Genomic DNA, 57671 nt, shown 5'->3' on the forward strand with positions numbered 1-57671 from the left:
TTTTTTCAAAACTCCCAAGAAAAAGTTGAGGGACTAATGAAAAGCCGAAGAACCGAAAAACCTAATACCTCCTTTCCATATAAAAACTTCTTATCTACGCCCTCTCCCGAAAAAACCAGAAAAAGTTGAGGGACTAATAACGCTATCTCCATACGGCCTCCTGCTCTGCTGCCTAGGGCCAAGCCCCTAGGCGATGAACAGCAGGCGGCGAAGCCGCCATGGCCGAAGGCCAAACGGTTGTTTTTTTGAACCTGTAGGTTAAAACCCACAGCAACAAAAGCGGCCATACTAAATGCAACAAATATGAGCCGATGGTTGAAACCATCGGCCCATATCATTTATAGCAAACAAGGGCTTTAGCCCGCTCTTTGCATAGACTACAACCATGGGCTTCAGCCCATGGCAGAAAAGGCGAGCTCCTAGAATCTTTAATTAAGCTTAGTCAACAGCGGCTATGCTTAGCACCCTGGGCTTCAGCCCAGGGTTGTTACCTGAGCGAAGAGCGGACTAAAGTCCTTGTTCCCTTTTTCTACTTATAGCTTCCCATTAAGCTTCAGCCCATGGGCCCAAAACTACCCAGCCACTAAAAGACACTTTCTTTATCTCTCCTTTTTTTTTAGAACTCCCCCAAGAAAAAGTTGAGGGACTAATGAAAAGCCGCAGGACCAAAAAACCTAATACCTCCTTTTCATATAAAAGGCTTCTTCTCTACTCCCGCTCCCGAAAAACCCAAGAAAAAGTTGAGGGACTAACGAAAAGCCACAGGACCAAAAAACCTAATACCTCCTTTTCATATAAAGAACTTCTTATCTATTCTCTCTCCCACAAAACCCAAGAAAAGTTGAGGGACTAATAAAGGATAGCATTCAAAATCTTGTGTGCGCCCTTTTTGCTGCCTAGGGACAAGCCCCTAGGCTAGCTTTTTCAGACAGCCCTCTGCGAGGGCCTTTCGATATGGCCCTTCTCTGCAAAAACAGATGAGCAAGGCCAGATATATGAGCAGTTGAGGCCCTTTAGGGCTGACTCCATAGGGTTAGCCTAGGGGCTTGTCCCTAGGCGATGAATTGCAGGCGGGCACACTAAATTTGGGCAGTTCGCTGTTTCAATGCTGCTTCGCCTGCAATGGGTTTAGTATAAAGATGCTTTTGCAGGGTTCTGACAGATTTAGAGCGTTTCAATGCTGCTTCGCCTGCAATGGGTTTAGTATTTCTAATTTTTCACACAGTTCTTCAGCTTCTTTAGTTTCAATGCTGCTTCGCCTGCAATGGGTTTAGTATAAAATTCAAGTAGAAATGAAAAAGATAAGCGAAACGTTTCAATGCTGCTTCGCCTGCAATGGGTTTAGTATTATTTTATGTACATTGCAAATACGGCCAATATAGTTTCAATGCTGCTTCGCCTGCAATGGGTTTAGTATTTTTATTGCAATTTCTGGTGCAGGATTAGGTGCAGTTTCAATGCTGCTTCGCCTGCAATGGGTTTAGTATAGAAGTTGTTCTGTAATAGAAACTTTAACGCTTAAGTTTCAATGCTGCTTCGCCTGCAATGGGTTTAGTATAAAGGGGCCTCGACTTGTTAACTTGACTCTGACAAGTTTCAATGCTGCTTCGCCTGCAATGGGTTTAGTATAGACTGGAATTATTCCCGTGCTCACATTGGGTACGGTTTCAATGCTGCTTCGCCTGCAATGGGTTTAGTATGATTTTAAAAGTTTAAGAGGATTATTCCTCCAAGAATAGTTTCAATGCTGCTTCGCCTGCAATGGGTTTAGTATTCACCAGTTTCCAAACCACAATAAAAAGACATGGTGTTTCAATGCTGCTTCGCCTGCAATGGGTTTAGTATGTAAGAAATTTAAAGAGTTCGGCGTGCCTTCGCGGTTTCAATGCTGCTTCGCCTGTAATGGGTTTAGTATGCCGAAACGACTGCTCTTTACCTTGAGCTCTCTAAGTTTCAATGCTGCTTCGCCTGCAATGGGTTTAGTATCCCGTTCTCGGGAGACTTTGCGGAGAGAAAAAAGTTTCAATGCTGCTTCGCCTGCAATGGGTTTAGTATTCATTTAAAAACCTTGAGGAGTTCGACAAACTGGTTTCAATGCTGCTTCGCCTGCAATGGGTTTAGTATAGCCCACCCGCAACGCTAACGCTCGCAGGGTACCGTTTCAATGCTGCTTCGCCTGCAATGGGTTTAGTATTCATTTGACCCCGTCTTCTTTGCGTTGGCGAAGTAGTTTCAATGCTGCTTCGCCTGCAATGGGTTTAGTATAATTGCAGCAGCGGATTGATGTATTCACTAAAGAATGTTTCAATGCTGCTTCGCCTGCAATGGGTTTAGTATTCGGCTGGCCTCCATCAGCCTGTTGGCGGCGCAGGTTTCAATGCTGCTTCGCCTGCAATGGGTTTAGTATATAAATTTCGTTTTGAATGTCTTTAAGTTGTTGTGGTTTCAATGCTGCTTCGCCTGCAATGGGTTTAGTATTGTAAAATCAGCCGATCCAAAAGTTGCGTTAATAGTTTCAATGCTGCTTCGCCTGCAATGGGTTTAGTATTGTTAAAAAATCCGTCGATGACCGACCCTTTAAGGGGTTTCAATGCTGCTTCGCCTGCAATGGGTTTAGTATGTAGGGGATTTAGTTCTCAAAGACCCTTGTACAAACGTTTCAATGCTGCTTCGCCTGCAATGGGTTTAGTATTACTTGGTACAACCCAAGGACAGCAGTCAGATGAATGTTTCAATGCTGCTTCGCCTGCAATGGGTTTAGTATAGTATTGAAGCAGGCGAAGCAAGCACGTGGCGATTGTTTCAATGCTGCTTCGCCTGCAATGGGTTTAGTATAAAAGGCCTTAGAACTACCGTCTTAAAGGCAGCCGGTTTCAATGCTGCTTCGCCTGCAATGGGTTTAGTATACACATCACCCCAATAAAGGGAGATGATTAGTGTTAGTTTCAATGCTGCTTCGCCTGCAATGGGTTTAGTATAAAGGCGTATCCGCCTCTTCTTCTTCTTTCACTGCGGTTTCAATGCTGCTTCGCCTGCAATGGGTTTAGTATAAAATAGAAATACTGGCACCTTACCTCTCTAATATAGGTTTCAATGCTGCTTCGCCTGCAATGGGTTTAGTATCACAATTTGTGGGAAAACTCCAATTAATTAAAATATGTTTCAATGCTGCTTCGCCTGCAATGGGTTTAGTATACTACTACAGTAGCCGAAGAAATTCCGTCACAGTGTTTCAATGCTGCTTCGCCTGCAATGGGTTTAGTATAGAGTAGTAAAACAAAAGAGGACAATGAAAGAGGAGTTTCAATGCTGCTTCGCCTGCAATGGGTTTAGTATTAGCAGATGGTCAAACTGTTTAACCGGTTCATCGAGCGGTTTCAATGCTGCTTCGCCTGCAATGGGTTTAGTATCTAGATGATTTATTAGAATATTCCGTTAAAGACGGAGTTTCAATGCTGCTTCGCCTGCAATGGGTTTAGTATAAGTAAGACGGTCAAGTTCAACTTTATCCAATTTGTTTCAATGCTGCTTCGCCTGCAATGGGTTTAGTATTTTAAAATCTTAAAATCATTAATGATGAATGGCTGTTTCAATGCTGCTTCGCCTGCAATGGGTTTAGTATACTGAATTAGTTCGTACTGAGAAACTTCCTAAAGTTTCAATGCTGCTTCGCCTGCAATGGGTTTAGTATTACAGATTCCACAAAAATATTACGCTAATTTCAATGTTTCAATGCTGCTTCGCCTGCAATGGGTTTAGTATAGCTAAAAACCTACCTTGAAAAAACGGCCCTAAGCGTTTCAATGCTGCTTCGCCTGCAATGGGTTTAGTATTTTTTCCTCTCTTAGCCTCAAAATACGCTGATAAGTTTCAATGCTGCTTCGCCTGCAATGGGTTTAGTATTTTTGAGAATGAACTACTTTGCACCATTTCAACGGGTTTCAATGCTGCTTCGCCTGCAATGGGTTTAGTATAATACATAATTCTCCATCTTCACCACTTAGAGCTAGTTTCAATGCTGCTTCGCCTGCAATGGGTTTAGTATCAGATTGGCCTTGAACTTTCACCCTACTACATCCTGTTTCAATGCTGCTTCGCCTGCAATGGGTTTAGTATTGAGAGTATCAGAAGAGGTTTCCACTGCTTCAGCAGTTTCAATGCTGCTTCGCCTGCAATGGGTTTAGTATTTGAAAAAGTCGTTGAGAAGATGAAACCTTATGTTTCAATGCTGCTTCGCCTGCAATGGGTTTAGTATAGTAAGCCGGGAGAAAGTTGGTTGCCAAGAGAACAGGTTTCAATGCTGCTTCGCCTGCAATGGGTTTAGTATTGACGTTGGTAATTCCAACTACAGGAGTTCCCAGTTTCAATGCTGCTTCGCCTGCAATGGGTTTAGTATATTACACGGGCTGATCAATTTTTAATTCTATGTAGTTTCAATGCTGCTTCGCCTGCAATGGGTTTAGTATTAAGGCAGTCTTTGGCGGCAAGCCTTCAAGCGCAGGTTTCAATGCTGCTTCGCCTGCAATGGGTTTAGTATCCAGCGGCACCTATTAAAAGGGTACCGACTTTTAGGTGTTTCAATGCTGCTTCGCCTGCAATGGGTTTAGTATAATAATAACAGGATGAACAAATTCAAGATCAGAATGTTTCAATGCTGCTTCGCCTGCAATGGGTTTAGTATTTTTAAGGCCAAATTTAAATTTGGCATCGAATGCTGTTTCAATGCTGCTTCGCCTGCAATGGGTTTAGTATAGATTCTTAACTTTCAAGAGTTCCCTTTAGGGGAAGTTTCAATGCTGCTTCGCCTGCAATGGGTTTAGTATAAGACACCTCAACTATTTAGCCCTGCAGAAAATGTTTCAATGCTGCTTCGCCTGCAATGGGTTTAGTATACTACGGAAGATGAAAACGGCTACACCATAGGGTTTCAATGCTGCTTCGCCTGCAATGGGTTTAGTATCTGACATCCTATGTAGATTAGGTGGCTCAGTTGAGGGTTTCAATGCTGCTTCGCCTGCAATGGGTTTAGTATGTGAGGCTAGGAAGCAAGAGAACGACCCGTCTAAGTTTCAATGCTGCTTCGCCTGCAATGGGTTTAGTATAACCACAATGAGCAAATTTAACAAGCTGGCCGAGGTTTCAATGCTGCTTCGCCTGCAATGGGTTTAGTATTGGCCTGCGGCCACCCTTGCACAGCGCTGGCGCTGTTTCAATGCTGCTTCGCCTGCAATGGGTTTAGTATTATCTGGTTTCCTTGCCAACAAAAACGACGAAAAGTTTCAATGCTGCTTCGCCTGCAATGGGTTTAGTATTTGATTTAGTCCTGTGTGACCTTCCTTATGGGACTGTTTCAATGCTGCTTCGCCTGCAATGGGTTTAGTATCTAAAATGGCATTTGCCTTATATACTGCTTCTGGTTTCAATGCTGCTTCGCCTGCAATGGGTTTAGTATGGTTGGAAGTATTGTCGTGGTAATGCCATTGAAGTAGTTTCAATGCTGCTTCGCCTGCAATGGGTTTAGTATATTGTAGGGAGAAGGACGGCCAACCGTCCCGTCCTGTTTCAATGCTGCTTCGCCTGCAATGGGTTTAGTATAATACTACAGATTGAGGGGCAGGATGAGCTGGTGGCGTTTCAATGCTGCTTCGCCTGCAATGGGTTTAGTATAATGAAGATGTTCCCAATTGCGCAATGGTGGCGGGTTTCAATGCTGCTTCGCCTGCAATGGGTTTAGTATAAGGAAAAACCGAAGCGATTATTTTGGACCACGGTTTCAATGCTGCTTCGCCTGCAATGGGTTTAGTATGTTGTAGACTGCAACGGTTTGCCTATTTCAGGCAGTTTCAATGCTGCTTCGCCTGCAATGGGTTTAGTATAAAAGCAGCGGGTTTTGCTATTAATTACGGCGGTGTTTCAATGCTGCTTCGCCTGCAATGGGTTTAGTATTTATAGTTATGATAATTATGTAGATGCTATTATGGTTTCAATGCTGCTTCGCCTGCAATGGGTTTAGTATGGGAGCGGATATGGAAGGCTACCAGTTTAGAAAAGTTTCAATGCTGCTTCGCCTGCAATGGGTTTAGTATATCATAGTTTAAAAGTTATAGAGGATTATTCCTCCAGTTTCAATGCTGCTTCGCCTGCAATGGGTTTAGTATTTGGAAAGATGCAAACATATCCGAAAGAAAGCCAGTTTCAATGCTGCTTCGCCTGCAATGGGTTTAGTATAACTTTGAAGTTTACAAAAATGTATTATAGCTATGGTTTCAATGCTGCTTCGCCTGCAATGGGTTTAGTATGCTAAACCTGCCTTTCCTTTATCGGCCTTTATTTGTTTCAATGCTGCTTCGCCTGCAATGGGTTTAGTATTACATAGAAGTCATCTGCCTCTAAGTCATCGTCGTGTTTCAATGCTGCTTCGCCTGCAATGGGTTTAGTATCTTGATCCTATCCCCATACTGCTACAAAGTGAAGAGGTTTCAATGCTGCTTCGCCTGCAATGGGTTTAGTATTTTATGCCTAAAAAATAGCTTAGGCGCATTAAGCAGTTTCAATGCTGCTTCGCCTGCAATGGGTTTAGTATTGGCAAGCCTTCGATATTTTGAACCGATCCATTGTTTCAATGCTGCTTCGCCTGCAATGGGTTTAGTATCGTACATATAGGTCCAGTAAAAGGCAGTCGTAATAGTTTCAATGCTGCTTCGCCTGCAATGGGTTTAGTATAATTACTAGATTTGTCTATACGCATCCTTTAGCGGTTTCAATGCTGCTTCGCCTGCAATGGGTTTAGTATTTTTTGGTTTTTAAATACTAATTCTTCTATTTCGTTTCAATGCTGCTTCGCCTGCAATGGGTTTAGTATCAGAAAAATCCCTGAATCAATGATACAAAAGGGAAGTTTCAATGCTGCTTCGCCTGCAATGGGTTTAGTATATTTTAAGATGAAAAGCCCTGTATCTTTTCAGGATTGTTTCAATGCTGCTTCGCCTGCAATGGGTTTAGTATTAAAAGGCGATTAAGAACTCGTTCTTTTTGTAAGTTTCAATGCTGCTTCGCCTGCAATGGGTTTAGTATGCGCCAAGAGCAGGGCAATGGCGTGCAGGCAGGGAAGTTTCAATGCTGCTTCGCCTGCAATGGGTTTAGTATACCCCCTCGTGGTATTAACAAGGGGAGGGTAAAAAGTTTCAATGCTGCTTCGCCTGCAATGGGTTTAGTATATGCAATCCAGTTCCAGAGAACCTTCTTTAGATATGGTTTCAATGCTGCTTCGCCTGCAATGGGTTTAGTATATATTGGTTTTTATTGTGATTGTAAGCCCGACAAGTGTTTCAATGCTGCTTCGCCTGCAATGGGTTTAGTATTTTCTATGTCTTTTTTAATCCATAAATCTCTTGAAGTTTCAATGCTGCTTCGCCTGCAATGGGTTTAGTATTTTATCTAAATTAGTAGAGACATACACAGGAGTGGTGTTTCAATGCTGCTTCGCCTGCAATGGGTTTAGTATTCAAGCCTGTGCATAATAGAAGTTACGCCACGAGAGAGTTTCAATGCTGCTTCGCCTGCAATGGGTTTAGTATTTGCTCTGTAAGCGCCATTAGTTGCAGCATCGTGTTTCAATGCTGCTTCGCCTGCAATGGGTTTAGTATCGGATTGGGTAAAGCAGTACGAGGCCTTGAGATGTTTCAATGCTGCTTCGCCTGCAATGGGTTTAGTATAAAATGACTACACTTCAAGCCCTACAGATGTATTGGAGTTTCAATGCTGCTTCGCCTGCAATGGGTTTAGTATGCAAGAAATACAACAAAGAAAGGGACGCCTCAAGACGTTTCAATGCTGCTTCGCCTGCAATGGGTTTAGTATAGCCGCCCAATACTTTTCGTCAAATCCCTTTGTTAGTTTCAATGCTGCTTCGCCTGCAATGGGTTTAGTATTTATAAGCACCATTGTAGAAGTGTCAATTAGCTGTTTCAATGCTGCTTCGCCTGCAATGGGTTTAGTATTATTAGACTCAATAGAGTCAGCCAACTTTTCTCCTAGTTTCAATGCTGCTTCGCCTGCAATGGGTTTAGTATAAGGCAATATTATAACAACAACAATTTAAAAATTTGTTTCAATGCTGCTTCGCCTGCAATGGGTTTAGTATGCTTATCAATGATTTCTCCGAAAGCTTTACCAGCAGTTTCAATGCTGCTTCGCCTGCAATGGGTTTAGTATTTACAAAGCCAAACATAAGTTTGGCTTTGGTAAAGGGTTTCAATGCTGCTTCGCCTGCAATGGGTTTAGTATTTTACTATCGGAAGCTCGCCAAAGTTTGGAAAGCAGTTTCAATGCTGCTTCGCCTGCAATGGGTTTAGTATTAGCCAAAATTAAAATCTCCAACTATAATAAGTTGGAGTTTCAATGCTGCTTCGCCTGCAATGGGTTTAGTATTTAACAAGCAAATGCTACATGAAAGGGCCAAACAGCAGTTTCAATGCTGCTTCGCCTGCAATGGGTTTAGTATAACTGCACCCAGATATAGGTTTCTATCATTACGGGTTTCAATGCTGCTTCGCCTGCAATGGGTTTAGTATCTAACGCAAATAAAACACTCCAACAAACTTTTGTTTCAATGCTGCTTCGCCTGCAATGGGTTTAGTATTAGCCAAAATTAAAATCTCCAACTATAATAAGTTGGAGTTTCAATGCTGCTTCGCCTGCAATGGGTTTAGTATAATTGAAAAACCCAAAGTATAAAGAAGATGCTTTGGGTGTTTCAATGCTGCTTCGCCTGCAATGGGTTTAGTATTCAAATATTCAACAAGTTTATTTCTCAATTGTAGATTGTTTCAATGCTGCTTCGCCTGCAATGGGTTTAGTATTTGCAATAAATTTGTTTAAACCAAAAAGCCCCCCTGTTTCAATGCTGCTTCGCCTGCAATGGGTTTAGTATCAAACGGGTCTAAAAAATTCAAAGGCTGTAGACATGTTTCAATGCTGCTTCGCCTGCAATGGGTTTAGTATCAATCTGTTTTACAAAGCGATCATAAGACGTTGAGGTTTCAATGCTGCTTCGCCTGCAATGGGTTTAGTATTATCCCAATACAGAAGCAGGCGAACGCATTGCAAAAGTTTCAATGCTGCTTCGCCTGCAATGGGTTTAGTATGTTGGCGGGACGCTTATCTTTAAATGGAATGAAGGTTTCAATGCTGCTTCGCCTGCAATGGGTTTAGTATAAGCACTTTGAAATGGTCGCTTTGGGTGCCAATTGTTTCAATGCTGCTTCGCCTGCAATGGGTTTAGTATAAATTAATTCCTAATGAACATTTTAGAAGTATTTGTTTCAATGCTGCTTCGCCTGCAATGGGTTTAGTATCCTGCTGGGCCGATTGCCGAGCCGCTACCCGCAAGTTTCAATGCTGCTTCGCCTGCAATGGGTTTAGTATTTCAAAGCGCCAAAGAGGTAACATCTGGCCAATGGCAGTTTCAATGCTGCTTCGCCTGCAATGGGTTTAGTATAGACAAAGTAAGTAGATGGGCCAATATCAAAGTAGTTTCAATGCTGCTTCGCCTGCAATGGGTTTAGTATCATGAGCCAATTGGTCTCTCCGTTTCGGAGAGTAGTTTCAATGCTGCTTCGCCTGCAATGGGTTTAGTATTCCAGAGGGTTAATCCTCGGGCTTTGGATAGTGCGGTTTCAATGCTGCTTCGCCTGCAATGGGTTTAGTATCGAGGAGGAGGCCGCAAAAGTCAAGGAAGAGCCAAAGTTTCAATGCTGCTTCGCCTGCAATGGGTTTAGTATCGACATTGAAAAGGTAAGCTCAATAGCTTTAAAACGTTTCAATGCTGCTTCGCCTGCAATGGGTTTAGTATTGGCCTTACTCCTTTCTTAAAGATACTGTTAGCAGTTTCAATGCTGCTTCGCCTGCAATGGGTTTAGTATGCTCCCAAATACAGCCTCTTGGAACCGTCCAAGGGGGTTTCAATGCTGCTTCGCCTGCAATGGGTTTAGTATCTAGCAGCCACCCCAATGCCGCCCGCCGATTGAGGTTTCAATGCTGCTTCGCCTGCAATGGGTTTAGTATACAACTATGATTAAGCCTATCTTTAGCAATGATGGTTTCAATGCTGCTTCGCCTGCAATGGGTTTAGTATTTATATAAAAGAAACTCTTTAATCAATTAGACTGGAGGTTTCAATGCTGCTTCGCCTGCAATGGGTTTAGTATTAAGTCCGAAGTTCATTTCGAGTATTCAGTTGAATGTTTCAATGCTGCTTCGCCTGCAATGGGTTTAGTATCCACCAAATGGACGTACGACATTAGCTGCAATGAAGTTTCAATGCTGCTTCGCCTGCAATGGGTTTAGTATTCAAAAGGGCTAATCCAGCGAGCACGCCAAGCACCGTTTCAATGCTGCTTCGCCTGCAATGGGTTTAGTATAAAAAGCCTTAGGCGATTAACTTATAACCAGCGGGGTTTCAATGCTGCTTCGCCTGCAATGGGTTTAGTATCCCTAATTTTGACGCTCAAGAAAGGCGATGTTATTGTTTCAATGCTGCTTCGCCTGCAATGGGTTTAGTATTAGGGCGGGGCCGTCCTTTGTATAAGACAAAAAAAGTTTCAATGCTGCTTCGCCTGCAATGGGTTTAGTATATTCCTTTCCGCCAACTCCTTTTTGTTGGAGTAGGTTTCAATGCTGCTTCGCCTGCAATGGGTTTAGTATATTTCGCCCAGAAAATCATTGAACTCCACAATGGAAGTTTCAATGCTGCTTCGCCTGCAATGGGTTTAGTATTAGAAGTCTGTTGCTCTATCCAATTGAGCTATGGGGGCGTTTCAATGCTGCTTCGCCTGCAATGGGTTTAGTATAAGTTGGAAAAAGTAATTTCTGATTTTGAGAATAAAGTTTCAATGCTGCTTCGCCTGCAATGGGTTTAGTATCAGGTCATACTACATACGGTGGTCATGACTATCGTGTTTCAATGCTGCTTCGCCTGCAATGGGTTTAGTATAGCTGGGGTTGAAGTGGATCAACAGAGCATTGAGTTTCAATGCTGCTTCGCCTGCAATGGGTTTAGTATAAAAGGGGCTAGGGTTGAGATATGGCTTAATGAAGTTTCAATGCTGCTTCGCCTGCAATGGGTTTAGTATTTTTCAACTTTGGCCAATGACTGTTTTTGAGAAGAGTTTCAATGCTGCTTCGCCTGCAATGGGTTTAGTATCCCCAATGAAATTGATGACAATCAAAACAACGTAGTTTCAATGCTGCTTCGCCTGCAATGGGTTTAGTATAGCCCCGGCCATCGCAGCCAAGGAAGCTGAACAGCGTTTCAATGCTGCTTCGCCTGCAATGGGTTTAGTATACTATCGAGGAGCTGAAACGGCTAGGGCTTAATAGTTTCAATGCTGCTTCGCCTGCAATGGGTTTAGTATACAGAGCTACTTAGCCGGGCCAGTCAACTTGAAAGCGTTTCAATGCTGCTTCGCCTGCAATGGGTTTAGTATAGACGACTTGAGTCCCCAGATAAAACGCTTTCCTGTTTCAATGCTGCTTCGCCTGCAATGGGTTTAGTATAAAGATCAATTTTCAGAATACGTGGTAAACATGTAGTTTCAATGCTGCTTCGCCTGCAATGGGTTTAGTATTTGTCTACCCGTCCCCGTTCGGTCTGCTTCTGCGGTTTCAATGCTGCTTCGCCTGCAATGGGTTTAGTATTAGTTCTGCTCAAGTTTACTGAAGGCATATCAGCCATGTTTCAATGCTGCTTCGCCTGCAATGGGTTTAGTATCAATTGGAAGTTGGCAGCAATGAGGTGCAGTGAGGAAGTTTCAATGCTGCTTCGCCTGCAATGGGTTTAGTATGTGCACCCATGGCTTCTTCTTCCTTTGTGCGGGTGTTTCAATGCTGCTTCGCCTGCAATGGGTTTAGTATTTGATTACCTTGTAGAAAACTACAATACGTTAGGGTTTCAATGCTGCTTCGCCTGCAATGGGTTTAGTATCGAGCAGGCACTGGCGGAGGCTGGGGTTTTCAACCTGTTTCAATGCTGCTTCGCCTGCAATGGGTTTAGTATTGTCGTGGTGATGCTCTTTAATTATTCCCTGGAACGTTTCAATGCTGCTTCGCCTGCAATGGGTTTAGTATATAGTATCCCTCCGAAGTGACAACAACCAGTTTTGTTTCAATGCTGCTTCGCCTGCAATGGGTTTAGTATAGATGCGTGAGATTGAGTTCTTGAAAATGAAAGCAGTTTCAATGCTGCTTCGCCTGCAATGGGTTTAGTATAGAAGTACTATGTAGATTACTGGGCATTAAAGATGTTTCAATGCTGCTTCGCCTGCAATGGGTTTAGTATTTATCGGGGTACCCGGTTTCATCTGCTAAATTTTGTTTCAATGCTGCTTCGCCTGCAATGGGTTTAGTATAATAAAGGAGGATACACCTCCATTTTCAAGGCCAAAGTTTCAATGCTGCTTCGCCTGCAATGGGTTTAGTATAATATAGGGTTGATTACAAATGAAAAATCAGTAAAGTTTCAATGCTGCTTCGCCTGCAATGGGTTTAGTATGCTGGTGACGTTTATGGCTCAGGTGAATTTGAGGATGTTTCAATGCTGCTTCGCCTGCAATGGGTTTAGTATGAGGTAGTTAAAGAAGATGACAGTGTATCATCGAAGGGTTTCAATGCTGCTTCGCCTGCAATGGGTTTAGTATAATTTCGCATCTACTGCGATGTTTTCGCCTTTTCGTTTCAATGCTGCTTCGCCTGCAATGGGTTTAGTATCCTAATAAGACTAGCAAAGGCCAAGAGCAAAAGGTTTCAATGCTGCTTCGCCTGCAATGGGTTTAGTATTAGACTATGATCATTTTCAGAAAGTTGTACAACTGTTTCAATGCTGCTTCGCCTGCAATGGGTTTAGTATTTTAATCATAATTCGATCTTCACCTGTTTCTGGACAGTTTCAATGCTGCTTCGCCTGCAATGGGTTTAGTATCCTCACGATGAATTGCGTGAGGAATTTCATCATAAGTTTCAATGCTGCTTCGCCTGCAATGGGTTTAGTATGAAGACGTTTATGCGTCTGGGGACCATGCTGGTCGTTTCAATGCTGCTTCGCCTGCAATGGGTTTAGTATTAAGGCCTTTCTTTACTTAGATGCCAAAGCAGCGGTTTCAATGCTGCTTCGCCTGCAATGGGTTTAGTATAATACGGAACGGTTAAGGGCTTAGTATTTCCCAAGTTTCAATGCTGCTTCGCCTGCAATGGGTTTAGTATAACTTCAAATTCAGCAGCCATTTATATTTATTTTAAAGTTTCAATGCTGCTTCGCCTGCAATGGGTTTAGTATTGCAGCCCACCATAGTCTTTCTCTTAGATCTTTTACAGTTTCAATGCTGCTTCGCCTGCAATGGGTTTAGTATGGGAAGAGCAAGCTACCCAGTTGAAAAAGCTGAGAGTTTCAATGCTGCTTCGCCTGCAATGGGTTTAGTATTAGTAACGGATCCCTAAAACCTCAGGATCAACGGTGTTTCAATGCTGCTTCGCCTGCAATGGGTTTAGTATAGAACCCCCGCCAGATAACGGAGGAGCAGTTTGCCGTTTCAATGCTGCTTCGCCTGCAATGGGTTTAGTATTTTCAGTTAAAAGATTAGGTAAGTAAGCACCATAGTTTCAATGCTGCTTCGCCTGCAATGGGTTTAGTATTTAATACGCAGGCTCTATCCACCACCTTTGGCGAGGTTTCAATGCTGCTTCGCCTGCAATGGGTTTAGTATAAACTAAGGATTCAGAGATCGCTTCCCTCCAAAGTTTCAATGCTGCTTCGCCTGCAATGGGTTTAGTATTTATCATTGTGGGCGGCCTAATAACCGCAGGAACAGTTTCAATGCTGCTTCGCCTGCAATGGGTTTAGTATCGGCAAAGCCCCAATAGTTCAGCGCAGCCGCCGCAGTTTCAATGCTGCTTCGCCTGCAATGGGTTTAGTATTGTTGCTGGGTAACATTTTATAAACAAACAAAAACTGTTTCAATGCTGCTTCGCCTGCAATGGGTTTAGTATAACTTATAACATGACATTAGAAGAAAAATTGGCAGTTTCAATGCTGCTTCGCCTGCAATGGGTTTAGTATGATCGTTATCAGGCGATCCAATTTTACTTTGAGGGTTTCAATGCTGCTTCGCCTGCAATGGGTTTAGTATTTAGGCTGGTTACTAGGTATTTTCAGATTGCTAGAGTTTCAATGCTGCTTCGCCTGCAATGGGTTTAGTATGAGGATGAGCTCATCGAAGAGGATGAGTACAAGGGTTTCAATGCTGCTTCGCCTGCAATGGGTTTAGTATTTTTACAAGGTATCTATTTTGGGGTAATTACTAGCCTGTTTCAATGCTGCTTCGCCTGCAATGGGTTTAGTATGCGAAAAAGCAACCTTTTCCCTCCAATTTTTAAAAAGTTTCAATGCTGCTTCGCCTGCAATGGGTTTAGTATGAAAAGGCTGACTTTATCAACAAGTACCAAGCCGCAGTTTCAATGCTGCTTCGCCTGCAATGGGTTTAGTATAGCTCAGCGATGATTTTAGCACTCTCTTGGAGTGGTTTCAATGCTGCTTCGCCTGCAATGGGTTTAGTATGCTGTGATAGTAGCCATAGTTTCATAGTTTTAATGGTTTCAATGCTGCTTCGCCTGCAATGGGTTTAGTATTATTTACCTTCTAGCTGCCCTTCTAAGGGGCTTAAAGTTTCAATGCTGCTTCGCCTGCAATGGGTTTAGTATCAATTATGGTTTGATTCAGACCTTTTTCGTCTGACGTTTCAATGCTGCTTCGCCTGCAATGGGTTTAGTATACACAAAAATGGAATATGCCAATGTGGAATTGGAGTTTCAATGCTGCTTCGCCTGCAATGGGTTTAGTATTCGCCCAAAAAATTATCGAACTTTACAACGGTAATAGTTTCAATGCTGCTTCGCCTGCAATGGGTTTAGTATAAAACTTACAAAATGTATCGTAAGTTGAAAAATGTTTCAATGCTGCTTCGCCTGCAATGGGTTTAGTATATATATAGAAGTAAGAGATAAAAAGCTTTTACGATAACGTTTCAATGCTGCTTCGCCTGCAATGGGTTTAGTATGCAGCCCCTTTAGTTCTTCTTTATTCATCTTGTTGTTTCAATGCTGCTTCGCCTGCAATGGGTTTAGTATCATCACTAAGCAGGCTCTAGATGGAGCCATTGAAAGTTTCAATGCTGCTTCGCCTGCAATGGGTTTAGTATACTATCCCTCCGAAGTGACAACAACCAGTTTTGGGTTTCAATGCTGCTTCGCCTGCAATGGGTTTAGTATAAGCCTCAGTGTTATTCAACACTGCTTTGCCAAAATGTTTCAATGCTGCTTCGCCTGCAATGGGTTTAGTATCTGATTACCATTGATTTGGCGAAGCCCCGAAAGCGTTTCAATGCTGCTTCGCCTGCAATGGGTTTAGTATTAAACTAGGGAGGCCCTAGGCTCGCCTGCTAAGCGTTTCAATGCTGCTTCGCCTGCAATGGGTTTAGTATATATATAGAAGTCATTAGGCGAAAAGGCACAAAACAGTTTCAATGCTGCTTCGCCTGCAATGGGTTTAGTATTAATGCAGACATTTCCGAGGACATCTTAAACAAAAGGTTTCAATGCTGCTTCGCCTGCAATGGGTTTAGTATTTAAGGCTTGTAAAATAGCATCTCTACGGCCACTTGTTTCAATGCTGCTTCGCCTGCAATGGGTTTAGTATAAAGTTGCCATTCCTTTGTATTGCTCTAATGCTTGTTTCAATGCTGCTTCGCCTGCAATGGGTTTAGTATCGATAGTTCGGCTGATTGAGCAGGGAAATAGAAAAGTTTCAATGCTGCTTCGCCTGCAATGGGTTTAGTATTTGACTCTCGTTGACCCCACTACTCCTGTGGGGGTTTCAATGCTGCTTCGCCTGCAATGGGTTTAGTATTGGCCCGAACTGCCATTGTATTGAAGATTAACTTGTTTCAATGCTGCTTCGCCTGCAATGGGTTTAGTATGTTCTTCGACCATCAGTGCACAATGCTATGTTTGCAAGTTTCAATGCTGCTTCGCCTGCAATGGGTTTAGTATTTGTTGAGACACAAATAGTGTGTCCCGAATAAAAAGTTTCAATGCTGCTTCGCCTGCAATGGGTTTAGTATAGAATACCAAGGGTACTCTAAGGAAGCTATAGAAGGTTTCAATGCTGCTTCGCCTGCAATGGGTTTAGTATTTCCCATCTAACGGACCTTTCTATATTTCGGGCATAGTTTCAATGCTGCTTCGCCTGCAATGGGTTTAGTATTTACAAGGTCTTTCTTCAGCCCCTTGTTACAGATCTGTTTCAATGCTGCTTCGCCTGCAATGGGTTTAGTATTTTATAAAAATAATTTCAAACCCTATTCTTACTATGTTTCAATGCTGCTTCGCCTGCAATGGGTTTAGTATTAATCTCTTCAGAGTCTTTACCAAATAATTCATTACGAAGTTTCAATGCTGCTTCGCCTGCAATGGGTTTAGTATTTAACCTCATTCATAGTGTGTTCTTTTACGTGTGTGGTTTCAATGCTGCTTCGCCTGCAATGGGTTTAGTATTAACATATCTTTTAAGATCGGAACCCTTAAGTTGTTTCAATGCTGCTTCGCCTGCAATGGGTTTAGTATGCATCTGGCATTTTGTTGTTTAGGGCTTCTAAAAGTTTCAATGCTGCTTCGCCTGCAATGGGTTTAGTATAGACGTCCCAGAAATGGACCAGACCGAAAAAGAAGTTTCAATGCTGCTTCGCCTGCAATGGGTTTAGTATTTAAAAATGCTTTTGTCGAAGCGTTTTATTTTTATTGGTTTCAATGCTGCTTCGCCTGCAATGGGTTTAGTATTAATAGGCGGCGGCTGAGAGCCCGCCAATGATAAAAAGGTTTCAATGCTGCTTCGCCTGCAATGGGTTTAGTATAACTGCCCCTACCCCACAGGGCAAAACCTATGGGCGTTTCAATGCTGCTTCGCCTGCAATGGGTTTAGTATTCCATACATTGAAAAAGAAGCCCCTACCCTATGGGGTTTCAATGCTGCTTCGCCTGCAATGGGTTTAGTATCTAGCATCATCAAATACTAGAAAAGTGTTATAGAGTTTCAATGCTGCTTCGCCTGCAATGGGTTTAGTATAAACAACAGCTACACAGACATTTTCAGAGGCCGAAAGTTTCAATGCTGCTTCGCCTGCAATGGGTTTAGTATACCCTATTGGCCGAACAGTTTCCCCAACTAAGTGTGTTTCAATGCTGCTTCGCCTGCAATGGGTTTAGTATTGTTTTTAGTAGCATCTAATTCTCGCCATAGAAGGGTTTCAATGCTGCTTCGCCTGCAATGGGTTTAGTATAGTAGCGATCAAAAACTGCGAACTTAAGAAGTTGTTTCAATGCTGCTTCGCCTGCAATGGGTTTAGTATGCTATATTTTTAAAGAATAGGAGAAATACTCCAAAGTTTCAATGCTGCTTCGCCTGCAATGGGTTTAGTATCTTCTTATGAGTTCCAAACAAAGACTTGTTTTGAAGTTTCAATGCTGCTTCGCCTGCAATGGGTTTAGTATTTCTTCACTTATTACTTACATTGACGGTAAGTTCGGTTTCAATGCTGCTTCGCCTGCAATGGGTTTAGTATACATCATCGCTCAAGTCAAGTTAGACTTGGATAAGTTTCAATGCTGCTTCGCCTGCAATGGGTTTAGTATGAATGAACGGCTGTACGAGAAATCTACTGAATTGAATCGTTTCAATGCTGCTTCGCCTGCAATGGGTTTAGTATCCAAAACCTTATTAAAGATATTTATGCGCAGGCCAAGTTTCAATGCTGCTTCGCCTGCAATGGGTTTAGTATTAGCACGCAAAGGAATTTTACCAAGCTTGACAAACGTTTCAATGCTGCTTCGCCTGCAATGGGTTTAGTATGTTTCTAGAGTCCATGGGGCCGAGCTTGAAACAGTTTCAATGCTGCTTCGCCTGCAATGGGTTTAGTATACGTTCGGCTGAAGAGTTACTATTATCGTTATCAGGTTTCAATGCTGCTTCGCCTGCAATGGGTTTAGTATCGTACTTCTAACATCATCTTCATCAATGAGTACGGGTTTCAATGCTGCTTCGCCTGCAATGGGTTTAGTATGGGTTGCAGGGTTATAAGACTCAGTATAAGCACTGTTTCAATGCTGCTTCGCCTGCAATGGGTTTAGTATAAGATTGTAAAGACGAGCTTAATGCAAATTAGAGAGTTTCAATGCTGCTTCGCCTGCAATGGGTTTAGTATCATACTGGTACAAATGTACCATTTCGTGCACTAGGTTTCAATGCTGCTTCGCCTGCAATGGGTTTAGTATTATCTCCAAATTAGCCTCCCTACGAGGTTAATAGTTTCAATGCTGCTTCGCCTGCAATGGGTTTAGTATAAGGAGAAGATACTCCTTTGTTATAAACTCTTTAGTTTCAATGCTGCTTCGCCTGCAATGGGTTTAGTATAATCCAATATACACACTTTCCATTAAGCCAATACAGTTTCAATGCTGCTTCGCCTGCAATGGGTTTAGTATTAGAAGCCATCGCTAAATGTAGAGAACTTCTACAGTTTCAATGCTGCTTCGCCTGCAATGGGTTTAGTATAAATACATTATAGTCGATTAAGTCCTCATAGATATAGTTTCAATGCTGCTTCGCCTGCAATGGGTTTAGTATTACTCTAAACTCATTACCCACAACTTCAAAGGAAAGTTTCAATGCTGCTTCGCCTGCAATGGGTTTAGTATGACGAGGACTACCAACTGGCCAGATTCCAAGCGCCGTTTCAATGCTGCTTCGCCTGCAATGGGTTTAGTATAAGTTAAGGAAGCTTGTAAAGGCCTCCGCAGTCGGTTTCAATGCTGCTTCGCCTGCAATGGGTTTAGTATAGCTATTATTTTTAGAAGCTAACGATCCTGAAAAGGTTTCAATGCTGCTTCGCCTGCAATGGGTTTAGTATGTTTTCGAATTGGAAGTAATGACTACAGTCAACAGTTTCAATGCTGCTTCGCCTGCAATGGGTTTAGTATTTAAATTACTTTCTTGAGTTCTTCGATGAACTCAAGGTTTCAATGCTGCTTCGCCTGCAATGGGTTTAGTATATGATTTTGGCCTTGTTCACTTCATCGGTAGCCGGTTTCAATGCTGCTTCGCCTGCAATGGGTTTAGTATAAAACAACGTGTCAAAATGCGTAACTACGGTCAAAGTTTCAATGCTGCTTCGCCTGCAATGGGTTTAGTATGCACTACAATGATGCTGTAGCAAGACGTGACGAAGGTTTCAATGCTGCTTCGCCTGCAATGGGTTTAGTATAGGCTCTGAGAGCTGCTCTAATCCATTTGTGGTAGTTTCAATGCTGCTTCGCCTGCAATGGGTTTAGTATAGCTCAACACCGTTTTGGTATACAGAATAGGCATGTTTCAATGCTGCTTCGCCTGCAATGGGTTTAGTATTCTTATGTACTGGAGTATAAATCCGTACAACTAAGTTTCAATGCTGCTTCGCCTGCAATGGGTTTAGTATTCGGCAGAGTATTCTACATCTTTGTCCCTAGATCGTTTCAATGCTGCTTCGCCTGCAATGGGTTTAGTATAGGGTCAAACCGCAGGAAACATTATTGAAACACTGTTTCAATGCTGCTTCGCCTGCAATGGGTTTAGTATAAGTCTAGAAAAACTTACAATATTAGCTACGTTGTTTCAATGCTGCTTCGCCTGCAATGGGTTTAGTATTTAGAAGGTCTACTGAGTACTTAAAGTCATAAGAGTTTCAATGCTGCTTCGCCTGCAATGGGTTTAGTATATTGCTGATGAAGGTATCTCAGTATTCGGTAGATAGTTTCAATGCTGCTTCGCCTGCAATGGGTTTAGTATCTGGGCGCTTGACCCCCATATGGTAGGGATTTAATAGGTTTCAATGCTGCTTCGCCTGCAATGGGTTTAGTATTCCAAGTAGTTGGCCGATACCCAATCATTAACGTGTTTCAATGCTGCTTCGCCTGCAATGGGTTTAGTATAAGGCAAGGCCTCAGCTTGCCGTCCATAATGGAGTTTCAATGCTGCTTCGCCTGCAATGGGTTTAGTATTCTTGCAATTGCTTTCAGCCCTAATATTATTGGCGTTTCAATGCTGCTTCGCCTGCAATGGGTTTAGTATAAGAGTTTACTATTATTGAATGGCGGCACGGTGTAGTTTCAATGCTGCTTCGCCTGCAATGGGTTTAGTATGCAAAACCAGAGAAATGATTAAGCAGATCGAAGTTTCAATGCTGCTTCGCCTGCAATGGGTTTAGTATCAAAGAGCTACGAGGTAAGGATTTGACCGATGAGCGTTTCAATGCTGCTTCGCCTGCAATGGGTTTAGTATCTTCTAACTCCAGTATTAAGAGAAAGTATTTTGAAGTTTCAATGCTGCTTCGCCTGCAATGGGTTTAGTATAGTTTTTATTTATTATTTTAAAATCAACATTACAGTTTCAATGCTGCTTCGCCTGCAATGGGTTTAGTATAAAGCGGACGGTAAGACTGAGCGCTTGGCGTTCGGGTTTCAATGCTGCTTCGCCTGCAATGGGTTTAGTATATCAATTTTAGTAAACGCACCTGTAACAGTTAAAGTTTCAATGCTGCTTCGCCTGCAATGGGTTTAGTATTTTGCAAGATACAAATGGTCACCAAAACAAGGTGATAGTTTCAATGCTGCTTCGCCTGCAATGGGTTTAGTATTCTCTCAGTGAAGAGGAGCAATCTTTATTTGTTGAGGTTTCAATGCTGCTTCGCCTGCAATGGGTTTAGTATATGTCCTGTATCAAAAGAGTTTGGTATTAATGGTGTTTCAATGCTGCTTCGCCTGCAATGGGTTTAGTATCTGTCAATGAACAAGAATCACCATACACTCCGCAATGTTTCAATGCTGCTTCGCCTGCAATGGGTTTAGTATAACCAAATTGATCATGTTTAATTTTAGATGGGTGTTTCAATGCTGCTTCGCCTGCAATGGGTTTAGTATATACCTGAGTGGAAAGTAGCCTCTACAAGAGTAGAGGGTTTCAATGCTGCTTCGCCACCTATCCGAGGTGGTCGCCTTTTTGGATGGAGGCGAAAAGCCAGAAGCCGTTTTTATCGATACCCGCAAAGAATTTGAACAACACCCCCCTCTCCTCCTCGTCGATTTTATGGATGTAAGGGCCAAGAACAGGTCAAAAGAGCCTTAGAAGTGGCTGCAGCAGGGGCCATAATGCCATCCTGATCGGCCCACCCAGCGCAGGCAAAAGTATGTTGGCCAAACGCCTGCTGACCATCCTTCCCCCGCTTTCGCTCAAAGAAGCCCTAGAAACGACCAAAATTCATTCGGTGGCAGGCCTCATGTCCGAAAATGTCTCCCTAATTTCTAAACACACCTTTCGCAGTCCTCACCACACTTATTAGTGGTGTTACTCTATTAGTGATAAGGTAAAGCTTAGAATTGTATATGACTAATTTTGGAACCGAATGCTTAATTAGAAAAATCCATCTTTAAGAACATTACCTTCTTCCTTATCTTCATTCTCAATTAATTCCTCAATGTTCTTACAAAACCTTGAGAAAACATCTGCACTAAATGGATTCTTCTTTAGAAACCTTGAGAACCTAGCAGAAGCACCCTTTCTTCCTTCTTTGGTAGCGAAGTCTTTTCTGACATTTGAAGAAAGTCTTTTTGCTTTACGCAAAATTAGAACTTCTTCGATATCAGTTGGGATTGTGCTTACTGGTGTCATATCCAACCATTCACAAAGCAAGAAGTATTTAGCACCAGGTATTGCCCTTCTTACGTCACTGGCAGTAGCGTTCGCTTCTTGAAACATTGTTTTGTCAAGATTGGTTTTACACTCTGCGGTTAAATACCCTAGATGAGCTTCGTTCGATTCATATTTTTCGAAGTCACTTGAATGAGATGCTCGAAGATGTATTTTTCGTGCAATTGCGAAATCTTGGTCTTTGGTACGAATCTTAATTCCTCCACCATTTTGTGAAGAGGTCAATGAAGATTTAAAGTAAACAGCTGAGAAGCATTTTCTTGGTCCTAACTCAATTTGGTCATTTAGCTCTGGAAAAGCCTTTTGAACGAGTATTGGAAGGAACTCTTCAATCACTGTATTGTCTAGTTTTAGCTGTCCTTTCTGCCTGTATAGAAAGTCATCATTACTTGAAAAGATTAGTTCAAAGTCGATAAAGTATTTATACTCATTAAGCAAATCAACAAGTCCTTTAATAATTTTAGGTCTATCTCCTTCAACCTCAGACATCTTCTTAATCCAATCATTGTAAGTTTCTATTGCCTTTTCTACACGAGGCATTTCTGACACTGGTAGTTTTGCATTTCTCTTGAGTGCAACCAGCTTGTCATAATGCGGTTTTGGTAATTCCATTATATCTCTTTTAAAATTACAGATGGACTGACATCTACTCCTTTAATAATTGCCATTTCTAAATCGTTTTTTGATTCCTCTGGAGCTATTGTATCTGCACCTTTCAATTGCGATATACCAATTTCTCTTGCACCAGAGATTAGTTGTTCTTCTGTTATTGTAGGTTCCCCAATCTCAAATCGAAGAATATCCTCATATATCTTCTGTCCAAACTTATTCGTGAAATATCGTTCTTGATTGCCTACCACTTTAAAGCCAGCAAGTTCAGCTACTTTAGTAAGAAGAGCAGAATTGAAGAATCTGGTTTTCTTGACCGTTGATTCTCGACCTACGATGAAGATTACTTTTGCTGAATCTTTACATACTCTTCTTAGCTCGTTAAACACCATTGCAATGTCTATACAATACTGTATTACCGTTAGGTACCTGTTTCCTCTAAACTTTCTATTCGCTCCTATTTCAGATTTGGCAACATTTAAGACGTTATACCCAATAGCTTCCGCAGACTTTCTATAATTCTGATGATAATTGAACACGTTGATATATGGTGGAGAAGTAATGACTAAATCGACAAAATCATCACTCAAAGGCACCTCTCTTGCGTCAGAATTAAAGCATCTGACCTCTGATGTGCTAAAAGGCAAGGATTTTATTGTGGATTTCAATTGTTCCCATGCTTTGTTTAACCTATCAATAGAATACTCTTTGTGATACAAATCAAGCCCTATAATTAAGGCTTCCGTTACAATAGCCTCGTACGCTTTAGATTCTTTTGTTATGCTTACAAGTCTTTCCAAGTTGGGCTTAGAGTCTACTATATTCTCGACTGACTTTACTATAGTTTCTCTCTGATGAGGTTCTACATTTATCAACTCATATATTTTTGCCAAGCCGACTGCGGCTGGATTCAATTCTGTCCCATATGCAGAAAGACCGAAATGTGCTGACTCAACTAAGATGGTTCCGCTTCCAAGGAACGGGTCGAAAATCACATGGTCCTTATCTGCGTATGCACTAAGTAACTCTTCGATGAATTGGGGTGAAAATTGACCTCTCCAAGTAAACAGATTGCTTCTTACCTTATCATCTATATTCAGTAGTGATATATCTAAGTCTTCTTCTATTGGTTTATTTAAAAAATCTTTCATTATTCAATTTTATCAATTGCGGACTTCTCTAAAGACCGAGCTATTCAGTTTGTGACTGAATGGCAGGAGTTTCAATGCTGCTTCGCCTGCAATGGGTTTAGTTACAACCCCCAATATAAAACTTCTCCCCTATACTTCCTAATTTACCCCCAAGCCTTTTTCCGCGCCCTACAGGCGGCAAAGCCGCCGCAGGCTGAGCTGCCGTAGCAGGGCCGCGCAAGCGGCAGACCAAGGAGCAAAGCGACGCAGGGCCGAGCAGACCTGCGAGCTGCGAAGTGGAGCGACCCAAGCAAAGCGAGGGGCAGCCCCAAATCCCCCTCCCAACAGACAAAAAATGAGTCCGTTTAAAATTTTGTCTGCTAACAACTGAGCAAAGCCGTACACAACAATTTGAGGCCCTTTAGGGCTGACTCCAGTTGATTAGCCTAGGGGCTTGTCCCTAGGCGATGATTGGCAAAATCCTAGCAAACGGCCCAAATTCTATTCAGATATACAAAATCCCCAACAGACAAAAAAATAGGAAAGCTCCTCTCCTAGCTCCCCTATTTTCGCATTTTTTTTTAAGCCCTTACTGACGGACAAATTTTAAACTCTGCTGGCTTCCCCCAGCCCGAATCCGCAACAAATATACGCCCTTGGCCAAATCCGTAGGCAAATCAAATTGCCACTGATAATCGCCAGCCGATAAATTAGTAGTCTCCAAAATGCCCAAAGAACAACCCAATATATCCAATAATTCTATCTCGACCGACTGCGCCTCCAATAAGTCCATAGACAAGTTTAACTGATTGCCCAACAAGGGATTAGGCCAGATTTTCACCTCTCCAAAACTGCTGCCCAAAACCGCCAAAGCAGAAGGCGCACAGCCCGCCGCCTGATTCGGACAATATAAACGCTTGGCCAAACTGCAGTCCAAAACAAAGGGATTCGCCTTGCCATCCTGATAAGTCGAAATCAACTGGCTGCGGTCCCATTCCGCCTGATCCACAGGGTCCAATTCATGCCAATCACAAAGCACCGCCTGCTGCAAACCAAAAAAATTAGGATCGCTGCCCTGCGCCTCATTGCGGTAAATCGTGTAAAAATAAAACATGGCCCGCGCCAGATTCCCCTTGAAATCCTCCCGCGGCTCAAAGGCCTCATTCATCACCAATTCACTGTACTTGTCCCGATCAAAAACAGGTACGCCCTGCGCATTATAAGTCAAATAAAACCAGTTAGTTACAGCCGTATCCGCCAGCTCCGCAAATGGCAAATTGCCCCGCATATTGTTGGTCTCATTTCGACATGCAAACAAATGATGCAAATCACTGCGCGCATTCCCATTGGCCGCCCCCCGACTCTGCGGATAACTATGCTCCACATTCATCCCATTAGGCGCATTATTGTCCGACATATAAGTATCAGGATCCTGCGCCGGATCCAACCATTTTTGCAAACCCGTATATACACAAGTCACCGTATCACTCTGATTATCAATGACTTTAAATAAGGTGTCCTTGGCATTATTCCAAGCCAAAACCGTATCGGGCCGATAATGCAATTGCACAGAATCTAACAAATCTGCCGTGCTCAATCCCGGAAATACATCCTGATGCTGCCCCCATAAAATAGGTCCAAACCCCAGAAAAATCATGCAGTAAATCAATCTTTTCATCGCTTTTTTTTATTGGTCAATAATATCCCAATTTACCGCTTTTTTAGCCCCCTCGCAGCCCCAATTTATAATTTAAAGTTGATTTAATTTTTCTGCTGTTTTTTTTGGGGCCTCCTGCCTGCGGCAGGCGCTACGCTTTGGGGCTCGCAGGTCTGCTCGGCCCTGCGGCGGCTCCGCCGCCTTGGTCTGGCCTGACGGCCACCCCGCCGCATCGCTAGGCCAGTCGCTTCGCTCCTTCTAAACGCTAAAAAAGGAAAATCCAACAATAATTTGCAGTTTATAAACAAAGGTTATATCTTTATGTAAGTACAAAAAATAAAAGATATGCTCATAAAAGCCTTTGCAAGCGCTGTTCATGGCGTAGACGCACAAACTATTACTATAGAAGTAGATACAGGCGGCCCCTTGGCCCAAGGAAAACCGGGTTATTCTCTAGTCGGTTTGCCCGACAATGCCGTTCGAGAAAGTTATTGGCGGGTAGAAAGCGCCATTAAAGCGATTGGTTATCGCATTCCTCGCATTCGCATTGTGGTCAATATGGCCCCAGCAGACCTCAGAAAGGAGGGTTCGCATTATGATTTGCCCCTAGCCTTGGGCATTTTGGCCGCCACGGGCCAAATCAAAAACGACCTACTCGAAAAATACATCCTCATGGGAGAACTCTCCCTAGATGGTAGCATCCGCCCAATCAAAGGCGCTTTGCCTATTGCCATCCAAGCCCGCAAAGAGGGTTTTGAGGGCCTGATTCTCCCCAAAGTCAATGCAAGAGAAGGGGCCATCGTCAACCAGCTAGAAGTCTTTGGGCTCAGCCACCTAGCCGAGGTAGTCGCCTTTTTGGATGGAGGCGAAAAGCCAGAGGCCGTCTTTGTCGATACCCGCAAAGAATTTGAACAACAAGCCCCTCACCTCCTCGTCGATTTTATGGATGTAAAGGGCCAAGAACAGGTCAAAAGAGCCTTGGAAGTGGCTGCAGCGGGGGGGCATAATGCCATCCTGATCGGCCCACCCGGCGCAGGCAAAAGTATGTTGGCCAAGCGCCTGCCCACTATCCTCCCCCCGCTTTCGCTCAAAGAAGCCCTAGAAACGACCAAAATTCATTCGGTAGTGGGCCTCATGCCCGAAAATGCCTCCCTAATTTCTAAACGCTCTTTTCGCAGCCCTCACCACACCATTAGTGATGTGGCCCTAGTGGGCGGCGGGGTCCACCCCAAACCCGGAGAAATCTCTCTGGCCCATAATGGCGTCCTCTTTATGGACGAGCTGCCCGAGTTCAAACGGACCGTTTTGGAGGTCTTGCGCCAACCCATGGAAAGCCGCCAAATTACCATCTCCCGCTCTAGGTTCACCGTAGATTATCCAGCCAATTTCATGCTCCTAGCCGCCATGAATCCCTGTCCCTGCGGCTACTATACCCACCCCACCAAAGATTGCGTTTGTGCGCCCCAGGCCGTGCACCGCTACCTCAACAAAATCTCTGGACCGCTATTGGACCGCATCGACATTCATGTAGAAGTAGAGCCCGTAGATTTTGAGACCATCAGTTCTTCTAAGCTCAAAGGCGAAAGTAGCGCCTCTATCCGAGAGCGAGTGAATCGGGCCAGAAAAATACAAGAAGAGCGTTTTTCTAATTATCCTGGCATTCATTGCAATGCCCAAATGAACAGCCGCCTCATCCGAGAGTATTGCCAATTGGACCAAGCGGGCAGTACACTGCTCAAGCAAGCCATGCAGGTCCGGCAGCTCTCTGCCCGCGCCTATGACCGCATTCTCAAAGTGGCCCGCAGCGTAGCCGATTTGGCCGGCTCGGCCCGCATTAAGCTAGAGCACATAGCCGAAGCCGTAGACTACCGCAACTTAGACAAAGAAAACTGGGTCCAATAAGGACCAAAGCCAAAGGCCCGCAAGGAAAATTCCTTGCGGGCCTTTGGTGTTTTTTGGGGGGCTATTTTTAGAGCTCCCAAGAAGAGTTGTAACGATCAAAAAAATCCTGCCAATGGCTTTGAATTTCATCAATTATAGGAATCATTTCTGGATGCTGACTACGAAATTTAAAATCTTCTACAGCAGAACGGGCCGTTAGTGCTAAAGCTTGATCTACAGCTCCCATTTTCTTCAGTTCATCAATCAAGTAATTGGTCCCTGAATAAGCACTGTCGATTTGTCGTTCTAGTTCTTCCAATTTAGCCATAGTTTCCTCATACTTTTTCTTTCGGAGCTGTACCAAGCCAGAATCATTCAATTGATAAATATGAATACTAATCTTCGCCCTTAAATAATTAAATCCATCTTGCCGCCAATTAGCCGCCAAATCATTATAGGCAGAGCGAGGCAAATCATCTACAGCTGCTGTAATAGGTTCAATTTGACCATTAGGAACCACCATAAGTAGTGCAGCATCTTGAGGCTCTGCGGGATCTAGCAAAAGAGGATAAACCTCTTTCTCCCAGGGCAGCTCTCCTGTAGTAAGTCTTGGGCTATTAAGGGCCAAAGGAAAGTAGTCACGTTTTCCAGTAAAGCGATTAGCCAAGGCGGTAGCAAGTCGATAATTTCGATGGTCTTTTTCTAGCCAAGGGTAAGGCTGCTCCTCTTCCTCCTGAAAAAACTCGAAGGAGAGCTCGTCTTCAATCATTTGTTTCTTTGCTGTAGACAAAGGTTTACCACTTCCTTTTGGCCAAAAATGTTCTATGTCTTGAGCATTTCTATCTGTTTGCTGTATTTCTGTATACCAGCACTTGTATGGACTGGGCTCATCTCCGTAATGGACAAGTTGTCGGAGTAAAAAGGCAGGGAGTTCTTTCCAATCGCTTCTACTTTCCGCTTTAGCCAACCAAGCTGCAAGCTCAGGATCATCTTTTAGATCTTCTCTGGGGAACTTAATCGCTATCATGGCCTAATCATTTAAAATTTGAGCCAGATAATCGAGGAGTTTTTCTTCTCTTAGTTCTTCAGCGAGCTGTTCTTCTGTCCCGAGCAAGGACAAAATTTGCTTGGCCAGCTGCTGCTCTAAACCTTCATAAGCTCTTTGTTTGGCCAATAAACCACTAAGCTCTCTAAAGCGTTGTTTTTCCTCCTCAGAAGACAGCTTCTTTTTCATCTTGGCCAAAAGCTGAATATATTCTTTTTGCCAATCTAAAGTTTTCTGGTCTAAGCTAACCGGAACAGCAAACATCTCTCTTAATACCCCTTCAGCACCTAAGCCAATAGCATCTGTATCGGGCTGAATGCTAATTCGTTTTTTATCTGCATCCTCTACAATTAAGTGAATCTGTTCTTTGTAGAGCCCATTAACCAATAGTGGCGAATGCGTACTCACAATGAACTGCAGCTTGGGAAAAAGCTTAGATAATCGGCTCAAGCTCTGCCTTTGTAGACGAGGGTGTAGGTGGATCCCAAACTCATCTATGAGGACCACCCCCTCTTGTCTATCTAGGATATCTTCCTCCAAATAGTGTTTATTGAGCAAAGTAGAGCGTACAACTAATTCCCCTAATAGCAAAACCATATAGCGGTAGCCATCGCTAAGCATTTCATACCTTCGGTAGCCCTCTTCTTTAAAAGAAAAAACGGCTTCAAATAGGCGACCTTTTTTAGGCTGCGTCATTTTCACAAAATCTACATCCTTAATATCGGGCAAAACTGTTTGAACTGCTCGCTTAAAGATTTTATGTACATGAGCGGGTAGCCTACCATAAAGCTGTGCCCCTCCAGCAGTTGCTTCTGCTTCTCTTCTACTCAGTTCTAATTTAGACAACCAATTAAAGACATAGCTCTCCATATTGCTGTCATCTAAGCAATACCAGTATCCCTCCATAGCGGAGCGGCCAGCAAAATTATAATCTTTTCGACTCGATTGCTGAATATGCACATACTCGGCCCCGAGATATAAGCAAAGGGGATTTAAGCGCTCTTTTTTGCTTACGATTTGATTATAACTCTCTCTAAACAAGCCAGCAACATGATTTTTTCTTGTTGTAGGTGGCTTTGTTTTCGTTTTGCCATTAGGACTACTCTTATAGCGTTCCCAGTTCAACTCTTTTTCTTCCCAGCTGCCTTGTTGGCCCTTCTTCAGATAAAGCTGTTGTTTACTTTTAATAGCAATACTCACTGAAGGTGAATATTCTGCAAAAATATCCTCTCCCAATAAGCGATGTTCTTCCTGAGTAATCCCTTTGTGTCTATTATTAGCTACTTTAGCCCCTTTCATATTGGAAAAAACAGTAGCTACGCCAATGCGTAAGGCCTTTAAAATGGCGCTTTTCCCCATCATGTTATCTGCTAACAAAAGATGAACATTGATATTTTCTTGCTCGCCTACTGCATTTATACAGTGCTCTGCGAACGAAATATCTAAATCTTCAAAACAGCGATAATTCTTCAATCTTAACTGCTTAATTCTCATCAGCAAATAGGTTTAATCTTAAATTAAATAACGGTCATTCTATTAAAATGCCTAAGCCTCATCCTCTGCAAGGCAAGCAAACAAAAAGGCATACTCTAAAGCGAGCTCCTTATAGGCTTGGAAGCGGCCAGAAGCGCCTCCATGACCAGCTTCTAAGTTGGTGTGTAGCAAAAGCGTATTTTGGTCCAGCTTTTTATCTCTTAATTCGGCTACCCATTTGGCGGGCTCCCAATATTGCACCTGAGAATCATGATAGCCCGTAGTAACCAAGATGGCGCAATAATATTGCGCTTGTACATTTTCGTAGGGCGAGTAGGACAAAATATAGCGGTAGGCCTCCTCTTCTTCGGGATTGCCCCATTGGTCATATTCATTGGTGGTTAGGGGAATACTGGCATCTGACATCGTATTGAGGACATCCACAAAAGGGACAGCCGCCACTAGGCCCCGAAAAGCCGTAGGGGCCATATTGGCCACAGCGCCCATCAGCAGGCCGCCAGCGCTACCGCCCATACCAAAGAGCTTTTCGGCAGAGCTATATTGTTGTAGGCAAAGGCTTTGGGCCACATCAATAAAGTCGTAGAAACTATTCTTTTTATTAAAAACACGGCCCTGCTCAAACCAATTGCGGCCCAAAGCCTGCCCACCTCGAACATGCGCAATGGCAAAGGCAAATCCTCGGTCCAAAAGGCTGAGGCGCGAAGCACTAAAGTAAGGGTCGATGGTATGGCCATAAGCGCCATAAGCATAGAGCAAAAGGGGGCTTTTGCCATCCTTTTTAAAGCCTTTTTTATAGACCAGTGAAACGGGTACCTTGGCCCCATCTCGGGCTTCTACCCAGAGGCGCTCCGTTTGGTAATTGGCGGGAGTATGGCCACCAACCACCTCTTGCTGCTTGAGCAGTTCTTTGCGCCCATCCTCCAAATGATAGGCATAGACGCTATTGGGCGTAGTCATCGATCCATAGATATAGCGGAAATTTCGCTCTTCAAAATGATGGTTTTGGCCCATAGAGACCATATACACCTCTTCCTCAAAAGAGAGATATTCGTCTTTATCGGCAGTAATTAGGCGAAGATGCGTTTGGCCCGCCTTGCGTTCTTCTAGTACATAAAAATCTTTAAAGACGGTTAGGTCCTCCAAAAAGACAGCTGGGCGATGGGGTAAAATGAGGCTCCAATTAGCTTGTTGGGCCGTATTGTCCTTGCTGCTGTGCAAGAGCTTAAAATTGGGGGCCTCTTGATTGGAGAGGATATAAAAGCCGCCTTGGCCATCTGGGCCAATACTATACTCATGATTGGCTTGGCGGGGCATAAAGTTCCAGAACTGCCCCAGCGGCTGATCGGCCTCTAACAGCTGGTAATCGCTACTGAGGGTGCTGCTATTCCAGATAATAATATATTCTTGGCAGCGGCTTCGGTAGACCCCAGTATAAAAGCTTTTATCATCTTCTTCATAGACCAAAGCGGCTTCCTCTTGCTTTTGGCCTAGGCGGTAGCGATACACCTTTTCGGAGAGTAGGGTTTCGGAATTTCTGCTGGTAAAAAAGAGATGTTGATTATCGCTGGCCCAGGCAATATCGCCGCTACAGCCTTTCAGGACAATAGGGCTAGTGGTTTTGGTTTGCAGATCGACAAAGGCCATTTTATAGATACGGCGGCCACTATCATCAAAAGTGTAGGCCAGTTGTTGGCCATTGGGGCTCACTTTAAAGCTAGCGAGTTGGAAAAAGGCTTTATCGGCAGCTAGGGCATTGAGGTCCAAAAGGATTTCCTCTTCTGTTTGGCCCGCCTTAATGCGGTAATAGATAGGATATTCTTGGCCCTCTTCATAGCGTTGGCCATAAGTATAGCCGCCCATTTGGTAGGGGACCGACTCTTCTCTTTTGGGCAGGCGGCCAATCATTTCTTGATAAATCTCTTCTTGGAGGTCTTTAAAAGGGGCCATTTTTTGGGCCGTATATTCATTTTCGGCCTGTAGATAAGCTAAGACCTCTTGGGTTTGGGCATCTGGGGTTTCGGCCATTTTTTGGGCATCGCTAAGGCGCATCCAATGATAATTATCGATGCGTTCCTCGCCATGTTGGGTTATTTTATGTGGCCGTTTATTGGCCTTGGGTGCATTTAGCATATCGTCTATATTTTAGAAAAATCCTTTAAATTAGGGAGGCTCAAAATAGCTTTTCTTTTGGCATCTTGCAAATTGCGTTTGGGCATTTTGGAGGGTATAGGCGGCGAAGCCGCCACCAGCTATGCCCTCAAAAAATAGCTGGCCTAGCCAAAAATTCATAGCAAACGATGCCCAAAGCAGCGCGATTAGATCTGGCCTAGGGATGGAAAGTGGGGCGGCGCAGCCGCAGACCCAGCGGGCGAAGCCCGCGCAGGGCCGAGCAGACCTGCGAGCCACGACACAGCCCGGCCGCCGCAGGCGGCAGGCCCCAAAAAAATAGTCCGATAATTCAGATAAAAGGCTAAAATAAAGTGATCTAAAGCCTAAAAGCTAATTTTAAATTTATAAATTTAGGGAGATATAAAAGCAGCAGCAGGCCATGAAAGAACAGCAAGAAATAATAACTCCGATAGCCAGAGCTTGGCCCATTGCGCCGGGCATTGTCAAAGTAGTGTATGACGAGGTAGTTTTGGAGCCTGCCGATGTGCATGCGCATATTGAGCAGATGCGGCAAGAGTTTGGCGAAGGGCTTTGGTTGCTTTCTGATTTGCGGCAGATGAAAAAAACGAATCAGGAAGTTCGGCAGGCCCTGAGTTCGGGAAAAATTGTGGCCGTAGGTGCCGCAGTTATGATGGGCAATGGCCTATCTAAAATTATTGGGAACCTTTTTCTAAAATTTAGTAAACCTAACATTACAACTCGTATCTTTACTGATGAAGAGAAAGCGGTTGAGTGGTTGAAGGAGCAAGTTAAATACTTTAAGGTTTGAAAAGAGATTATGCTGCCCAAGAGATTGAGTTTCCGCAGGCGAAACTGCAATGGTCTGCAGAAGAAGAAGGCGTACTAGAGCTGTATTTTGAGAAAAAATTAAAGATGAGTTTGGAGCAAGCCCAAGAATACTATGAGAGTCTGTGCAAAATGGCGGAAGCTCAAGAAAAAAACATCTTTATTTATATTGATGTATCGAACATTGGCGGTATTTCGGCAGAGGCCCGGAAATATTTTGCCAAGGCCGTTAATCCAAGGTCTAGAGCCTGTGCACTTTTGGTAGGCAGTGGAATTAGCCGTATATTGGGCAACTTTTTGGTGGGCTTTAATAAACCGCCTATTCCCACTCGTTTGTTTACTGATAAAGAAAAAGCCTTGCAGTGGTTGGTCGAATGGCAGCAAAAGACGTCTTAAAAATTTTATTCTAAAAGCCCCCTAAACAAAAATGACTTGAAAAGAGATTATGCTGTCCAGGAGCTACAATTCCCGCAGGCAAAATTGCAATGGTCGGAAGAACAACTAGGCGTATTAGAGTTGTATTTTGAGGATAAACTGAGCATGAACTTAGAACAAGCGATTAGCTACAATGAAGCCATTAAGAAAATGGCGGAAGCTCAAAATCAAAATATTTTTATTTATATTGATGGGAGTGGCTTAAAAGGGGTATCGAAGGAAGCTAGGCAATACTTTGCCCAAGCTTCAACCTCAAGGTCTAGAGCCTGTGCGCTTTTGGTAGGCAGCGGAATTAGCCGTATATTGGGCAACTTTTTGGTGGGCTTTAATAAACCGCCCATTCCTACTCGTTTGTTTACCGATAAAGAAAAAGCCCTAAAGTGGTTGGCCGAATGGCAGCAAAAGACCCCCTAGAATGGAAAAAGAACTGATGACTACCCCCATTGCCAAACTTTGGCAGTTGGGTCCTAAACTACTAAGGGTAGAATACCTACCTGTAGTAACCGAAATAGAAAAAATTGATGCGCATTTTGCGCTTTTGACCGAGCATTTTGGCAAAGCGCTCTATATGCTCGTAGATATTCGGCAGGTACGCTCGGCCAATGCCAGGGCGCGTCGACATATTGCCAAAAACAATAATGTGACTGCCGCAGCCGCTATTATTGTAAACAGTGGCCCATCTGCAATTATTGGCAACTTCTTTTTGCGCTTTGATGGCCCTCCTTTCCCCGCAAAATTGTTTACCCAAGAAGAAAAAGCCCTAAAGTGGTTGAACAAACAAAACTAAATCCCCAAAATTAAGATGAATCCCCAAACAGACAACCAAGTAGCCCGCACCTTTTTGCTAGAAGAGCAAATTGTAGAAGAAGTATATAAGGCCGTAACTATTGACTTAGCCATGATGAAGGGTCATATTGAAGACTCTTTGCAGGCCTATGGCCGAGACTGCTGGTACCTTTCAGATATCAGCCTGCTCAAATCGACAAAACGAGAGGCCAGAGACTATCTGGCCAAGAATTCTATTGCCGCAGGGGCGGCTATTCTGACCAATAGCCCCATTTCTAAAATGGTGGGCAACCTCTTTCTCAAGTTCAATAAGCCCGAATTCCCCAGCAAGCTATTTACCGATAGAGAAAAAGCCCTGCTCTGGATCAGAGAACAAATAGAGCTGAGCAAAAAAGTATAATTTGCTTTTTTATTGAACAAGTATTTAATTATCTTTGCGGCGAAACAAATTAGCTCTACAGCTCATGCGCGAACTAAAAATTAGCAGCCCGCTAGCCAGTGCTAGGCAGCGAGAAGACGGTATCATTCATGAAGTTTATCATGCCGTCAAGGTCAATATACAAGATTTAGAAGCCCATATAGAGGCCTCTCGCCAAGCTTTTGGCTCTACAGGTTATTATATTTCCGATATTCGGCAACTAAAATCCGTTTGTCAGCAATCTAGAAAGCATCTGGCCCATCATTCGGTGGCCAAAGCCAGCGCCCTCATTGTGAGCAGTGGTTTTTCTACTATTGTCGGCAATATTTTCCTCAAATTCAACCAGCCCGACTTTGCCAGCAAGCTATTTACTAGCGAAGAAAAAGCCCTAGCTTGGATTAAGGAACAACAGGCTTTGGATAACTAACAAAAAGCGCCCTAATGGGCGATTTTTTAGTTTAACTTGAGCTGGCCATTGGCCTGCTCAAGCAGCTCTTCATTGTCTAGAAGTTGCTGCAAAACCGCCAGCGCCTTATTCTCTAAATTGGAGGGGAAGCGACCAATAAGGGCCCTTACCGTCAGCGATTCTTTGCCAAGCTGCGCCAGCATATAGCTGCGCATTTTTTTATACTCCTCTGGGCTGGGGCGGCTATCATATCGGCCCAGACAGACGTCGCATTGCCCGCAAGCGGGCACATCCAACTCATTAAAATAGGCCAAGAGCATTTGCGAGCGACAGCGCTTTTCCTCGGCATAGGCCAAGGCCGCCTGCATCCGTTTTTCTTGCCGCTCTTTCAAGAAGCGGTAACTGGCCCCATCAAAGAGTAAATCTCGCTTAGACAAACGCGGCTGGAGGTAATAGATATAAGGATGCTCTTTTTGAGGATGATAATAAAGCAAGCCCGCCTGCTGCAATTGGCCCAACTGCTTTTTTACTTCAGAAATGGTCGACTTGGTCCCCTTGGCAATTTTCTCTTCTCGAATATTAACCGATTGCTGAAAAGCCCCCTGATAAGTCCGCAATATAAACTGAACCAAACGCTCGTAGGGCTTGTAACGCAAAGCAAAGTCATAAACCTGCCGATTGTTGAGCCGAAACTGAATGCTGGCCGGAAAAAATAGAGATTCCGATAAGATCAAATACTCATTTTGCATCAAAATCCGCAAGGCCGAAAGGACCAAAATAGGGTTCATTTTATATTGCTGGCAAAAGCCCCCCAAAGGAAAATCAAAACTCTGCCCCTCTCCCCCACCAATGGCCAACTGGAAAAAACTCCCCAAGGCCTGATAGACCTGCCGAACAATGTCTAAACTCGGATAACTCTGCTCATATTGCTGCAATAAACGAGCTTTGTCGGTGCTGTTGTACAACAATACCGCATAGGCCTTTTTTCCATCCCGACCCGCTCGACCCGCCTCCTGAAAATAAGCCTCCAAATTATCGGGCAAGGTCAAATGTACCACCAAACGCACATCCGGCTTGTCAATCCCCATCCCAAAGGCATTGGTGGCCACAATGACCCGAATCTCATTGGTAATCCACAACTGCTGGATCTGCGAACGCTGCTCTACCGAACGACCCGCATGATAATAATCCGCCGAAATATTATTCTTTTGTAAGTAGCTCGCTATCTCTCGACAAGCACGGCGGTTAAGTACATAAACGACAGCCGTTCCCGGCACTTTTTGTAGCATATCAAGCAGCTTGGCCAGTTTGTTCTCCTCTTCCAATACCACATAGGCCAGATTGTCTCGCCCAAAGCTCTTTCTAAATACCGCCTTGGCCTCTTCTCTAAAGGCCAATTTCTCCTGTATATCAACCACCACCTGCTCCGTAGCCGTGGCCGTCAGGGCAATGACGGGTACCTTGGGCAATGCAGGCCGAATCTCCGCAATTTTAAGATAGGCAGGCCGAAAATCATAACCCCACTGAGAAATACAATGCGCCTCATCTACCGCCAATAAACGAATCGGCAAACGGTCCAAACGCATTTGCAACATCTCTGTCCCCAAACGCTCCGGAGATACATACAAAAAAGAAATATACCCATGTACAGCCAATTCTAATATCCGATCAATCTCCGAACGACGCATGCCCGTATAAATGGCCTCCGCAGAAATACCCCGCCGCTTGAGCTGCTCTACCTGATCCTTCATCAAGGCAATCAAAGGAGAAACTACCAGACAAAGGCCCCCCAAACAAAGAGCCGGCACCTGAAAACAAACCGATTTGCCCCCACCCGTCGGCAAAAGAGCCAAACAATCTTGCCCCGCCAAAACCGCATCTACAATATCTTCCTGTAAGGGCCGAAAACTCGAATACCCCCAATACTTTTTCAATATTTCTCTCGCCGCTACTGACATCCTTTTTTCTTCCTTATTTTTGAGTTTCTTAAAGGCCTGCTTGGCCCCTTTCAACAAATCTAATCATTTTTTCTATGAAGTCAATCAGACAGACATCACTCTTGTATATATTTTTTTTTGGACTTTTATCGACAGCCTGCAAAAAGGAAGAACCCAGCCAAACAAACAGCGGTTTTGACCAAGGTATTCTGATCACCAATGAAGGCTTATACAACCAAACCTCCGGCACAATCAGCCATTATGATCCCGAACAGCAGCTGGTCCAAAATCGCATTTTTAAAACAACCAACCAAAGAGACCTAGGCAATGTGGTCCAATCAATCAACCATTTTGGCGAGCATACTTATATTGTAGTCAATAACTCCAATAAAATCGAATGGGTCAATCCCCAAACCTTTGCCGAAGAAGGCCAACTCCTCCAGCTCCAACAACCCCGATATATTAGCCCCATCAATGATAGCCTCGCCTATATTAGCCAATGGGGCAACGATCTGCTCTCAGGCAGTATCGCCATTTTTAATTACCAAATAGGCGAGCAAGTTGGCCAAATTGAGGGCCTCGGAAAAGGACCCGAACGCCTGCTGCCCTACAATAATATGGTCTTTGTCTGCCTAGTCGGCGGACTCGATACCGACCAACGCCTAGCCATTATCAATAGCCAAACTCATCAAATCGATCAGTATATTACAGTAGATGATGCCCCCAATAGCCTCCAACTAGACCAAAATGGCCTGCTCTGGGTCGCCTGCTCGGGCAAAGCCGTCTATAGCAATTACCCCCAAATCGATACCGCCAACAGCACAATGGGCAGCCTGATCGCTATCAATCCCAATAGCAAGCAAATTGTCCACCAGCTAAATTTAGCCAAAGGCCAAGGCGCCAAACAGCTTATCCGCAATGCCAACGGCAGCCAGCTCTTTTTTATCCACAAAAATGCCATCTACCTACTAGACCCCAATCAGCCAAGTATCCGTGAAATTAAATCTGGCCATTATTACGGCCTTGGCTTTGATAATGAAAACAATATACTTTACGCCGCCCGCTATATGGGCACCGAATCCGCTTGGGTCGATCGCCTAAGTTCCCCCAATTTTATCCTGCAAGATTCCTTTAGAGCTGGAATTTTTGCCAATGATTTTCATTTTCAGTAGGTTTTTTATAAAAAAATCGTGTTATTTAAACTGCATTAAAAAGTAGAACTTTTTGCCTCCGTTCTGCCTTTTTATAGTAGAAAGAATCAAACCCTACCTTATCAAAAGTAAAGTATTATGAGTAACCTATCTGACTTTATGAACCGCCCGGTCAGCGATATCATGACCACCAAAATTAAAGCGCTTATCCCTAGCGATAGCCTCGAAAAAGTAAAGGAGCTTTTCGATAACAATGAGATCCACCACATTCCCGTGGTCCGCTACAAGGAGTTGGTCGGTATCATCAGCCATAGCGATTTTGAAAAAGCTATCCATGGCGCCCGCCTGCATGGAGAGGTCCAAGCCGAAGCCGATAACAAAGAACTTTTGGCCAAGTATACCGTTGCCGACCTCATGACGACTAAGGTGGTGCATATCGCCCCCGATGCCAAAATTGGCGTAGCCGCCGAACTCCTCCTCATTAACTATTTTCATGCCCTACCCATCGTCTCTGAAGAAGGCGAACTAGTAGGAATCGTTAGCTCTCATGATGTCCTCAAGGCCGTCTACAAAAAAGCTTACCCCTCTGAAGATATTTAGGCCGAACCCTTTTTCCGCCTATACATAAGAACCTTTCCCTTAGCTTTGGGGAAGGTTCTTTTTTTGTTTTTTTGGGGGCCTCCGCCTCCCTTCGGTCGTCGGCGCTACGCTGCAGGGCTCGCAGGTCTGCTCGGCCCTGCGGCCTGACGGCCTTGGTCTGCGGCTGCGCCGCCCCCTTTCGCATCGCTAGGCCTGCGGCCCTGCGGGCCTGCTATATGGGCCTGTAGGTTGAAACCTACAGCCAGACAACCCTTGGTATTGCTCCGCAATGATATATGTATGAGGGTTGAAACCCTCATACAATTAACTCATTCCCATTCTGGTCTATACGCCCTGATCATCTTCACAGCTTTTAACAGCCCAAAAAATGTTTATTTATGGAGGGTTTTAACCCTCCATACTATATTAAAATGCATTCGTTAATTGGCTGTAGGTTTCAACCTACAGCTCTAGAATCTGCGGCCTTTAGGCTGCAGAAACAGAGATTTTTGCCCCAATTGTTAGGGAATTGTTAAAAATAGAAATAATGTAACAAAATCAAAAAGGGCAAAAGTTAGGTCTGGAACATAACTAGCTATGTCTGAAACATAACTGGCTATGTAAAAGGGCGGGACTGTTCAGAATTTTGTGTATTAGAATAAAATTTTGGCCTTTAGCTTGTTAGGATTTGGCCAATAGTCGCCCAGGGACAAGCCCCTAGGCTAATCCAATGGAGTCAGCCCTCTGCGAGGGCCTCAACTATTGATATACAAGGCCTTGTTCAGTTGTTATCACAGAGAAAAACCTCATCCAAAGGCCCTCTTTAGAGGGCTGTCTGAAAAAGCTAGCCTAGGGGCTTGTCCCTAGGCAGCAAAAAGGAGAAACACAAAATTTTAAAAAGCCCCCTCCTTGGAGGGGGTGACTCTACGATTAGCCTAGGGCCTTGGCCCTAGGATCCTGTATAATATCGGGTCCTCTAGGTTGAAACCCACAGGTACTATAAAATGCCTATCATCGCCTAGGGACAAGAAAGCAAGGCCGCAGGAAAAAGGCCGTAGGAAACAAAAAAGGCCCAAACCCCTCGGTTTGGACCTCCTCCATGTCTATCCTATTTTCCCCTCATAAAAGTAGGCCTGCAATAAGGCCCCAAATAAATCCTCCGCCGATTGCTGGGCCGACTGAATCAGCGCCTTTTGCCGCTCTATCCGCTCTACCAATTGCGCAAATTGCTGCTGTAAAGAAAGTGGAGGGAGGGGGATGGGAAAGTTTTTTATATCTCTAAAAGAAAGATTATCAGCAGTAACTGACCTAACTTTTCCTAATAACTTTTGCTGCCCCAAATGAAAACAATAGAAAATATATTGAAGCTCTACCATATCCTTTTTAAGGATGAAGGCCTTCATATCTTGGTTAATAGTTACTTCTACCTGATTAATTGCTAAAGGTAATTTCTTCTTGAGAATCCCACTTCTCATGACCATTAGTAAGGATTTGGGCGGAATTAACTTAACAGAGCTATTACTAATCGCCTCCTCTGTAATTGTATCTATACTTATTTTAATATTTTTAACCTTCATGTCTTTGGGAGTAACCCAAGGTATATCTCCTTCATAAAAGTCCTGATTGCTTTTACTTGGTGTTCCGCCTCCTAAAACTTTTTTACAAGTAGCACTCATTTTCACAACCTCCCAGCCCTTAGGATTGAGCACGGGATCCCCAAACATATCCAGAAAGCTGGCCGCCAGCAAACGATCATAATCTGCTAGGCTTTGGGCCAAGGCCTGCCGTACCTTATCCGCCCGATCAAGCTGGGCCGCTATGGCCTTTTGCTCTGCTAAGGGGGGAAGGGGGATTTGGAAATCAGAAATTACTCGCTTTGAAACTTCCTTAAAAGTTGAACCTGTACCTAAGGCCTGTACCTGCTCTTTAAAAAAATACATCGTATAATATAGGTAGTGAACATCAAGCATTGTCTTTGGGACAAAAGACTTAAACCCTTGGTTGGTACAAACAGGCTCTTTATTTATTGCAATATGGCCAATTGGAGCTCTAGAACTAAACAGTAAAGAGTTTGTAGGTAAAAGAGTTGTAGAACAAGATCGGTAACCAAGCTCTGTAATGTATTCAGGTATATCTTCTAAAAAACGTGTATTTAGTTTGCTTAAATCTTTAGGAGTTACCCATGGAATTATTCCCTCCTCCCAATATTCAACATTATTTCGTTTAGGGGTAGAACCTGAGACAATCTCACAAACCTCCCCTAGCTTTACTTTTTTCCAATCTTTATTCTTCATTTCTTTGATTTATTTGGCTAAACAATTGGGCCTGAGTGGCAAGGGGGCGCAGCCCCCTTGGGCCCGATAGGGCCGTTGGCCCAGCGCTGCGGAGCGGGTGGCCGTTAGGCCAGACCCAGGCGGCAAAGCCGCCGCAGGGCCGAACAGACCTGTGAGCCCCGCAGCATAGCGGCGGCCGCCCCAAATTGAAGGGCGGCCGCGGGCCCCAAGTTCTAAAAAAAATCTTGATAATAAGCAATATCAAATTCTTTATCCAGAGGTTCTTGCTCTAGTAAATGCGCAGCCAACTGCGCCGAGCAATAAGGCGTGAGATAGCTCCCCTTGGCCCCCAAGCCATTGAGAATATACAATTGTGAATACTTTGGATGTGCCCCCAAAATGGGTCGGCGCTTGCGTTGAGTTGGGCGGGCCGCCGCCCGATGGTCCAAAACCTTAAAGGAATGCCCCTCTAGCAACTGCTCCAACTGCCCCAAAAGGCGGTAGCGCTCGGCCTGCGTAGGGGCCAAAGAATCATATTCATGCTCATAGCTACTGCCCACCCAATACGTTTTATTGCCCAAGGGAATAATAAACACCCCATCCTTGACCATCTTGTCATCAAAGGGATAATCGGGAATTTCTACAAAGAGTACCTCCCCCTTGGCCGGACAAAAAGGCAGGGCATTAAAATAGGGATTTTGCTGGACTTTGGCCCCCTCGCAAAAAATGATGGCCTTGGCCCTTAGGGACTTATAAGCGAGCCCATTTTCTAGCAACTCTAGGGCCTCAAAATCAAAGGCTTCTTCTAGCAAAAGCTGGCCCTGCCCCTGCCAATACGCTCTGTATCGGGCAATGAGCAAAGGCAGATTGAGGCGGCCCGCAGGCGAAAACTCCACGCCCCCAGCCAAGGCCCCAAAGCTGCGCTCATAGGCGCTTTGATCAAAATTGGGCGAGACAAAAGGCTGCAAATTGGGGTCGGTAGAGCGGGCCATCCAATTATTGGCCACCTCCGGAAATCGGAACAACATAGCCACCTCCTTTTCTTCTAGCAAGGGGCAGCCTAACCGCTGCTCTAGCTGCCGATAATAGGCAAAAGCGATGGGCAAAAGCCTCTCCATCTGCCAGCTTTTGGTAAACCAACGGCCCGCAATGGGGTTAATAATCCCCGCCGCCAACTGAGAAGAAGCCTGTTTATGGCCCTGATCGATTAGGGCCACTTTTTGGCCAGCCTGCCAGAGGCGGTCCGCCAAAAGGCTACCCGCCAAGCCTTGGCCCAGAATCAAATAATCTAGCTGAGACATAGCTTAAAAGTTGTAAATTTTGCGGTACTTCTCTTCCAGATAAGCCAAGAAAAACTCGACCGAAAGGCCTTGGCCCGTGAGCTGCTGGCAAAGGGTTTCGGAGCTATAGTGGCGGCCCTTTTCATGAATTTCTTTGCGCAACCAATTGCGTAGGGGCAGCAATTCGCCTTGGGCAATCTGGCTTTGCAGCTCGGGCAGGGCCTTTTGGGCGGCGGCAAAAAACTGGCTGGCATAAAGGCTGCCGAGGCTGTAGGTCGGAAAATAGCCCCAGAGTCCAGCCGACCAATGAATATCTTGCAAAACGCCCAATTGGGGATGATCTGGGCAGATACCCAGCTCTCGTTCATAGGCCTCATTCCAGGCGGCCTCTAGTTGGTCCACCTCTAGTTCTCCGCCAATCAGTTGTTTTTCTAGTTGGTAGCGGATGCCCACATGCAAATGATAGTGGACCTCATCGGCCTCGGTGCGGATAAAATTGGGGGCCAGATAATTGATCGCTCGATAAAAATCTTGGGCCTTCACGCCAGACAATTGGCTGGGGAAGAGGCTTTGCAGGCGGCTAAAATTATGTTGCCAATAGGCCTCTGAGCCCGCCACATTTTGTTCCCAAAGACGCGATTGCGACTCATGAATAGAGAGCGAAACGGCTTCGCCTAAGGGCAGGCCATATTCTGAACTAAGGAGGCCTTGTTCATAGAGCGCGTGGCCACCTTCATGAATTGAGCTGCCAAGACAAGACATTAGATCCTCTTCATCAATGCGGCTAGTAATGCGGACATCCTCGGCCCCGAAAGAAGTGGTAAAAGGGTGGGTAGAGGCATCTTGTCGGCCTGCCTCAAAATCGTAGCCCATCTGCTCGAGCAATTCGAGGCTAAAGGCCCATTGTTGGTCGGCGGGAAAGCGGTGGTTTAAAAACTCTTTTTGGGGTGGGTTTCCTTGGGCGGCAATCTTGGCCAAAAGCTGGCGGATGCCGCTGCTTAGCTGCTCAAAAATGGGATCTAAGCGGGCCACGGTGGCTTCCTTTTCATAGCTGCGCAAAAGGCTATCGTAGAGATGGCCTTGGTCTGCTTTTGCGCGGATTTGGGCCTCTTCTCTTTTGGCGGCCAGCAGTTCGCTCAGGGGTTGGGCAAAAAGAGAAAAATCCTTGGCTTGGCGGGCCTTTTGCCAGGCGGCTTGAGCCTTAGAAGTCAGCAAAGAGAGCTGCTCGACAAATTGGGGGCTTAATTTCTGGGCCTCTTGATAATCCTCCCAAGAGAGTTCTAGATTGCGCTGTTCTGCGGGGCTAAACTGTTCTTTTTGGGCCAATAAATTTTGTAGGAGTTCGCCTAATTCGGGGGCTTGGGCTTTTTCTTGGGCCAATCGGCCAAGAGTAGCTAATTGTCGGCTGCGTTGTTGCAGGCCCTTAGCGGGCATAAAGGTTTCCATATCCCAATGCAAAACGGCTTGGGCAGCTTGTAGGTCCTTGATTTCTTGCAAGGCGGCCTTATATTTTTGGTAGCTCATAGTTCTTGTAAATTTTGCAACAAAAGTACAGTTTTATGAGCGGCTTTAAAAGAGGAGATGAACTTTTGGGGGGAAATTGGGGGCTTGGGTTGTTTATAATTATGGGCGTTAGCCCATGGCCCTAGACAGTTCTCGCTGCCTAGAGGCTTATCCCTAAGCGATGATTGGCTAGCAGTAAAATTAAGTGATAAAAACAACGTCCATACTTACTGCCCTAGGCTGAAGCCCAGGCTTGTTAACTGAGCGAACCGACGGAGAAAGTCCTTCTTCGCTTTTCGACCCTGAGGCTATTCGCTAAGCAAGAAAATGAACCCCTAGCTGCAAACAAGGGCTTCAGCCCGCTAGTTTGCATAGACCTGCAACCATGGGCTTCAGCCCATGGAGGTAAGACAAAACCTGCTATCTAATAGTATATGTAGCACTATAATTTATGATTTAATGCTTGATTTCGTATGTACTCTTGAACGGTACTTAGTTCTGAAAAACTAACGGAACGTGCATAGTAGTTTCTAGCCCACTTAAATTCACCTTCTTCATAATACATTTGGTTTAAGATTCTAGACGATCGACCTTTTAGCCAAAAAGCAATTTTTGCTAATGAATCTTGAGGGCCTAGTGCAAAAAGACAATGAATATGATCTACAGAACCATTCACCTCTAATAGCCGAATATTTTTTTCTTTAGCAATCAATTTTAGCGCATTTAAACAAATTTGCAACGCTTCTTCATTCAAAAACTCTAACCTTTTATAGGTTGGCCAGACCATATGGATATATACCGCATTTTTATACATTGCATGGATTCTTTTAACTAACAACTTTTACAGATACAAAATTAAATGTAAAAAAACGTAAACACAAAAGTTAATAGCCTTTTTTCCATACTTACTGCCCTGGGCTGAAGCTCAGGCTTGTTGACTGAGCGAACTGACGGAGAAAGTCCTTGTTCGCTTTTCTACCCTGAGGCTATTCACTATAGTAAGAAAATGAACCCAAGCCTCAATAGCAAACAAGGGCTTTAGCCCATGGCTCTAGACAATAATTGGCTAGCAGTAAAATTAAGGGATAAAACAACTTTTAGGCTTATTGACTGGGCAAAAAACCATCAAACAAGATATTTTCAACGGACCAATTTCTACAATTTATTTAAAACGTTTATATTTAGGCGTCTAAACAAAAAAAGCGATGAAAAAACAATCTGTTTTTAGAGCCTATAATTATTCGGATGCTCAATTATTTGAGCAGGCCATGGAGCTCCTGATTCAGCTCAAGGAGGACCAAAAAGAGTTTGCCCAATATGGCATTTTATCGGGGCATATAGCGGCCTTTGAGCAATTGGTCAAAGACTTCTCTGATATTCCCACAGATGAGGAATTGATGGGCGAGCAAATGGTGGCCACAGAAAAGAAGCAAGATGCTGCGACAGAAGTGCGTCGTTTGATTCGGGGCATTATGAACCGAGTGGGCCAAAAGTACCATAGCAAATCGGGCCGTTACCGTAAGTTTGGGACCAGCAAGCTCAGTGATATGAGTGACCCCAAGCTATATTTATGTGCCAAAAGAGTGATTCGGGTGGGCCAACAGAGTCTGGCCCATTTAGAAGATGTGGGCCTCAATCAGCCGCAGCTCGATGAGCTGCATCGGGCCAACCAAGCTTTTGAGCTGGCCTTACACATCAAAGCCGATCGGGTATCGGACCGAGATATTTCTGTAGAAAATAGAGTAATTTTGGGCAACCGCCTCTATGAGCAAATGCTCAAAATGGGCCAGGTGGGCAAAGATATTTGGCAGGGCGTCAATACCGCCAAATATGAGCGCTACTGCACCTATGAAAGCTCCTTTATACGGGAAGAAAAACGCCAGAGCCAAAAAGAAGATTAGCGCGGGCCTCGGCTGAGGGATGGTAGGGGGTGGCCGCAGGCCAGACCCAGCTTTTGAGCGTAGCGAAAAAGCGCAGGGCCGAGCGAACAGCGAGCCCCCGCACAGCCCGACCCGGCCAAAGGCCGGGGCAGCCCCAAAAAAATAATCCGCTACAGCAGGTCCTCCCCCTTTTGGCTGAGGAGAATAATTTTTTTTGAAAAAATAGATGTCTATACATCAATTGTCAAAACAATGCTTATATTTGCGATAGGCAACAAATAAAGTCGAGCGCTTGAAACTATTTGCTCGGCCTGTTGTTTGTCAAAAATGTTAATTCTAGCAAAACAATTCAAATTTAGAAGACTTATGAAAACACTATTTCGCAGCTTATTTTTGATGATGGCCCTTGGATTTGTAGTTAGCTCTTGTGCGGAGGCTCCTAAGGGGGAGAAAGTGGAGGCTAATGAGGCCAAAGCTGTAGATACCGAAAAAGCTGCCGAGGCCAAGACATTGGCTGTAGATGTAGCCAGCTCTAAAGTAGAGTGGGTAGGAAACAAAGTATCGGGCAGCCACAATGGCGATATGAAATTGCAGTCTGGAGAATTGCAAGTAAAAGAGGGTCAGCTTATTGGCGGTAACTTTGTATTGGATATGGCCAGCATCAGTGTGTTGGATTTGGACGAAGAAAGTGGAAAAGCAAAATTGGAAGGTCACTTGAAGACGGGTGATTTCTTTGAGGTAGAGAAATTCCCTACTGCTACTTTCACGATTACTTCGGTAGAAGCCGTAGAAGGGGAAGAGGGCGTTACTCACCGCATTGAGGGCAACCTTAAAATGCGTGATATTGAGAAGAGCGTAACTATTCCGGCCAATGTTAGCCTAGACGATACTGGTTTGAAAGCGAGTACGCCTCAGTTCACGATCAAGCGTTCTGTTTGGGGTATTGACTTTGAAGGAAAGAAAGACGACCTCATTGCTGACGAAATGGGGCTAAAAATCAGCTTGGCTGCAAAATAAGCCAATCCACTAATTAGCAAGTATTTAAGCCGCTAAGCCAAACTGCTTAGCGGTTTTTTTTTATTTTTTTTAAAAAAACTTGCCTTTGTAGGGTAACAAAAAGGGGACTTAGGCCATAAAGGTACAAGAAGTACAGGAAACTTCTTTTTTCATACCTCCTGAGAAAGTTCTTACAAAGTTAGTTAAGTTAGGTCTAAGGTGTTAAGCAAAGATTGCTTAGCACCTTTTTTTTGGCCCTGCGGTCAGCTCTATCTAAAAATCTCCACTTCTTTTAGATAGATTTTGTACCTTAGCGGAAAATTTAGGAGGTCCTAAGTCATACTAGGGTTTTCGTTTAAAGTTCTTACCATCATCTTTGGCAAAACACAATAATGCTAAGTAGAAACAACATCCGGATCAAGGTATTGCAGACCCTTTATGCGCAGTCTGTAAAAAAAGACAACACCGCCGTTGCCGAGCGCAATTTTTTGAAAGCCGTACAGGAGAGTTATCGGCTATATTTGCTCAGCGTACACTATATTACGCAGGTTGCATTTTTTAGTCGCAAGGACCTTGAAATCAAGAGCAACAAATTTGTCCCTACAGAGCAAGATAAAAAGGCTTCTAGAAAGCTATATGAGAATCCGGTCGTTGCTGCGATTAGAGAGAATGAAGCATTTCAGAAGCTCATTAAGAAAGAGGGTATTTTGCAGATGGTAGACCAAGACATTGTTCGTCGTTTGTTTAAGAAATTTACTGCAGAAGAATATTATGAGAGCTACCGCGAAATGGAGAACACGCCAATTCGGGAGCATCAATATGCTTTGGTCCGTTTGTATATGTGTATGCGAGAGGATGAGGTCTTTATGGAGCAGATGACGGATTATTTTCCGACTTGGCCCGATGATGAATCGCTTATTTATGGGGCGATCAAGCGTTCTTTGCGTACTTTGCCCAATGATCAGGAGTTTTTCTTGAGCCAAAAGCCCAACCTTGAGTTTGTTGAGGATTTGGGTAAGGAGCTACTTTATTTGGTTTTGCGCAAAGAAGAAGAATTGACCGAATTGATTGCTGGGCGTTTGAACAACTGGCAAGAGGATCGGGTTGCGGTTATTGATATGACCTTGATGAAGATGGGCCTTTGTGAATTCCTTTATTTCCCTTCTATTCCGACCAAGGTAACAATTAACGAATATGTTACTTTGGCCAAAACCTATAGTACAGACAAAAGTAAGCGCTTTATTAACGGTATTCTTGACCGCCTGATGCAGGAACTACAGAAAGAGGGCCGCATCAATAAGGAAGGTCGAGGTCTTTTGGATAAATAATCAAACCACTCCCTCCTATGAAAAAAATCGCTGTTTTATTTTTTGGCCTTTTGGCTAATGCTGGGCTTTTTGCCCAATCTGCCGAGCAGCCGCATGCTATTTCGGCCAAGGTTTTGGCCCATGATTATGTCTCCTTAGATGAATCGCATAAGATGCGTACAGATCGGTTTTTGGCTCCTCAAGATTGGACCTTTGGGGGGGAGCTGGCTTATCGCTATTACCTAAATCCCTCCTTTAATTTATCGGCGGGCTTGCGCTTGGGGGCTATTGATGCCTATCATGAGGATAGCAGAATTTTGTGTATCTCAACGCCTTGTGAAAAGCGCAATCACCCTAATGAGTTAGGGGTTGGCCTAGACTTGCAGGCCCATTATAAGTTTGCCAATGGCTATATCCTCTCTGAAGAGGCAGCCGTACAACCTTATATTTTGGCGGGACTTGCCCCTGTTTATATGACAGAGCGAGAAGATAACCCCCTGGACCTGCAAATTCCTTTGGGAGTTGGGGCCAAAATTCCCTTAAACGATAAAATCAGCCTAGAGCTGCAAGCCGAATACCGAGCCTCATTGATTACGCAAAAGTCAAATTTTGCCCTAGGACTGGGCGCTGTATTCCAATTGGGCAAAAAGGAAAAGAAGGCGATTCCACCTCCCCCTCCCCCCAAAGACAGCGATGGCGATGGCATTACGGATGAGCAGGATGATTGTCCCCAAACAGCGGGCTTGGCCGAGTTTAATGGCTGCCCCGATACAGATGGCGATGGGATTCCAGACCAGGAAGATGACTGCCCCGAACAAGCTGGCTTAGCCGAATTCAAGGGCTGCCCAGATACGGATGGCGATGGGATTCCAGATAAGGAAGACAACTGCCCCGAAGAGGCTGGGCCCAAAGAGAACCAAGGTTGCCCCGAAATCAAAAAAGCCGATCAAGATATCTTGGATCGAGCCATGAAAGAGGTACACTTTGAAACGGGCAAAGCCATTTTGTTGCCTAGCTCTAAAGAAATACTAAAAGAGATGGCCAACTTGCTCAAACGCTATCCCGAGCATCAGCTCAAAATTCAGGGACATACCGATAACTTAGGCGGAACGAGCAATAATCTCATTTTGTCTAGAGAACGCGCCAAGGCTTGCTACGACTTTCTGATCCAAGAAGGAGTTTCGGCTAGTCGACTTTCTCATAAGGGATTTGGAGAAACCCAACCTTTGGTCTCTAATAATACTAAAGAAGGCCGAGCCAAAAACCGCCGTGTAGAATTTATTCTCTTTAAATAGAATCTTGGGGGCGATGCTCCAGCATCGCCCTCAAATCATTGGACCAAAGATCTATAGAATATGAAAAAATTGCTATTTCCCTTCTTGCTGCTTTTGGGCGCCTGCCAAACTCCATCGGCAGATATGCCCTCTGCACAGGATGTGCAAGACAGTAAACCTTTGGGCAAAACACAACTCTACCACAATCCCATTTCAGCAGATAAGCCCTTGGACCCCAATGAGGCGGCCAAAATGCTATTTGAAGAAATGGCCTTTGATTTTGGCGAAATCAAAGAGGGCGAATCGGTAGAACATGTCTTCAAGTTTAAGAATACAGGCAAATCGCCGCTCAATATTACCAATGCTAGAGGAAATTGCGGCTGCACCGTCCCAAAATGGCCCAAAGCACCTTTGGCCCCCGGCGAAGCCGGCGAAATTCGGGTAGTATTTAATTCTACAGGGAAAAAAGGCATCCAAGAAAAAGATGTGTATATTACCGCCAATACCATCCCCAACAAAACTGTTTTGAAAATACGAGCCAATGTGGCTAACTAATTTTTTATTAAGCTAATAATATGCAAAAGTTCTCTTTATTCCTTTGGCAGGCTGCCGATTCTGGCGCTGCAGGTTGGACCAATTTACTCTTTCTTTTTGGGGCCATTATTATCATCTATTTCCTGATGATCCGCCCTCAACAGCAAGAACGCAAAAAACAAAAAGGCTTCTTTGAGTCGCTCAAAAAAGGCCAAAAAGTAGTCACTATGGGTGGCGTACATGGTAGCATTGCCAATATTACCGAAAGTACCATTGAGCTGATCATTGCCCCCAAAACAATGATTACCATCCAAAGAGAAGCCGTTTCTAAAGATATGACACAAGCTGTTTATGGCGATGAAGATGCCAAAGATGCCAAATAGGCAAGAGATTAAGGCCTTCCTGAAGACCGATCGGGCAATACTGATGATTTGCATTGGTATTGCCTTCATCTTTTGGCTCTTTACCAAACTTTCCTACAATTATCGAAGTACCCTCAACTTTGCCCTAGAATACCAACTACCCAAAGATAAGGTCCTCAGTTTGCCCCCAGCCGATAATATCGACATTGATGTGGAGGCTAGCGGTTGGGATCTGCTCGGACACTGGTTTTCTAGAGGAGAATTTGTGCTCGATCTCAATATCCATGATGATAATCCCCAAACGCTCAACGCCATGAACATCAAAAGTCGAATTAGTCGACAGTTGAGCGATGATATCAAAATCCTAGAAATTCGCCCCGATTTTATTCAATTGCAACCTGAATCTCCTGCCGATAAGGAGATTCCGCTGGTTCTAGACAATCAGCTGGAGTTGGCGCCCCAGCATCATTTCAAATCAGAGATTCAACTACAGCCCGCCACGGTAAAAATTCATGGGCCCGCCTCTGTAGTGAGCGAAATTAAGAGTTGGCCCACCGTCCCACTCATCCAACAAAAAGTAAATTCTAGCGTCATTCAGAAGGTGCGCCTCAAACCGCACCCCAACAGCAATGTCCACTTTGAACCCGAGGAGGTCAAGATAATTGCCACCGTAGAGCCCACCACGGAAAAACGCTTGGCGGTGGAGATACAAAAGAAGGGCATTCCAGATAGTTTATTGCTGGTCCTCTTGCCCAAAAAGGTCGAAATCAGCTGTATTGTTGGCCTTAGTGATTATGATCGTTTATCGGCCAGAGATTTTGAAATTATTGCCGATTTTTCCAAAATTGACCCCACCCAAAACAAGAGCATTCGCCTGCAGCTCAAGCGCAAGCCCAAATCAGTTAGCTACTTACAATATCAACCCAAAAAGGTAGATTACATCATCCGAAGCAAAACACTGATGGCCCAAGATAGCGCAAGAAGCAATTAAGTCCTTCTTTTTTATTTTTTGGGGCCTGCCGCCTTCGGCGGCCGGGCCCTTGCCGGGCTCGCAGGTCTGCTCGGCCCTGCGCCAGCAAGCTGGCTGGGTCTGGCCTGCGGCCACCCTTTCAGGCCCCTAGGCCGGCGGGCCTTCGGCCCTTTTACTGTAGGTTGAAACCTACAGCCATACAACAACCCCATTCTACATCTATAGTGCGGAGAGGATTAAAATCCTCTACCGCTTTGAACAAGGGTTATTTTTTCTTCGGTAGTTTGATTTTGTTTTTTTCTCCCCCATAAATTTCATCAGCAAACAAGGGCTTTAGCCCGCCAGTTTGCCCAGTCTACAAGCATGGGCTTCAGCCTATGGGCCCAAAACCGCCCAACCGCCGAAGAAAACAGCCAAAAGAAAAAAGACTGTTGAGCGGCCACAACAAGCCCTTTAGGGCGCAGTTCGACGACCAAGGGGAGTAACCGTAGCGCCGCAAGGCGAAGCCGCAGCGGAGGCCCCAAAAACAGCGCTTTTCAAAAAACATTTTCAAAAAAAAAGGCAAAAAAATTTGACTTTAGGGGAAAAGCTGCATCTTCAATGCGAAAATCATTATTTCATGCTGCAATTCAAGACAAATTGCATCTAACTCCCTAATTAACATATGTCTATACCCAAAAGCCAAGCTGCCCAAATCATTCAGCCCGGACATTTTGAAGCTGAAAAACACTGGTACCCCAAAGCATTAAATGCGACCATTCACCCTATGGTGAACTTCTTTTTAAACTTAGATCAGGAGCGAATTTTAAGACGTTATTGCCATATTCACCCCAAGGTCAGCTACGATAGCTTGCGAACCATCCTTAATTATCAGCCGCAGCAATTTCGTTGGGCGGGGGCCGATCTCATTCATGTGACCACCGAAAAAGGCAACCGCAAAATGGTGGTCATTGAGACCAACTCTTGTCCCTCTGGCCAAAAATCGATGCCCCTGACCGATGATTTTCAGGAGCAAGGCGGTTATCGTTTACTCATGGAAAAAACCTTTGCGCCCCTACTCAAAAGAGGAAAAGTAAAAGGGGGCTTGGCCGTTATTTATGACAAAAACCCCATGGAAGCCTCTGGCTATGCCGCTGCTATGGCCGATGTGATGCAAGAAAAGGTCTATTATGTGGCTTTTCCTAAAGATGATCCCGATCCCTCGGTTCGTTTTGTAGATGCGCAAATGGAAGTTCGAGATGCAGCGGGCAACTGGCAGCCCATTCGGGCGGCTTTCCGCTACCTCACTCAGCGGCCCTGGGACCGTCTGCCTATTTACAGCAAGACCAAAATTCTCAACCCTTCTATTGCCTGTTTGGCTGGTGGGCGCAACAAAATGGTGGCCGCCAAAGCCTACGACATTTATAACTCAGAAATTGCCGATTCGGGCCTCAATATCCTTACGCCCGAAACCATTTGGGACGTCTCTAAGAATGAGATTCCGATTTGGGTGCGCAAACTGGGTGGACAAGCCGTAATCAAGGTGCCTTATAGCAATGCTGGGCAGGGCGTTTATACCATTGTGAGCCAAAAAGAGCTAGACGATTTCATGAAGCTAGAGTTTGAGTACGATCAATTTATTGTGCAAAGCCTGATTGGCAACTACAACTGGAGCTCAACCAGTAAATTGGGGAAACTCTACCATGTCGGTACCTTACCCAATGCCAAAGGACAAAGCTTTGTGGCCGATCTTCGCGTGATGGTTCAGGCCACAGCAAATGGAATTCGCCCACTTTGCGTCTATGCTCGTCGGGCAGCCCTTCCCTTGGCCCAAGAACTCATTGATGGAACCGACTCTTGGGGTATGCTAGGCACCAACCTCTCGATCAAGCGAGAAGATGGGGGCTGGGACAGCGACACCAACCGTTTGATTTTGATGGACCGCAGAGACTTTAATAAACTGGGAGTGGGTCTAGATGACTTGATTGAAGCCTACATTCAGACCACACTTTCTATGATTGCCATTGATAAAATGGCCAGCACACTACTCAACAGCAAAGGGCGGATGCGTACAAAGCTATTTGGATCGCTAAACAACGACAGCCAGCTCCTCAACCAAATTTTACACTAATCTATGTATAAAATCCTCATCCTCACGGATCCTAGTCGCCATACAGCAACCAACTCCCTTTATGGTTTGGCCCAAACCCTTAGCCAACATCCTAAGGTGGCCACTTTACATCTAGCGAGTAGAGCCTTGGCCCAAAATGCCCCTTTTTTCTATCAGATGAGTAGCCAGCAACTGCAGCTGACCGAAGTAAAGGCAGACTTTGCCTTTAGGGAGGACCAAAGCTGTTTTGCGCCTAGCATTTCGGGCCAATTGAGTGATTATGATTTTATCTTTCTTCGCCTGCCCCGCCCCCTAGCCGATGGTTTTTTGGAGTGGTTGGGGCAGATTTTCCCCGAAGAACGAATTATCAACCGCCCTTCAGGAGTTTTGCAAACCAGCTCCAAAGCTTTTTTACTAGATATTGCCGAGCATTGTCCCCCTATAGCAAGAATTCAATCTTTGGCAGAATTAGAAGCCTTTAAGGCTCGCTTTCCAATTGTACTCAAGCCTTTGCTCAACTATGGCGGACAAGGTGTTTTGCGCATTCTCGACAATTATGTCTGGGAGGGCAACAATAAGCAACCCTATGCCGAATGGGCCAGCCAACAAAAGGAACTCGATTATCTGGGCATGGAATATATGCAGCGAGTGGCCGAGGGCGACAAGCGCATTGTCGTTTGTAATGGCCAAATTATTACCGCCGCCCTGCGTTTTCCAGCCAAAGATTCTTGGATGTGCAATGTGGCACAGGGCGGACGGGCCGAAGCCAGCCAGGCCAGCCCCGAAGAAAAAGCCATGGTGGCCGCCCTCCACCCTATTCTTAAAGAAAAAGGCATCTTATTGTATGGGCTCGATACCCTAATGGGAACAAATGGCAAACGCCTACTTTCCGAACTCAACACCTTGAGTATTGGCGGCATTGCTCCTGCAGGAGCAACAGCCCTAAACAATACTATAGAGGGACTTATTCACTACTTTGATTCGATTTAATGAAAGCAGCTAAAATCAAGCAAATCGATTTGGATCTTCTAGAAAAAGGGAAGATCTATCGCTTTTGGCTCAGCCTTACCTCCGATGGATTTGGCGACCCTTTATCTATTCCCATTTTTGTGGCGCAAGGAGCCAAACCTGGGCCTGTTTTGGGCCTAAGTTCAGCCATTCATGGCAATGAAATCAATGGAATACCTGTGATTCAACAACTATTTAGAGAACTAGACCCCAGCCAACTTTCTGGGACCATTTTGGCCGCTCCTGTAGTCAATATTCCTTCTTTTCTCCGAAAGCGTCGCCGTTTTCAGGACAATGTAGACCTCAACCATATCATGCCCGGCAAAGCCCGGGGCAATGTGAGTCAGGCCTACGCCTATGCTTTTTTTCACAAATTTGTGGAGCAGGTCGATTATCTTGTTGATTTTCATACGGCTAGTTTTGGCCGGATCAACTCCTATTACATTCGGGCCGACATGAGCAATCAGGTCAGTGCTGAAATGGCTCGTCGGCAGAACCCACAGATTATTTTGCACAACCCAGCCGTCAATGGCACCTTAAGAGGGGCAGCCGAGGCAATTGGGATTCCCGCCATCACCTTAGAGTTGGGCAATCCCAATGTGTTTCAGCCGGCCATTATTGCCCAAAGTTTGGAGGGCGTTTATAATGTCTTGGCTATGCTCAATATGTTCGAGCATGCCTATGAATCTCAAGAAGGGGCCAACATTCCCGTTTGTCAGTCCTCCAAATGGATTTACACCCGCAAGGGCGGGCTTTTGCATGTTCACCCCAAAGTGACCGATTATATTGAAAAGGGGCAGCTCATTGCACATCAAGAAAATATCTTTGGCGATCGCATTGCAGAATATCGCGCTCCGCAGGCGGGCATTATCATTGGCAAAAGCGTCAGTCCGGTCAATAGTTCTGGCGGCCGCATTTTGCATTTGGGCATTTTGAAGTAGCTTTTTTTGGGGCCTGCCGCCTTCGGCGGCCGGGCCCTTGCCGGGCTCGCAGGTCTGCTCGGCCCTGCGCCAGCAAGCTGGCTGGGTCTGGCCTGCGGCCACCCTTTCAGGCCCCTAGGCCGGCGGGCCTTCGGCCCTTTTTAGGCCAGCCCATTCGGTTGTATCATAATGCAGCTAGCAGGCGGCGCAGGTCTAGCGATACGAAAGGGGGCGGCTTCGCCGCCCCTGGCCGAAGGCCAGCATGGCCCAGCGCTGCGCAGCCGTGGCCGTCAGGCCAGACCCAGGAGCGAAGCGACGCAGGGCCGAGCAGACCTGCGAGCGGCGAAGCATAGCGGCGGCCGCCCGCCCTATTTGGGGCGGCCGCGGGCCCCAAAACCGCATAAAAAAACAGCTAGCAGAAAACGACTAACTGTTTGGTAATTACTTGAGCATCCAGCAGGTAATGCTGAGTCGTGGTCGGTTGGCGGGCAGCACGGCATGCGGTAGTTCATGGCTTCGGAAGCAAACGAATCGGCCAGCTTTGGGCGCAATTTTTATTTCTTGGCCATTGGGGAGTTGGAGCAAGAGCTCTCCCCCATCGGTATCGCTCCAATTTTCATTGAGGTAAAAGATGGCAGAGAACTGTCGGCGGCTATCCTGTTTAAAGCGGTCGACATGCATTTTATAAAAGCTACCTACATCATAGAAAGCGTAGTGCATTTCTGCGCTGCTCAGGCCAGTATAGCAGCTACGGTTGAGGTAGTGCATAAAGCCCATCAGTGCCTGTTGGTACTGAGCTTCTAGGGCTTGTTCGCTATCAGATTCTATCCAGAGGATCTGGTCATTTCGGATAGTAGTATGCTGGCTAGCTTGTTGGCCAATGCCGGCGGTTTTGAACTTAGATTGGGCTTTTTGGGCCAGCAAATAAGTTCGGATTTGGGCCACAAAAGAGGCTGGCAAAAAATCATCTACCAGCCCGTAGCCCTCTTCAATGATCCCCGTAATTAGGGATTCGTATTTTTCGTCCATTTAAGGGATTAAAAGCGCCATTGGTTGGCGTATTTAACAAAAATTTTGGCCAAATTGATTGCGTCATCAATACCTCGGTGGTGGGCGCCTTCAAACTCAAAGCCTTCTCGTTCTACGGCTCTTTTGAGGCCAATTTCTCGGCGGATGCCCTTAATTCGGGGATATTGATGTTTGAGGCTAATGTGTTTATCGGTCCAATCGGCTGGTAAATCGTGTAGCTTACAATTTCGGGCGAAGGCCTTGCGGTCAAAGAAGCCCCAAGAGCAGAGCAGGTAGTCTTCGCCTTTTGTTAGGCCGATCCAATCTTGGAAATCCTCGATTACCTGGGGAAATTCGTCGGCTTGGTTAACCTCTATTTGGCTAATTCCGGTTAGTTGCGTACAAAAATCGGAGAGTTGTGGATGTTCGCTTGGGCGGACAAAGCTCTCGAATCTAGATTGCAGTTCGGCGTATTCGTTAAAGAGCAGCGCGCCGATTTCGATAATTTCTTGGCTACGCCCCCTTCGTTCTAGGTCCGTTTTCCAACAAGTGGCTTCTAAATCGTAAATGATAAAGTTCATGATATATTTTGGATATGTAAGTTCTTTAGTAAAACAGAGGGGGCGGCCAATTTAATCGTCTTTCTTGAGTCGTTCGGACTCTTCCTCTTCTTCCTCGTTTTGGCTGGCTTCATCGAGGATGGCGGCATCATCTTCATCATCTAGGCCAAAGTCATTGCGGAGTGTACCGTCATCATCGTAGTCCTCATCATCTTCGATAATTTGTTCGGCTTCCCGAATGGTCATACGGACCAAATAGTAAACATCTTCGCAGTCGAAGGGGAGTGCAGAAACCAGCTTGCCATTTCGGTCGGTATATTTGACGAGGTGCTGGGCAAAACCCCGAGGGTATCGGAGTTTAATTTGCTCCAAGGTTTCTTCTGCTAGGGCATCATAATCCTTGATAATGCGTTTTTTGCTGTTCACAACTTGCTAATTTAAGTGGTGGTGTATAAGGTGGTATTCTTGTCTTTTATTGGGCCTATTTGTATAGGGCCGCAAAACTTGCAAAAAAAGCTTAAATCCTCAAGTGAAAATCAAAAAAATTAGGGCCTTAATCCTTCGCCTGCTTTGATCTGAATTTGCTCTACCTCTTGGTAGAGGATCTTGGCATAAGCGTCTAACTCTAAACTGAGGATTTCAGTTTCATTTTCGAGAACAATCCAGTAGGTATAATGGCCAAGGGGGTGTTGAGTGGCCAAGACATAGCTAATCGTTCTGTCGGCATATTCTTTTTCTAAGAAGCGCTTAATGGCTAGGGTAAAGGCAGAGGGTTCTACCTCCATATCTGATTTGAGCCATTTGCCGGCCTCATCAAAGTAGGCCAAGACATAGATGCCATTGGCTTCATCCCAAAATTGGCCTTGATAGCTGCTATCTACCTCTTGCCAGATGGCTTGTTTGACCTGGGCTTGGGGGTATTTAGTTTCAAAAGCAGTTTGGACCTTTTTGGGGAGTTTGTGGGGGGCAATATTGGCCGTTCTTTGGGCCCAGCTAGGGCTGCTTAGGGCCAATAGTAGGAGAAAAAAGAAGTATTTCATTGTTTTCTTTTCATTAGTTCTAAGAAATTCAGCTACTTAAGGCATAAGCAAGCGCTGATATTTTTTCTTTTTCCCCAACAATTCTAGGGCCATATCGAGGCAATGATCGGCCTTGAGACTATGGGCAATGGCTGCGGCTCTTAGTTTTTCTTGTCCCACGATTTCAACCTCTAGCAAAGATAGGATTTTATCCTTGGCGGCCAATAGTTTGTTGCGCTCTTGGCTGCGGAGTCCTTTTTCTAGGGCCTTTAATTCTTTATCAAGGGCTATTTTCAGGGCTCCTTCCTGATCGAGTTTCTGCTCAAACTGCTCTAAGGCCAAGGCCGTTTTGCTCTTTTTCAGG

The 57671-nt window shown here is 44.7% G+C and carries 35 protein-coding genes, 1 pseudogene and 1 CRISPR repeat array (1 of these 37 only partly in view); of the genes and pseudogenes, 20 read left to right on the forward strand and 16 right to left on the reverse strand.

The window, feature by feature from the left end:
* Window positions 1-1099: 1099 nt before the first annotated feature.
* A CRISPR array of direct repeats spans window positions 1100-21054; the repeat unit is 36 nt; unit sequence GTTTCAATGCTGCTTCGCCTGCAATGGGTTTAGTAT.
* A 55-nt stretch (window positions 21055-21109) separates the two neighbouring features.
* Window positions 21110-21467: pseudogene (locus SAPGRDRAFT_RS23885) on the forward strand (ATP-binding protein); the annotation flags it as partial.
* A 77-nt stretch (window positions 21468-21544) separates the two neighbouring features.
* Here the strand turns inward: SAPGRDRAFT_RS23885 and SAPGRDRAFT_RS00620 are convergent.
* The 3 genes from SAPGRDRAFT_RS00620 to SAPGRDRAFT_RS00635 form a co-directional block, all read right to left on the reverse strand.
* Window positions 21545-22453, reverse strand: a complete 909-nt coding sequence (locus SAPGRDRAFT_RS00620) for a Bpu10I family restriction endonuclease (protein WP_002656335.1) — start codon at window positions 22451-22453, stop codon at window positions 21545-21547.
* The gene (locus SAPGRDRAFT_RS00625) at window positions 22453-23601 is read right to left on the reverse strand and encodes a DNA methyltransferase (protein ID WP_002656337.1); all 1149 of its coding nucleotides are present in this window, start codon (window positions 23599-23601) and stop codon (window positions 22453-22455) included. Before SAPGRDRAFT_RS00625 ends, SAPGRDRAFT_RS00620 begins: the two co-directional genes overlap by 1 nt.
* Before the next feature lie 568 nt (window positions 23602-24169).
* Window positions 24170-25258 (reverse strand): endonuclease, encoded by a 1089-nt coding sequence (locus SAPGRDRAFT_RS00635; RefSeq protein ID WP_002656338.1) that lies wholly within the window; start codon window positions 25256-25258, stop codon window positions 24170-24172.
* A gap of 324 nt (window positions 25259-25582) precedes the next feature.
* Between SAPGRDRAFT_RS00635 and SAPGRDRAFT_RS00640 the strand changes: the two genes are divergently transcribed.
* On the forward strand, window positions 25583-27139 hold the full coding sequence (locus SAPGRDRAFT_RS00640; protein ID WP_002656340.1) for a YifB family Mg chelatase-like AAA ATPase: 1557 nt from the start codon (window positions 25583-25585) through the stop codon (window positions 27137-27139).
* A gap of 67 nt (window positions 27140-27206) precedes the next feature.
* Here SAPGRDRAFT_RS00640 and SAPGRDRAFT_RS00645 read toward each other — a convergent pair whose 3' ends face one another.
* The 3 genes from SAPGRDRAFT_RS00645 to SAPGRDRAFT_RS00655 are packed head-to-tail and all read right to left on the reverse strand — an operon-like array spanning window position 27207 to window position 31787.
* Window positions 27207-28145 (reverse strand): hypothetical protein, encoded by a 939-nt coding sequence (locus tag SAPGRDRAFT_RS00645; protein ID WP_002656342.1) that lies wholly within the window; start codon window positions 28143-28145, stop codon window positions 27207-27209.
* A gap of 3 nt (window positions 28146-28148) precedes the next feature.
* Window positions 28149-29657, reverse strand: a complete 1509-nt coding sequence (locus SAPGRDRAFT_RS00650; protein WP_002656343.1) for an AAA family ATPase — start codon at window positions 29655-29657, stop codon at window positions 28149-28151.
* A 51-nt stretch (window positions 29658-29708) separates the two neighbouring features.
* Window positions 29709-31787, reverse strand: coding sequence for a S9 family peptidase (locus tag SAPGRDRAFT_RS00655; protein ID WP_002656345.1), 2079 nt, complete (start codon window positions 31785-31787; stop codon window positions 29709-29711).
* Window positions 31788-32205: 418 nt separating this feature from the next.
* On the opposite strand from SAPGRDRAFT_RS00655, the gene SAPGRDRAFT_RS00660 reads away from it, so the two are divergent.
* From SAPGRDRAFT_RS00660 to SAPGRDRAFT_RS00685, 6 genes are all read left to right on the forward strand, one after another.
* Window positions 32206-32595: a DUF7793 family protein gene (locus SAPGRDRAFT_RS00660; protein WP_002656347.1), complete on the forward strand. Its 390-nt coding sequence runs from the start codon at window positions 32206-32208 to the stop codon at window positions 32593-32595.
* Window positions 32592-33008 (forward strand): DUF7793 family protein, encoded by a 417-nt coding sequence (locus SAPGRDRAFT_RS00665; protein WP_002656348.1) that lies wholly within the window; start codon window positions 32592-32594, stop codon window positions 33006-33008. The genes SAPGRDRAFT_RS00660 and SAPGRDRAFT_RS00665 overlap by 4 nt, the downstream gene beginning before the upstream one ends.
* Before the next feature lie 36 nt (window positions 33009-33044).
* Window positions 33045-33461: a DUF7793 family protein gene (locus SAPGRDRAFT_RS00670; RefSeq protein ID WP_002656349.1), complete on the forward strand. Its 417-nt coding sequence runs from the start codon at window positions 33045-33047 to the stop codon at window positions 33459-33461.
* A 1-nt stretch (window position 33462) separates the two neighbouring features.
* Entirely contained in the window at window positions 33463-33834 is a 372-nt protein-coding gene (locus SAPGRDRAFT_RS00675) for a DUF7793 family protein (protein ID WP_037349612.1), read from the forward strand.
* A 15-nt stretch (window positions 33835-33849) separates the two neighbouring features.
* Window positions 33850-34233 (forward strand): DUF7793 family protein, encoded by a 384-nt coding sequence (locus SAPGRDRAFT_RS00680; protein WP_002656353.1) that lies wholly within the window; start codon window positions 33850-33852, stop codon window positions 34231-34233.
* Between the two features lie 64 nt (window positions 34234-34297).
* The gene (locus tag SAPGRDRAFT_RS00685; protein WP_037349614.1) at window positions 34298-34678 is read left to right on the forward strand and encodes a DUF7793 family protein; all 381 of its coding nucleotides are present in this window, start codon (window positions 34298-34300) and stop codon (window positions 34676-34678) included.
* Between the two features lie 26 nt (window positions 34679-34704).
* On the opposite strand, the gene SAPGRDRAFT_RS00690 is transcribed toward SAPGRDRAFT_RS00685, so the two are convergent.
* Entirely contained in the window at window positions 34705-36672 is a 1968-nt protein-coding gene (locus SAPGRDRAFT_RS00690; RefSeq protein WP_253271236.1) for a RecQ family ATP-dependent DNA helicase, read from the reverse strand.
* A 17-nt stretch (window positions 36673-36689) separates the two neighbouring features.
* Here SAPGRDRAFT_RS00690 and SAPGRDRAFT_RS00695 point away from each other — a divergent pair, with 17 nt between their 5' ends.
* On the forward strand, window positions 36690-37766 hold the full coding sequence (locus SAPGRDRAFT_RS00695) for a YncE family protein (protein WP_002656358.1): 1077 nt from the start codon (window positions 36690-36692) through the stop codon (window positions 37764-37766).
* A 117-nt stretch (window positions 37767-37883) separates the two neighbouring features.
* Entirely contained in the window at window positions 37884-38345 is a 462-nt protein-coding gene (locus tag SAPGRDRAFT_RS00700; RefSeq protein WP_002656360.1) for a CBS domain-containing protein, read from the forward strand.
* A 1082-nt stretch (window positions 38346-39427) separates the two neighbouring features.
* On the opposite strand, the gene SAPGRDRAFT_RS00705 is transcribed toward SAPGRDRAFT_RS00700, so the two are convergent.
* The 4 genes from SAPGRDRAFT_RS00705 to tnpA all read right to left on the reverse strand — a co-directional run bounded on the left by SAPGRDRAFT_RS00705 (window position 39428) and on the right by tnpA (window position 44194).
* Window positions 39428-40618: a restriction endonuclease subunit S gene (locus SAPGRDRAFT_RS00705; RefSeq protein ID WP_002656363.1), complete on the reverse strand. Its 1191-nt coding sequence runs from the start codon at window positions 40616-40618 to the stop codon at window positions 39428-39430.
* Between the two features lie 212 nt (window positions 40619-40830).
* Complete coding sequence (locus SAPGRDRAFT_RS00715) at window positions 40831-41898, reverse strand: NAD(P)/FAD-dependent oxidoreductase (protein ID WP_002656365.1); 1068 nt, start codon at window positions 41896-41898, stop codon at window positions 40831-40833.
* 3 nt (window positions 41899-41901) lie between these two features.
* A complete protein-coding gene (locus SAPGRDRAFT_RS00720; RefSeq protein WP_002656366.1) occupies window positions 41902-43401 on the reverse strand; it encodes a carboxypeptidase M32 in 1500 nt (499 codons plus the stop codon).
* Window positions 43402-43822: 421 nt separating this feature from the next.
* Window positions 43823-44194, reverse strand: coding sequence for an IS200/IS605 family transposase (gene tnpA / locus SAPGRDRAFT_RS00725; protein WP_002656368.1), 372 nt, complete (start codon window positions 44192-44194; stop codon window positions 43823-43825).
* A gap of 391 nt (window positions 44195-44585) precedes the next feature.
* Here tnpA and SAPGRDRAFT_RS00730 point away from each other — a divergent pair, with 391 nt between their 5' ends.
* The 10 genes from SAPGRDRAFT_RS00730 (at window position 44586) to SAPGRDRAFT_RS00775 (ending at window position 54741) form a co-directional block, all read left to right on the forward strand.
* Window positions 44586-45281, forward strand: coding sequence for a hypothetical protein (locus SAPGRDRAFT_RS00730; RefSeq protein WP_002656369.1), 696 nt, complete (start codon window positions 44586-44588; stop codon window positions 45279-45281).
* A 345-nt stretch (window positions 45282-45626) separates the two neighbouring features.
* Window positions 45627-46277: a YceI family protein gene (locus tag SAPGRDRAFT_RS00735; RefSeq protein ID WP_002656371.1), complete on the forward strand. Its 651-nt coding sequence runs from the start codon at window positions 45627-45629 to the stop codon at window positions 46275-46277.
* 371 nt (window positions 46278-46648) lie between these two features.
* Window positions 46649-47584, forward strand: a complete 936-nt coding sequence (gene nusB, locus SAPGRDRAFT_RS00740; RefSeq protein ID WP_002656373.1) for a transcription antitermination factor NusB — start codon at window positions 46649-46651, stop codon at window positions 47582-47584.
* A 17-nt stretch (window positions 47585-47601) separates the two neighbouring features.
* On the forward strand, window positions 47602-48858 hold the full coding sequence (locus SAPGRDRAFT_RS00745) for an OmpA family protein (RefSeq protein WP_002656374.1): 1257 nt from the start codon (window positions 47602-47604) through the stop codon (window positions 48856-48858).
* A 60-nt stretch (window positions 48859-48918) separates the two neighbouring features.
* The gene (locus SAPGRDRAFT_RS00750) at window positions 48919-49392 is read left to right on the forward strand and encodes a DUF1573 domain-containing protein (protein WP_002656375.1); all 474 of its coding nucleotides are present in this window, start codon (window positions 48919-48921) and stop codon (window positions 49390-49392) included.
* A 20-nt stretch (window positions 49393-49412) separates the two neighbouring features.
* The gene (gene yajC / locus SAPGRDRAFT_RS00755) at window positions 49413-49754 is read left to right on the forward strand and encodes a preprotein translocase subunit YajC (RefSeq protein WP_002656377.1); all 342 of its coding nucleotides are present in this window, start codon (window positions 49413-49415) and stop codon (window positions 49752-49754) included.
* Entirely contained in the window at window positions 49744-50724 is a 981-nt protein-coding gene (locus SAPGRDRAFT_RS00760) for a YbbR-like domain-containing protein (protein ID WP_253271237.1), read from the forward strand. The genes yajC and SAPGRDRAFT_RS00760 overlap by 11 nt, the downstream gene beginning before the upstream one ends.
* Window positions 50725-51367: 643 nt before the next feature.
* Complete coding sequence (locus SAPGRDRAFT_RS00765) at window positions 51368-52813, forward strand: hypothetical protein (protein WP_002656381.1); 1446 nt, start codon at window positions 51368-51370, stop codon at window positions 52811-52813.
* 3 nt (window positions 52814-52816) lie between these two features.
* The gene (locus SAPGRDRAFT_RS00770; RefSeq protein WP_002656382.1) at window positions 52817-53782 is read left to right on the forward strand and encodes an ATP-grasp domain-containing protein; all 966 of its coding nucleotides are present in this window, start codon (window positions 52817-52819) and stop codon (window positions 53780-53782) included.
* Window positions 53782-54741, forward strand: coding sequence for a succinylglutamate desuccinylase/aspartoacylase family protein (locus SAPGRDRAFT_RS00775; RefSeq protein ID WP_002656383.1), 960 nt, complete (start codon window positions 53782-53784; stop codon window positions 54739-54741). Before SAPGRDRAFT_RS00770 ends, SAPGRDRAFT_RS00775 begins: the two co-directional genes overlap by 1 nt.
* A gap of 420 nt (window positions 54742-55161) precedes the next feature.
* Here the strand turns inward: SAPGRDRAFT_RS00775 and SAPGRDRAFT_RS00785 are convergent, their stop codons facing one another.
* The 5 genes from SAPGRDRAFT_RS00785 to SAPGRDRAFT_RS00805 all read right to left on the reverse strand — a co-directional run.
* On the reverse strand, window positions 55162-55749 hold the full coding sequence (locus SAPGRDRAFT_RS00785; RefSeq protein WP_002656385.1) for a 2OG-Fe(II) oxygenase: 588 nt from the start codon (window positions 55747-55749) through the stop codon (window positions 55162-55164).
* A gap of 8 nt (window positions 55750-55757) precedes the next feature.
* Complete coding sequence (locus SAPGRDRAFT_RS00790; RefSeq protein ID WP_002656387.1) at window positions 55758-56309, reverse strand: 3'-5' exonuclease; 552 nt, start codon at window positions 56307-56309, stop codon at window positions 55758-55760.
* A 51-nt stretch (window positions 56310-56360) separates the two neighbouring features.
* A complete protein-coding gene (locus SAPGRDRAFT_RS00795; protein WP_002656390.1) occupies window positions 56361-56714 on the reverse strand; it encodes a hypothetical protein in 354 nt (117 codons plus the stop codon).
* A 119-nt stretch (window positions 56715-56833) separates the two neighbouring features.
* Window positions 56834-57328, reverse strand: a complete 495-nt coding sequence (locus SAPGRDRAFT_RS00800; RefSeq protein ID WP_002656392.1) for a PepSY-like domain-containing protein — start codon at window positions 57326-57328, stop codon at window positions 56834-56836.
* 36 nt (window positions 57329-57364) lie between these two features.
* Window positions 57365-57671, reverse strand: partial view of a S41 family peptidase gene (locus SAPGRDRAFT_RS00805; RefSeq protein WP_002656393.1) — the end only. Its footprint extends 1340 nt past the window's final position; only the last 307 of its 1647 coding nucleotides appear in the window; its start codon lies off the right edge, out of view; the stop codon is at window positions 57365-57367.

The sequence above is a fragment of the Saprospira grandis DSM 2844 genome (assembly GCF_000275825.1).
GTDB classification, from domain to species: domain Bacteria; phylum Bacteroidota; class Bacteroidia; order Chitinophagales; family Saprospiraceae; genus Saprospira; species Saprospira grandis_A.

Coding starts and splice junctions, on each gene's coding strand:
- SAPGRDRAFT_RS00620 (WP_002656335.1), bottom strand. CDS start 22,453: ATGGAATTACCAAAACCGCATTATGACAAGCTGGTTGCACTCAAGAGA.
- SAPGRDRAFT_RS00625 (WP_002656337.1), bottom strand. CDS start 23,601: ATGAAAGATTTTTTAAATAAACCAATAGAAGAAGACTTAGATATATCA.
- SAPGRDRAFT_RS00635 (WP_002656338.1), bottom strand. CDS start 25,258: ATGAAAAGATTGATTTACTGCATGATTTTTCTGGGGTTTGGACCTATT.
- SAPGRDRAFT_RS00640 (WP_002656340.1), top strand. CDS start 25,583: ATGCTCATAAAAGCCTTTGCAAGCGCTGTTCATGGCGTAGACGCACAA.
- SAPGRDRAFT_RS00645 (WP_002656342.1), bottom strand. CDS start 28,145: ATGATAGCGATTAAGTTCCCCAGAGAAGATCTAAAAGATGATCCTGAG.
- SAPGRDRAFT_RS00650 (WP_002656343.1), bottom strand. CDS start 29,657: ATGAGAATTAAGCAGTTAAGATTGAAGAATTATCGCTGTTTTGAAGAT.
- SAPGRDRAFT_RS00655 (WP_002656345.1), bottom strand. CDS start 31,787: ATGCTAAATGCACCCAAGGCCAATAAACGGCCACATAAAATAACCCAA.
- SAPGRDRAFT_RS00660 (WP_002656347.1), top strand. CDS start 32,206: ATGAAAGAACAGCAAGAAATAATAACTCCGATAGCCAGAGCTTGGCCC.
- SAPGRDRAFT_RS00675 (WP_037349612.1), top strand. CDS start 33,463: ATGGAAAAAGAACTGATGACTACCCCCATTGCCAAACTTTGGCAGTTG.
- SAPGRDRAFT_RS00680 (WP_002656353.1), top strand. CDS start 33,850: ATGAATCCCCAAACAGACAACCAAGTAGCCCGCACCTTTTTGCTAGAA.
- SAPGRDRAFT_RS00685 (WP_037349614.1), top strand. CDS start 34,298: ATGCGCGAACTAAAAATTAGCAGCCCGCTAGCCAGTGCTAGGCAGCGA.
- SAPGRDRAFT_RS00695 (WP_002656358.1), top strand. CDS start 36,690: ATGAAGTCAATCAGACAGACATCACTCTTGTATATATTTTTTTTTGGA.
- SAPGRDRAFT_RS00700 (WP_002656360.1), top strand. CDS start 37,884: ATGAGTAACCTATCTGACTTTATGAACCGCCCGGTCAGCGATATCATG.
- SAPGRDRAFT_RS00705 (WP_002656363.1), bottom strand. CDS start 40,618: ATGAAGAATAAAGATTGGAAAAAAGTAAAGCTAGGGGAGGTTTGTGAG.
- SAPGRDRAFT_RS00715 (WP_002656365.1), bottom strand. CDS start 41,898: ATGTCTCAGCTAGATTATTTGATTCTGGGCCAAGGCTTGGCGGGTAGC.
- SAPGRDRAFT_RS00720 (WP_002656366.1), bottom strand. CDS start 43,401: ATGAGCTACCAAAAATATAAGGCCGCCTTGCAAGAAATCAAGGACCTA.
- tnpA (WP_002656368.1), bottom strand. CDS start 44,194: ATGTATAAAAATGCGGTATATATCCATATGGTCTGGCCAACCTATAAA.
- SAPGRDRAFT_RS00730 (WP_002656369.1), top strand. CDS start 44,586: ATGAAAAAACAATCTGTTTTTAGAGCCTATAATTATTCGGATGCTCAA.
- SAPGRDRAFT_RS00735 (WP_002656371.1), top strand. CDS start 45,627: ATGAAAACACTATTTCGCAGCTTATTTTTGATGATGGCCCTTGGATTT.
- nusB (WP_002656373.1), top strand. CDS start 46,649: ATGCTAAGTAGAAACAACATCCGGATCAAGGTATTGCAGACCCTTTAT.
- SAPGRDRAFT_RS00745 (WP_002656374.1), top strand. CDS start 47,602: ATGAAAAAAATCGCTGTTTTATTTTTTGGCCTTTTGGCTAATGCTGGG.
- SAPGRDRAFT_RS00750 (WP_002656375.1), top strand. CDS start 48,919: ATGAAAAAATTGCTATTTCCCTTCTTGCTGCTTTTGGGCGCCTGCCAA.
- yajC (WP_002656377.1), top strand. CDS start 49,413: ATGCAAAAGTTCTCTTTATTCCTTTGGCAGGCTGCCGATTCTGGCGCT.
- SAPGRDRAFT_RS00760 (WP_253271237.1), top strand. CDS start 49,744: ATGCCAAATAGGCAAGAGATTAAGGCCTTCCTGAAGACCGATCGGGCA.
- SAPGRDRAFT_RS00765 (WP_002656381.1), top strand. CDS start 51,368: ATGTCTATACCCAAAAGCCAAGCTGCCCAAATCATTCAGCCCGGACAT.
- SAPGRDRAFT_RS00770 (WP_002656382.1), top strand. CDS start 52,817: ATGTATAAAATCCTCATCCTCACGGATCCTAGTCGCCATACAGCAACC.
- SAPGRDRAFT_RS00775 (WP_002656383.1), top strand. CDS start 53,782: ATGAAAGCAGCTAAAATCAAGCAAATCGATTTGGATCTTCTAGAAAAA.
- SAPGRDRAFT_RS00785 (WP_002656385.1), bottom strand. CDS start 55,749: ATGGACGAAAAATACGAATCCCTAATTACGGGGATCATTGAAGAGGGC.
- SAPGRDRAFT_RS00790 (WP_002656387.1), bottom strand. CDS start 56,309: ATGAACTTTATCATTTACGATTTAGAAGCCACTTGTTGGAAAACGGAC.
- SAPGRDRAFT_RS00800 (WP_002656392.1), bottom strand. CDS start 57,328: ATGAAATACTTCTTTTTTCTCCTACTATTGGCCCTAAGCAGCCCTAGC.